Here is a 51,962-nt window from a genome sequence, read left to right on the forward strand (position 1 = left end):
GTTATGACCAGTCAGGGTAGAGATTTCCTTTCCTGTCTCTAGATCCCACTGTTTCAGGGTGTTGTCCCAAGAAGCAGAAACGGCTGTTTTTCCATCTGGGGCGATCGCTACTGCATTTACAATGTCGTTATGACCAGTCAGGGTAGAGATTTCCTTTCCTGTCTCTAGATCCCACTGTTTCAGGGTGTTGTCCCAAGAAGCAGAAACGGCTGTTTTTCCATCTGGGGCGATCGCTACTGCATTTACCCTGGAGTTATGACCTGTCAGGGTAGAGATTTCCTTTCCTGTCTCTAGATCCCACTGTTTCAGGGTGTTGTCATCAGAACCAGAAACGGCTGTTTTTCCATCTGGGGCGATCGCTACTGCAATTACAAAGGAGTTATGACCAGTCAGGGTAGAGATTTCCTTTCCTGTCTCTAGATCCCACTGTTTCAGGGTCTTGTCATAAGAAGCAGAAACGGCTGTTTTTCCATCTGGGGCGATCGCTACTGCATTTACGCTGGAGTTATGACCAGTCAGGGTAGAGATTTCCTTTCCTGTCTCTAGATCCCACTGTTTCAGGGTGTTGTCCCAAGAAGCAGAAACGGCTGTTTTTCCATCTGGGGCGATCGCTACTGCAATTACAAAGGAGTTATGACCAGTCAAGGTAGAGATTTCCTTTCCTGTCTCTAGATCCCACTGTTTCAGGGTGTTGTCAGATGAAGCAGAAACGGCTGTTTTTCCATCTGGGGCGATCGCTACTGCATTTACAAAGGAGTTATGACCTGTCAGGGTGCGTATTAGGTTTCCCCCTGGAGTAGTTAAGCTGGCTGTAATGGGGCGAAATCGAGGAATTTCACTTTTAGTTTCTACTGCATCTTTCAAAATTTGCTGAATTTCTGGTTGGAAAAAACTCTGCAACCTTCCCCATAATTGTCCTACTAATTGGCTTTGGTCTTGATTCAAAACATGGGCTGATAACCGTAGCGCATCTTGAATTAATTTCAGGATTTTGATTTGTTCGGGGTCTAGTTTCTCATCTTGTTCTAAATTCTCCAATACCTCTGGGTCATCAATCAAAGCATAATCCCTAATTAGGGCTTCTACTCCAAATCGAGGATGTTGGATTTTCAGAGAAATAAAATCAAAATTCGTGAGAGTTTGATAATACTCCTCTACTTCAGCTACCTTCAAGGTACTTTTGGGAAATTTGTCAAGATAAAAAAGTTTATCGTCAAGCTCAAGAAATGCGAATCTAGTAGCAATTTGTCCCATTTTAATTTATCCAATCTTCTTTTTTAAATAAGCATAAATCTTTTTATTAACTTCTTTAAATAACACTCGACCTTCACCTAGTTTGTCTTGCCCTTTGAGAAAATCAAGAAAACTACGATGATAAATACTATAGTAAGTTTTTTGTTCATCTTGATTTACTTTCGGTGTTACATACTCAACCCAATCATTTAACACCGATTTTACCTCATATTCATCCTCATCAAGAATTTCTGCAATCATGTTTAGAGATATTGGCTCACCTCTTTCTACTAAAACATACAGTGTTTTTACCTTCTTTTCATTGGATTCTTTATCCATTCCCATCCGATTCCAATGAGTCGTATAATAGTCCTGAAGACCTTCTGGTAATCCCTTTAAATCTAAATCATTGTATTTACCTTCAGAGATTCCGGGTAATACATATCGCAAATATATAAAATTATTTTCACTCTTGACAGCTATTTCCTGAATAAAATTCTCCTCAGAAATATTGCTGCGCTCATTAATCCAGTTTCTTAGTTTTTGATCATTATTCAAAAATAAATGAAGATACTCTTTAACATCTTCCTGACTCAAGGCTCTATAATCACTCTTTGTTAAATTTAATTCATCTACAGGAGTATCTGGAGACAAAGTTAAACGTTTTGTTTCTTGATTATAAGGTCGTCTAGTCAATAAAAAATAGACTCCATAGGGAAGATTTTGTGGTAAATCTAAAAGATTACTATTTCCTTCTTGTTCTACTTCATCTAGTGCATCAACAACAATGATAAGTTTTTGTCCTTTTAGTTCTTCACTGGCTTTTTGCAGTAAAGTTCTTAAATCAGCGTTGTCTGCATTTTGGAGGGAATAACGCTTAATTAATTGTTGACGAATACTAGCTAAAAACTTTTCTGGTTTGTTGCGTCCTTCTGCAAAAACATTAAAATAACAAGGGTATTTGGTACCCAAAACGTATTTAGCTGCGATCGCACTTTTCCCCATCCCTGCATCTCCAATCACAGTAAAATAGCCCTTGGGTTGAGTTGTGAAGAATTTTTGAATAGCCTTGAAAACAAAATCACGACCGCAAAATAAGCGAGTTTTTTCAAAAATTAAGGCTTTAAACTCTTTGGGATAAACATCTAAATTCCAATCTGGATAAGGCTGATATCGTGAGGCTTTCGTTTGTTTAGCGATTGTAATAAACACTTCACCAAATTCTTCTAATTCACCCAACAAATTGATTTTGGCATTGATGATCTGCGTTTTTAGTTCGCTATTTTGATTAAGAAATCTTTTTGTATTTTCTACGAACTTAGACGGAGTATTATTACTATAAGCATCCCAAAAATAATCTTTAATTACTTTCTCTTTAAACAGGTTTAAAATTGCTTCAGGTTTAAATACACCATACCTTACCAGAGCGTAAACATAAACAGTATCAACATCATCAGGAATTTGGATAGGATTGAGTTTTAATTCCTGTAAAACTTTGATGACAGCTTCGTTTTTTTGAGCTTGTTTAATGATTAGTTGCCCAGCTTGAGGAGCATATTTACTAATAACAGAAGTAATGGCGGCAAATTCTATCATCGTTAATTACCGAAGATTTATTTTTTTATGAGTAGCGTCAGAGCAAATTATACAGTATAGCACTTCTCGTTTACGTGAGGTACACTCGTAGGGGCACGGCACTGCCGTGCCCCTACACCCCGCTATATAATGTTGTACCGCATCTGAATGGGAACCGCTATACATACTGTTGATTAGTAGTATAGATGTAATACTACTTTATTCAAGCAACTGGGATTAGTATTATTGCGATCGCCTCCTCTCCGTCTACCCATAGACGATTATCATTATTATTAAGACTATTTTAAGTATTTTAACTGATTGACAAAAGGCACTTTATCTTAGCCTATCACCGATGGGCTACGCCTACGCATTTGCTATTTCGGCGAACGCATTTGTTATTTCGGCGAACTCATTTGCTATTTCGGCGATCGCATTTGCTATTTCGGCGAACTCATTTGTTATTTCGGCGATCGCATTTGCTATTTCGGCGAACTCATTTGTTATTTCGGCGAACTCATTTGTTATTTCGGCGATCGCATTTGTTATTTCGGCGATCGCATTTGTTGATTTGGCGAACTCATTTGTTATTTCGGCGATCGCATTTGTTGATTTGGCTTATCCATAACGCACCCTACTGGCGTGTCAACAAGTCTGAAATAGCTGATTAACCAGGGTTTTACCCCACCCTAACCCTCCCCTTGTAAAGGGGAGGGAACTAGATTGATTTCCGGTTTCCCCCCTTTACAAGGGGGGATTAAGGGGGGTAATTACTCCTAACTTCTCAAGTTCACGCCGAATTTTTCCACCAAAGCTTCGCGGACTTTATTGTGTACTGGTTCAACTTCAGCCTCAGTCAAAGTGCGATCGCTAGCCCGATAAACTAAACGAAATGCTAAACTTCGCTGTCCTTCGGGGACATTTTCCCCACGATATTCATCAAATAATTCCACTGATTCGAGCAAATCTTTGCCCGCTTTGGTAATTAATTTTTGAATTTCGGAAACTGAGATTTTCACGGGTGCGAAAAAGGCGATGTCGCGATCGCTAGCTGGATAAGTAGAATAGGAACCGAATGTTGGAACGAGAATTTCATCTTGTCCTAGAGAATCTAAAAGCACATCTAGATCCAACTGGAAAACATAAACGGAATCTGGTAAGCCTTTTTCTCGTCGCAATTGGGGATGGAGTTGCCCAAAAATACCCAGCCTGTTACCCCGAATCCACAGAGAAGCGGTGCGCCCTGGATGTAAGCGATCGTCGCGGCGATCGGGTTGAAATTCTACCTCCAAGGCAAGTTGCCGAAATACACTTTCTAAAATGCCTTTGGCTTCAAACCAGGTGATCGGTTGTTCGCGTCCACTTTTTGCCCATTTGCCAAGGGTGCGATCGCCTCCCACAATCCCAGCTAGGGCTTCTGTTTCTTGCAAACCGTCTTCTTCTCGCCAGAAAATTTGCCCGATTTCAAAGCCGTTAAGGGCACCATTACCCTGCTCTAAATTGTATTGAAAGGCATCAATCAACCCAGATAGCAAATCGGTTCGCAGCGCTGAATATTCGACAAATAAGGGGTTTGACAGGACTATATTTCTGTCTTCTCCTGGTTTGACTAAAGAATAGTGGATTAATTCTGTCAACCCTTCAGCCCGCAAGAAAGCTCGTAACTTGCGAATCAGTTCCTCATCTAAAGGCAGATAACCAGCTTCCGCTTTTTCTGGTAACGTATCACAGAATTTATTGTAGCCATAGAGACGGGCAATTTCTTCAATTAAATCAATTTCCCGCTCTAAGTCGCGGTAACGATAGGGTGGAACAGAAACTGACCATGTAGGTTGATGGTTCGTATCTTCTCCTGAAGAAGTCAATTGACATCCCAAAGCAGTCAGGATGCGCTCAACATCTTGTTCTTGGAGTTCTCCTGTGTCCTCTCCCAATTCGATTGGCCCCAATATCTGATTAACTCGGTCTAAACGCAATGCGATCGAACGACTCCAAGTAGACGGTTCGGGGCGGGTGTCGGCAATTTCCTGCTGGACAAGAATTCCACTAGCAAATTCGCTAATTAAGGATAAGGCGCGGCGATTAGCTACTTCCAACTCAGCCCGGTTAACTCCCCGTTCGTATCTGCCAGAAGCCTCACTTCTTAACCCAGCACTCCGGGAAGAACGGCGAATTGCCACGGAATCAAATAAAGCTGCTTCTAAAACTAAACTTTGAGTCCCTTCATGGACTTCCGTTTCTTCTCCACCCATGACTCCCGCCAGTGCAACGGGTTTTTCGTTAGCAGTAATTAACAAATTTTGGGATGCTAGGGTGCGAGTTTGTCCATCCAGGGTTTTGAGGGATTCTCCAGCATTGGCGAAGCGGACGCCAATTGTTAAATTTTCACCACCTGCAACAGATTTTAGGCGATCGCGGTCAAAAGCGTGCAGTGGTTGTCCCCATTCCAACAAAACGTAGTTAGTAATATCCACTACATTACTTATGGGACGTACCCCAGCCGCCCGCAAACGCTGTTGCAACCATTCGGGAGATGGAGCAATTTTGACCTGTTCAATTACCGTACCAATGTATGCAGGACAAGCTTGGGTATCGGCAATTTTTAAAGCTAAGTTTCCTGTACTTTTGTTAATAGAGACTTCACCAGGTTCAGGAATGTTCAACTTTCCACCAGTTAAAGCTGCTACTTCCCTGGCTACGCCTACCATACTCAGAGCATCAGCGCGATTAGCAGTTGCGGTGAGGTCTAAAATCACATCATCTAGACCCAACAACGGACGGACATCACTACCCAATGGTAAATTTTCCTGGGTAAAAATATGAATTCCGTCTATATCAGTGGGCAAACCGAGTTCCTTTAAAGAACAAATCATGCCCTGAGATGCAATACCACGCAGTTTTGCAGGTTTAATTTTTAAATCGATGTTAGGTAAGTAAGTACCCGTAGTTGCTACGGGCACATAGATATCTGCCTTCACATTGGCAGCGCCACAGACAATATTTAAAATCTCATCTGCACCGATATCCACTTGGCAAACACTCAATTTATCGGCGTTGGGATGGGGTTGACGCTCTAGCACTTTCCCGATAACAACGCCATTTGCCCAAGTGCGGCGGTCTTCAATATCTTCTACCTCAAACCCCGCCATTGTCAGGGTTTCGGCTAATTCTTCTGGACTAAGTTTTATCTCTACTAGTTCGCGCAGCCAATTTAGAGAAATACGCATGGAATCTGCTTGTTTTAGGAATCGTCTTTTGCTCTCATTTTAGGGTGCCTACTAGCGATCGATGGCTACTCGTCCCGCAAGGCGTACCCTTTCACTTGAACAATCCTACTACGTTAGACTGGCAGAACAATATACTCCAAAAAAATGAGCTAATTAGGTAGGAGATGCGATCGTAAAGAATAGTAGTGCTAATCCTAAAGCTATAAATGCCAACCCAAAAGCTATAAATGCCAATCCAAAAGCTATAAATGCCAACCCAAAAGCTATAAATGCCAATCCAAAAGTTATAAATGCCAATCCAAAAGCTATAAATGCCAATCCAAAAGTTATAAATGCCAATCCAAAAGCTATAAATGCCAATCCAAAAGCTATAAATGCCAATCCAAAAGTTATAAATGCCCATCCAAAAGCTATAAATGCCAATCCAAAAGCTATAAATGATTCGCTATGAACTTATGCAAAGTTGTACTAAGAATTATTAGAGCCAAGCCAAATAGGATTGTGGTTAGCACGGGTGAACAGTTGGAGGCTGAGTTAATAAAAAGACTCGCATTATGAGCAAAACCCTTTATTCACTACAGACACAATTTTACAGAGAATCGATAGCTAAAAACCTTGTATACCAATACTTTCAGACTTACTTTGCCTAAGTGACAGCTTCGCCCTTATCCACCCAAAATTAGTAGTCCTCAATACTTGACTAATTAAATACTTTGTTTAATTATATAGTAACTAGCAAACAGCATCACCTAATTTTTAGTTTGAAGCATTTATGTTTGCAGTTAATAACAATTTTTAGAGGGGTTTAATCTATCATGATCAATCTGAAGAAATTATGTGTGTCTACCATTTTGGCGGGTACTGCTGTAACTCTGACGACTTTTAAAATTAATTCTGCTCAAGCTGTTGAGCTTTCAAACAACTCATCTCAACAATTCAATCAAATAGCAACTGTTACTGGAAGAGATGATTTTAATCATGATTTAAAATACTTTCAACCAGAAAAAACGCTAGAGTTATATGCAAAAGATAACTACCTGATTGCTCAGGCATTCCCTATAACTCCCAGAAGTTTCTATTTAACCACTACAACAGACCAGAATGGTTTCTTTTCTGTAGCACATGGTTTGCCTAGTACATCCACAATTTTTGGAATGGTAGTAGCCGTACAACATATTAATGGAAATTGGCACACTCTAGAATTCAGTAATTCCGTTGACAATCGGTTTTGGTGGAATACTACAAATGTAGAGGGATTTATGAATTCACCTGACTTTCGGTTTCGTCCTGTAAGAATTATCCTTTTTGTATATCCTTAGAAATGCCGTAGAGCTATATACAGGATAACGATATAACCTGGGCTTGTTTTTTCTCTGTTATCAACAAGCCCAGCTTTTTGCTCTGAGCAATTGATTTAGGACTCCTATATAATGCTGGTAATGAGTAGGGCATAAAAAAAATGTCATCAAAAACTTTCGATATTGCTGACTTATCGGATAATTTAGCTGATTTATTGTTAGATATCCAAAATCATGTTGAAGTGACGCTAACTCGGCAGGGTGTCCCTTGGGCAAGGGTTTTGCCTTTGTCTCAACCCCAAGAACAGCCTGTAGTTCCCAAAGCGGGTTTAAATCGTGGCTCTATGGTAATGAGTGATGATTTTGATGATTTTTTACCAGATTCTTTTTGGGGTTTATGAAGGTTTTATTAGATACTCATATTTTTATTTGGTGGGACAGTGAACCTGAGAAGTTATCACCAAATATTTTAAGTTTGCTACAACCAACGGACACAAAACTATATGTCAGTGTTGTTAGTTTGTGGGAAATATAAATTAAGAGTCAGCTAGGGAAGCTCAGGCTTAGTCAATCCTTAGAAGACATCTACGACAGCCAAAATAAAAATGGGATCTCTTTTTTGTCAGTTATCCCTGCCCATGTTCTAAATTTAAATACTTTACCTCTACATGATAAAGATCCGTTTGACCGAATGCTAATTTCTCAAGCTTTAGTAGAAGGTTTAACGCTGATTTCTATAGGCCAGATATTTAAACTTTATGATGTGCCATTATTTTCTGGTGATTTCGGAATCAGATAATAAATATAATGACTTTCATCGACTGCGGCGCTGTTGCTTGTAGTCATAATCATCTTCGTATTCAATCGTACCAAATAGCTCCAAAATTTTCAGTTGTTTTCGACGTTGCACATACTCTCGTAATGCCTCTTCAACAACGGCATCCTTAGTTGGATGACCACCAAGTTCGAGTAGCTCTCCTTAATTAAGTTTTCGTCAATTTCTACATTAGTAGCCATGTGCAGATTATCGCACAAAGTCATGTGCAGAAAAAAGACTTATTGGAGCGGTTATTTAAAAAAATTCATAACTTATTTAGTAGAGTGTGTTACGGCTTCCGTAACGCACCGAAAATTCTGAAATGGTGCGTTATGCTGACGCGATAACACACCCTACAGCTAGATTAATAGCCATGTGCAAATTCTTCTAATTACGAATTATCTCCCTCACTCTACAAGAGATTTGAGCGCATGTAGTAATTGTTGTTTAGTAAAAGGCTTAGTTAAATAGACATTTGCACCTTGTCGCATTCCCCAAATCCTATCAATTGGCTGATTTTTAGAACTACAAATAATAATTGGTACTTTTTGAGTAACTGGATTTTTTTTAAGTTGACGACAGAATTCAAAACCGCTAATTTCTGGCATTACCACATCAGTAATAATCGCATCCAGACGATGAGTTATTGCCTTACTCATCCCATCTTTGGCATCATAAGCTTTAATTACCGTGTATCCACTGTCTCTTAAAAAGCTATTTATCAACTCCAACTGAGAAGGAGCATCTTCAACAACTAAAACTGTAGCCATATTGATTTATCCTCACTAGCTCAAGATCGTTATATTTGATGGTTAATTTAAGTCAAATGCATGAAGACTGTTTTCAGTAATTCGGCGCGAGTAAACGGTTTAGTTAGATATCCAGATGCCCCTACCAATTTCGCTTTTACTTTGTCTACAATTCCTTTACTACCAGTGACAAAGATGATGGGAGTCTTTTGAAATATTGAATTATTTCGTATAATTCGGCACAACTCATAACCATCTATTCCTAGCATGTTTAAATCCAACAAAATTAAGTCCGGTTTGTGCCTTATAATTGACAAAACGGCTTTTACTGGATCGTTTATAGTCACTACAGAAAAATTTTCATTTTCTAAGAAATGGCTAATTTCTTTGAGAATTGTGGGGCTATCATCTACAGAAACGATTTTGTGGACTTTTTGTACCGTTACAGTAGCAGCCGTTACTCTTTGGGAAGCAGGATTTATGTTATTTGATATTGTTGGTTCCTGAAAGTTTTCTTTGGGAGGAGCAAAAATCTGTGGTAATCGTTCAACAGGAGCTATATTCTCTTCATAAATATCTGGGTAAGAGTTGACGTTACTACTTAGTTTTTCTTTGGTATCAACTAACTCTGTAATTAATTTTGAGAAAAGCGTAGGCGTAGCCCATCGTAGACATCGATCTTCAAATATCTTTGGTAATTTATCAAATGGTGGATCAGGTTCATGCAAGATAATCGCCCCCTTAAGTATGTAAGGGGATAAAATCCGAGCCAGTTGGATTTCATCTAGATTCAAAATTACCGCCAGATGACACAGGCTGAAACCCTTCATCCAATTAGTTAAATCTGGCTGGAGATTTGGTAAATCCTTTTCCTCAAGTTTGCTGTTGATCAATAGATATGGACGTTGATATGGAGAAGAAATTTGGGGAACAAAAGTCTGCCAATTCTGTAATCTTACTTGGCAACGTTCGAGAATTTTTTCTACATCTAGCCTACAAATTTTTGGCATTCTATTAAGTGGTTCTGCTAATTCATAAGTACCTTCTTTGATGAGCAAAAATGATTCAATCACCTCTTTAACTAATTCTTGAACCAGCACTGCTGCTTGTGTAGAATGTAGATGTTGTTGACTAACAAGCCAGGATATCGCCTGATACTCAGGAGGATGGCTTCTCGAATTGCTGTCATCTTCGATTAACTGACTGTGTGAGTCAGGTTCAAACATCAGACGTACTTGAACACGAACCTCATTGGTAAGAAGTGGAATTTGGTAGCTGAGGCGACGCAAATGACGTTCTAGTCGATCAAACGGTTCCACTGAATGGGTAGCGTAAGTTATTTTGCCCTGTTCTAAGTAAATCGACCAAGAAACTGAGTTACTCAATGCTTGTAAACAAGTACTGTCGGAGCAATTGGATAACTGTCTTAACAAACTTAGAGGACGTAGTTTGGTGAAGGCACCTGAATTATTCATATTTTTCAAGTTTTTTGCGGAATAAACAACCGAACATTTGTAGATTGAAAATATGAGCTATGAAGTATTCTCTTCTTTGTAATATTTCTCTACGCACAAATTATTTGTTTTAAAATATGTATATTATAAATTATAAGTTTTATGACTCATTTGTTACATTTAGCACGCTCTACTTAATTTATCTCAAAAAACAAGTAAGTGGGTTTGAATAAAGGTAAACACTTATGATCGCTAGACTATCAGTAGATGTTGGTTACTTCTGGATTTTACTCACTACTGACAACTCTTGCTGGAATATCCTAATAATGACGTTTATTTATGCCCAGTCACTTAAAGAGGCAAATTTGATTCAAAGTTCGCGCAGTTACACTGGTATACTTCTAAAGCTAACGCTCTTAATTATGGTTAATCACTTTTCTATAAAGGAACGATTTTCCTACATAAAATCTTTAAAAAGTTATCTAGGAAAGTTTACGTATTTATTGTACTGTAGGTTTAAGGGATATAAATTTTTGGTAGATACATTACAACAGGTAATGCTGGGTTTTGATAAACTCTTTTTTGCTAAACGAAGCTGTACTCAAGTTCTTCTTAAAATATATAGTGAACTTCATGAAAATAATTTGTTTAATAAAGATTAGAGCATCTACCACTAGATACTATATTCTATAGTCGTCTCGGCAACTGGAATTATATACTCTGAGAAAAGGGAAATAAAGCTTTGAATTTTAACATAACACAAAAAGTTATGCATGATACATTAAGACTTGATGAAGTAGTAGAATTTGCTGAGAACCCAGAACCCCGTTGTCCTTGTGTGCTCTTGCTAGACACATCTGGCTCGATGCAAGGAGATCCGATTGAGGCTTTAAATCAGGGTTTACTAAGTTTAAAGGATGAATTAGTAAAAAATTCCTTAGCCGCAAGACGGGTGGAAGTGGCGATCGTAACTTTTGATAGTAATATCAATGTAGTACAAGACTTTGTGACTGCCGATCAATTCAATCCGCCTATTTTGACAGCACAGGGCTTGACTACAATGGGTGCAGGAATTCATAAAGCTTTAGACATAATTCAAGAGCGGAAATCTCAGTATCGTACCAATGGTATTGCTTACTATCGTCCTTGGGTATTCATGATTACCGATGGAGAACCACAAGGCGAGTTAGAGCATGTGGTAGAGCAAGCAGCCCAGCGCTTACAGGGAGATGAAGCAAACAAGCGTGTAGCCTTTTTTACAGTGGGTGTAGAAAATGCGAATATGACCCGTTTGAATCAAATAACTGTGCGTACCCCTCTGAAGCTCAAAGGATTAAATTTTATTGAGATGTTTGTCTGGCTGTCAACTAGTATGTCAGCTGTTTCCCATTCGCAGGTGGATGAACAGGTAGCACTACCGCCGATTGGTTGGGGGACTGTTTAATTAAAGATCGCAGCTTGATGTTTACACAGCTAGCTGTTGGAAAAAAATCTATGAACATATCAAAACAGATTGCTCAATGGCGGATTGTGGCTGCGTCTGTATGTGGTACAAGTCACTTAAAAAACAAGCAGTTATGTCAGGATGCCCATCACTGGCAGATATTGTCAGATAATGTTTTAGTGGCGGCCGCAGCAGATGGCGCGGGTTCTGCTAGTCTTGGAAAGGTGGGAGCGATGGTTGCTGTGGAGACAGCAATAGAATACATTTCCACCAAAGGACTCACCCGAAAAATTTTGACTGATGATGCCTATGTGCGATCGCTCTTAAATGATGCCATGCTAGCTGCTAAAAAAGCTGTGGAGGATGAGGCGGCTACTTGTGACAAACAACCTCAAGATTTAGCAACTACCTTAATTATGATGGTTGCCACACCAGAAGTTGTAGCTGTGACACAGATAGGTGATGGTTTGGCAGTGGCAAAAGATGGCATGGGCAACCTCCTGGCACTGACTATGCCTGATAGCGGCGAATACATTAACGAAACCACTTTTTTAACTTCGCCTAATGCCTTAGATACAGCGCAGATGAGATTATGGCGCACAGAAATAGTAAATGTTGGTATCATCACCGACGGACTACAAATGCTGGCTTTGAATATGGTTGTTGGCGAACCTCACAAACCCTTCTTTTTTCCACTGTTTGAATTCGTAGCCAATACAGAGGATAAGACAGAAGCAAAGGAACAGTTGGTAAAATTTTTACGCTCAGAGCGAATTACGCAACGCACTGATGATGATTTGACACTCATTATCGCTGCCTTCAACGACTCATGAGCAATAAATCTACAGGTTTCACATCTTAAATAACTCCCGTTAGCGGTAATTTCATTATGCAGGTACTACGTTGTTCCCCTAGAAAAGAAATCCTCAGCCTCAATGTCAGTTTGGGGCGTGGCGGTGAAGCTTGTGTTTATGCAGTGCCATCCGATAACAACTTGGTGGCGAAGATTTACCACAAGCCAACGACTGCCCATGCTGATAAACTCCAGGCGATGCTTGCCAACCCGCCAGAAAACCCTACGGCGAGTTTGGGGCATATCTCTATCGCTTGGCCAGAGGATTTATTACGGGCGGCAGATGGCAAAAATAGCATCCTTGGCTTTTTGATGCCACGGATTCAGGGAATGCGGCCAATTATCGACTTTTACAACCCCAGAACCCGTCGCCAACACTGCCCGCTATTCAACTATCAGTACCTGCTCCGCACGGCTCGTAACCTGGCGGCAGCTTTTGCAGCTTTGCACGCTAGTGGATATTGTATTGGTGATGTGAACGAGTCAAATATCCTCGTCAGTGACACAGCACTGGTGACTTTAATAGACACAGACTCTTTCCAAGTACTCGACCCCAACAACAATGTTGTTTATCGCTGCCCAGTAGGTAAACCAGAGTTTACCCCACCAGAACTACAGAATAAAACTTTTGCCCAGCACGATCGCGAAATCTCTCACGATTTATTTGGGTTAGCGGTGCTGGTATTTCAACTCTTAATGGAAGGCACCCACCCATTTTCGGGGATTTTTCAAGGCGCTATTGAGCCACCACCCTACGAAGCCCGCATTGCAGCGGGTCATTTCACTTACAGCCAAAAGCGGCACGTACCCTACCTGCCTACACCTATTGCACCCCCTTGGGAAATTCTCCATCCCAGCTTACAGGAACTATTTGTCCGTTGTTTTGAAGAGGGTCACAACAACCCACTGCTGCGCCCCACTGCCCAAACTTGGCTCTCAGCAATAGCTGAAGCCGAAGATTCCCTGATTACCTGCACGACAAATCCCCAGCATCGCTACAACAACCACATGCGTAGCTGTCCGTGGTGTGAACGTACCGTGCGATTAGGCGGACGCGACCCCTTCCCATCACATCGGGCTATAGAAGCTAGAGAACATTTACAACCACGAATCAAACCGAAAAAGCACTACACCCAGACACCGCATTTTCCACAGCGAGCCATGTCATCGCACCTAGCGAATTATTGGCAGCCAGTAATTACCCCAAGCGGTTCATCTTATAAACCTTCTAAGAAGTCAAAATTATACCCAGTTATTTTTTGCTTGTTGGGTTTTGGTTTATTGGGATATGCGGACGTAATGATTAAATTTACTCAGCCGTTGGTTTCTCAAAATGCTTACACCCAACAAGCATTGCAGTCTCGCCAGACAAATAACAAACTTAGCTTCGCTGATTACTATCAGCAAGGTTATAGTGCTTACAAAGACCGAGACTATGACAAAGCAATTGTCAACTTTAGCCAAGCAATTCAACAACAACCTACATATACCACAGCTATTGTAAATCGTGGCAATGCCCGTTATAACCTGAAAGACTACGAAGGAGCAGTTGCAGATTATAGCCAAGCTCTCCAAATCAAGCCCAATCAAATCAAAGCTCTTGTAAATCGGGGCAATGCCCGCTATATGCTCGCCGAATATAGCAACGATCCTGATACAGAATATAATCTAGCGATCACCGACTATAATCGGGCCATTGGTCTGGATAATAATGAAATTGAAGCTTATATCAGACGGGGGATTGTCCGCGCCCAAATGGCTAAATACAGCGGTGAATCTCAACAAGCTTACAAAAGAGCGATCACAGATTTTACTCAAGCGATAAAACTTAATGTATCCAAAGCAGAAGCTTACTTTCAGCGGGGTGTTGTCTATTATCAAATTGCTCAATATAGCAGCAATTATCAGCAAGAATATAACCAAGCGATCGCTGACTTTAACCAAGCATTAACTATTAGCCCCAAACTAGCAAAAGCATATCTCAAACGAGGTATGGTTCGCTATGAGCTGGCACAATATGGTGGTAGTGAATCTAACAAAAACCAGACGAAAGCTGTCGAAGATATACAGGCATCTGCCAAAATATTTCTTGAGCAAGATGATATGGATAATTATCAGCAAGCACTCAGTAACATGTGTGTAGTCGTAGAAAACAAATGTGATCCTTTATTCCAAGGAGGCTCAAGTAATCCGGAAAAAACTAACTAAGAGGATGTTTATAAAGTCTAATTTATTACTCGCGTGGGCGACTCGAAATCGCAGCTACACAGAGAAAACTTGCCCTTGAATTTGTATTAGTCCAACTCCGTGGACTAAGCTTTGTGTAGTAGCGAATTATATTCGCCCAATACTTTTAAAACATCCTCTAAAGATAAGTAAGTTTTGTTACTGACATATTATTGGTTTTGATTGATAAAATCAGGCCTGACTAGGGTTAGCTACCGCTAATCCTAGTTATTTTATGCTTGATACTTTTATTTAATTAAGTAATTTATTCTCATGTTTATAGATATTCATAGAGCTTTTATATAGAAAAGATTTTAATTTATATTTCCTTCATAATTTTGCCGAAAATTACAGTTAGATTGTTGACGGAGAAAAACAAAATAGAAATAAATTTTTCTCTATCTAAGTGCATCCTCTTCATCTCGATAAAGTCAAATAATAATATCCCTACAAATCTCCGAGGTAATTGCATGAAAGCGGTGATTTTGGCTGGAGGGCTTGGTACACGCCTCAGTGAAGAAACTAGTATCAGACCCAAGCCGATGGTTGAGATTGGTGGTAAGCCAATTCTCTGGCACATAATGAAAACTTACTCTGCCCACGGCATAAATGATTTCATCATTTGTTGTGGTTACAAAGGTTACATAATTAAAGAGTATTTTGCTAACTACTTCTTACACATGTCAGATGTTACCTTTGACATGCGATTTAACCAGATGAACGTGCATTCTGGTTATGCTGAACCCTGGCGTGTCACTTTAGTAAATACGGGTGATAATACAATGACAGGCGGACGCTTAAAGCGAATCAGCGAACATCTTGGTAATGAAACTTTTTGCTTCACCTATGGTGATGGTGTAAGTGATATTAATATCACAGAGCTAGTTAACTTTCATAAACAACAAAATACCTTAGGAACACTCACAGCCGTTCAACCAGCCGGACGTTTTGGAGCCATTTCCTTAGGATATGAGCAAACTAAAATCACCAACTTTCGAGAGAAACCTGAAGGTGATGGAGCATGGATTAATGGCGGTTATTTTGTGCTAGAACCAGAAGTAATCAATTTGATTGCTGATGACTCTACGGTGTGGGAGCAAGAGCCATTAGAAAAGCTAGCTGATATGGAACAGCTGTCTGCTTTCAAACATCAGGGTTTTTGGCAACCGATGGACACTTTACGTGATAAAAACTATCTAGAGGGGCTATGGAATAATAGTCAGGCTCCTTGGAAAGCTTGGTAGAAAGAGAGTTATGAGTTATGAATTAGGAGTTATGAGTTATTAATTGCATTTAACTCCTCACTCCTAACTTATAACTCCACACTCTTAACTTTTCACTTTTCGATTTTATAGATTTACTGTAATTTCAAGTACAATAATACTAATGTATGATTTTGCAATTATAGGTGGGGGAATAGTTGGACTCTCGACAGCGTTGGCTTTAGGAAAACGCTATCCCAATGCCCGGATTTTAGTACTCGAAAAAGAGAGCCAATGGGCATTTCACCAAACCGGCAATAATAGTGGGGTGATTCATTCTGGTATTTACTACAAGCCAGGGAGTTTCAAAGCTAAATTTTGTCGTGACGGTTCTCGCTCAATGGTAGAATTCTGTCAAGAGCATGGAATTGACCATGAAGTTTGTGGTAAGGTAATTGTTGCAACTGAAGAACAAGAGCTACCACGCTTAGAAAATCTCTACAAACGCGGCTTAGACAATGGCATAGGAGTCCAGAGAATCAGCCCCGAAGAAGTCAAGGAAATTGAGCCTCATGTAAGATGTGTAGGTGGAATTCGGGTATTATCAACTGGTATTGTTAATTACAAGCAAGTTTGTTTGAAATATGCCCAGCTAATTCAACAGCAGGGTGGGGATTTACACCTCAATACAAAAGTTCTGAAAATCTCCCCAAGTGGTAAAAATCAGGTACTGGAAACAAACAACGGTAGCTTTGAAACACGCTTTGTAATTAATTGTACTGGATTGCATAGCGATCGCACTGCCAAATTAGGTCAAGTTGAACCCCAAGCAAAAATTGTCCCATTTCGGGGAGAATACTACGAACTCACACCAGAAAAACGCTATCTGGTCAAGACACTAATCTACCCAGTTCCCAATCCAGATTTTCCCTTCTTGGGTGTCCACTTTACCCGGATGATTGATGGTAGCGTCCATGCAGGGCCAAACGCGGTTCTCAGTCTCAAACGCGAAGGTTACAAAAAAACCGACTTTGACCTGCGAGATTTTGTTGAGGTCATCACCTATCCCGGTTTTTGGAAGTTAGCAGCAAAACACGCTGATGAGGGCATCCAAGAAATCATTCGTTCCTTTAGTAAAGCAGCCTTCACCAGAAGTTTGCAAAAACTAATTCCCGAAGTCCAAGCAAAAGACTTAGTTCCCACCCATGCAGGAGTCCGCGCTCAAGCCTTAATGAACGATGGCAAGCTTGTAGACGACTTTTTGATTGTTTCCGGTCAAAACTCCATTCATGTTTGCAATGCTCCTTCTCCTGCTGCCACATCTTCTTTAGAAATTGGCAAAGCGCTAGTCACTCAAATTCCCCAACCCTCGCATTTAGATAATGTAGTAACTGCATAGATAGCATAGTTATTACTTCCGGGGCTGCTGAATTAAGGGATGAATCTTATGGGGTGGGCAACATGAGCGCCCGGAAATACAAAGATTGCCCATCCCACAAGAAAAAAGTGTAGTGCATCAATTAAGAACCGCTATAGAGTGCTGCTACCCAATGAGTAAGCCTGCAAAAGGTTTTAGTAACTACGTAATGACTGTTAGCCGAGTCATATATAGCGCTTTTCGCTTTTGGGTTGAGTCCAATGACCTAACCCCCAACCCTTGTAGCGTTGGGGAGTAAGGTTCAAAGCCTCTCTCCTAAGAGAAGAGAGTCGAGTTATTGCATACAAACGAAAAATATAGCGGTTCCCTTTTGGATGCGACACGCCCTTGGGGCGCACATTTGTGCGCTCCAACCAAACGAAGAATTTAACTCATCAATACAAAGGTATTAACCACAATGAAAATATTAGTAACTGGCACAGAAGGCTATCTAGGTTCATTATTACCGCCTCTGTTAATTGAACGGGGACATGAAGTTATCGGTTTAGATACCGGTTTCTATAAAGTTGGTTGGCTGTACAACGCCAATGGGGTAACACCCAAAACCCTTAACAAAGATATCCGCAACATCACCCCTGAAGATTTGGAAGGTGTTGAAGCAATAGTTCACATGGCGGAACTCTCCAACGACCCAGCCGGACAATTGGCACCCAATATTACCTACGAAATTAATCATATAGGTTCAGTTCGTCTGGCTAGCCTGGCCAAGGCTATGGGTGTGCGTCGTTTTGTATATATGTCTTCGTGCAGTGTCTACGGTGTTGCTACCGCAGGTGATGTCACAGAAGAATCCCCAATTAATCCCCAAACAGCCTACGCAGAATGCAAAACTCTCGTAGAAAAAGATGTCAGACCACTCGCTGACGATGACTTCTCTCCCACTTTTATGCGGAATGCCACAGCCTTTGGTGCTTCTCCCAGGATGCGCTTTGATATTGTTTTAAACAACTTAGCAGGCTTGGCATGGACTAGTAAAGAAATCAAAATGACCAGTGATGGTACACCTTGGCGTCCATTAGTCCATGCACTGGATATTTGCAAAGCAATAGTCTGCGCCTTGGAAGCACCACGGGACATTGTACATAACCAAATCTTCAACGTGGGAGATACAGCAAACAACTATCGCGTCAAAGAAATCGCGGAAATTATTGCTGATATTTTTCCAGATTGTAAATTGTCCTTTGGTGACAACGGCTCAGATAACCGCAGCTATCGGGTATCCTTCGAGAAAATCAATACAATCCTCCCCGGATTTAAGTGTGATTGGAATGCCCAACTTGGTGCCCAGCAACTATTTGATTTATTCAGTCAAATACATATGGCTGAAGATACTTTCTTATTTAGAGGATTTACCCGCTTAAAGCAGCTAGAGTATCTAATTCGTACCGAGCAAATTGACAAAGATTTCTTTTGGAATAAAAAGTAGCTATTGGCTATTACTGTGTAAATAAATAATTTAATCAGAGAAATGGTTCCTAGTTTGTGCTTTAGCACTAAAGTGCAAACTACGAACCTATTAAATTAAAATTTACACACTAATAGCAGCACAGAAACATCAATATCTCCGAAATTAATAATATTTGATTCGGACTTATTTCATCCATAAAATTATTTGCAATCAGTGAGTTAAAATTTATGGCGAGCGCAAAATGTCGTTTTAGTGGTCAACCTCTACAGCAAACCTTTATTGATCTAGGAATGTCACCTTTAGCCAATGCGTATCTGACAGCAGAACAGCTAAATAATGCCGAAAAATTTTACCCTCTCCACGCTTATGTCTCTGAAGATACTCTCTTAGTTCAATTAGAACAGTTTGAAACTCCAGATCATATTTTCAGTGACTATGCTTACTTTTCTTCCTACTCGGTAAGTTGGCTAAAACATGCCAAGGCTTACGCCGATATGATGGTAGAAAAGTTTTGTTTTAATCATCATAATCAAATTATTGAAATTGCCAGCAACGACGGCTACTTACTGCAATATTTTTTAGAAAAGGGAATCCCAGTTTTAGGAATAGAACCAGCAGCAAATATCGCCAAGGTTGCTGAAGCTAGAGGCATTCCTAGTATCAACAAGTTTTTTGGAGTTGAAACTGCCAAAGAACTCGTGAGCCAAGGAAAACTAGCTGACCTTTTGATAGGTAATAATGTTTTAGCTCATGTACCGGATCTAAACGATTTCATCGCTGGCATGAAACTCATCCTCAAACCCAATGGCATTTTGACGATGGAGTTTCCTCACATTTTACAACTCATTCGAGAAAATCAGTTTGATACGATTTATCATGAGCATTTTTCTTACTTTTCATTCCTAACTATAGAAAATATCTTTGCAACGCACAACTTGCAACTTTTTGACGTAGAGGAATTATCAACTCATGGCGGTTCACTAAGAATTTATGCCAAACATGACCACGCTGATAATCCTAGCATTAATGAACGAGTTAACCATCTAAAAGCAAAAGAAATTGCCGCTGGACTGCATCGGATAGAGACTTACATTACATTCGCTGAAAAAGTCAAAGAAACAAAGCACAAGCTATTAAATTTTCTCTTGACAGCTAAAGCAGAAGGTAAATCAATCGCTGGTTATGGCGCACCAGCTAAAGGCAATACATTGCTCAATTACTGTGGGATTGGTAAAGATTTTATCGATTATACAGTAGATTGCAATCCCTACAAGCAGGGCTTATTTCTACCTGGAACTCATATTCCCATCTTTGAACCAGATAAAATCCGCGAAACTAAACCAGATTATCTCCTAATTTTACCTTGGAATCTCAAGGAGGAAATTATGGAACAAATGGCATTTATTGGCGAGTGGGGTGGACAGTTTGTAGTACCAATTCCTGAAGTCAAAATTTATCCATCTCCTGTTCCGGATAGGCTTTTAATAGCGTCGTAATTACTAAACATAAGCAAAAAAACGCCTCTAATTACTAATAATTTAATTATTTTAATAATAAGCAATATTTAAAGAGTAATTAAAAGGCGTATCCCCTGGAAAGTTTTTGTCACCAAAGCACAGAATTTTAGACTGGAAAGCAGCTTGTTAATTACTAATCTGCTGTTAATCCTGATTCTTATTAACTACAAATTTGAGTTAAATATGAATAAATTGCTTACCATCGCTATTCCTACATTCAATCGTGCCCAGCTTCTAGATAAACAACTTACTTGGTTAGCTAAAGCTATTAAAGGGTTTGAGTCTGACTGTGAAATCTTTATTTCTGATAACTGTTCTACAGATAATACCCAAGAAGTAATTAAAAAGTGGCAGTTAATTCTCAGTAACATCACATTTACGTCGAATAAAAATAGCGAGAATATCGGCGTAATGGGTAATATTGCTTGTTGCTTAAAAGCCCCAACCAGTAAATATGTTTGGACAATTGGTGATGATGATCCAATTCAGGAGAGAACCCTAGATTATGTGTTAACAACACTAAAAAAACATTCAGATTTAGCCCTAATGTTTTTAAATTTCTCTGGTCGCCAAAAAGGAACAGGTCAACTTGTTGTAGAACGCTGGTTAAATAGTGATAACGACGAACCGAGAGTTGATGGTAAAGCTGTATTCCAAGGTTATTTAAACGAAAATTTTGGTGGTGTACTGTTTATATCAGCAGCAATTTATCGTACAAATATAGTACAGCAAGCTTTACAAAAGTGGCCATCTGCTACTAGTAATTGGGCATCTCAAGCATATTGGACTGGGTTTTGTGCTGCTCATGGAAGTGTCATGGTTACTAAAGAGACTTATTTAGAATGTACTATGGGTGCTAGTCTTTTGGATCTTGATCCGACATGGAACTTTAGAATGCGATATGCTTACATTCCTGAAGTTTATATAAAACTACTAAAAGTAGGATATCCTCAGAAATTTTGTCAGCAAATGATTTGGCAGAATTTCCAACAAAAAACTGACTTGAAAATCTTATTAGGCGCTTTAAAACGTTGGCCTTTTTTGACAATAAAGATATTTATTCCTTACCTCCGTTTGTTAAGTATATCAGCTTGGGCAATTCTTTTTCCACCCAAGCAGCTAAGAACTAGCCTGTAATTTATTGTGTTCATTGCCAAGTTACTGTTAACACTACTTCTTGGCAATGAACATTCATATACCAATTTAATTACTATTTATTCCCATGCATAAATTACTGACCATTGCCATACCAACTTATAATCGTGCTGAGTTACTTGATAAACAGTTAGCATGGCTGGCTGAAGCTATCAAAGGTTATGAAGAGGACTGTGAAATTTTAGTTTCTGATAATTGTTCAATAGATAATACTCAGGAGGTGATAAAGAAATGGCAAGCAACACTTAGCTATATCACATTTAAATCAAATAAAAACTTCAAAAATTTAGGCGTAGTCAAAAATATTATGTATTGCCTAAATTCTACAACAACAAAATATGTCTGGACAATTGGTGATGATGACCCAATTCAAGATAGAGCTATTGCTTATGTGATTAGCAAACTCAAGCAACATGAAGAATTGTCATTATTGTTCCTTAACTTTTCCGGTCGGAACCAAATTACTGGTGAACCAGTTCATCCACCAAGAATTGTTGGTAATCGCTGGTTTGATATAGATAGTGAAGATGGTGATGGTGATGGTAAAGCTATATTTGAGCATTGTTTTTCAAAAAGTGTCGGCGCAGTTATTTTTCTGACTGCTACAGTCTACCGCACCGACCTAGTAAAACGCGCTCTACAAAATTGGCAAGATGCTGAGAATAACTGGATATCTTTAGCATATTTAGCTGGGTATTGTGCTGCTAATGGTAGTGTAATTGTCACTAAAGAGACTTATTTAGAATGTGTTGTTGGTGTGAGTTATTGGCAGAAAGAACCAAAATCTGCACTGTTAATGCAATACAAACACATACCCGAAGTGATTTTGAAATTGGAGCAGAGTGGATATTCTAAGCAGTTTTGTAGACGGATGCTTTTGCAGAACGGCAAAGAAGTCAACTTGAAAGTTTTCTTGGGTGCTTTAAGAAGATGGCCGATGTCCGCCATTAAAACAGTAGTTCCATTTTTGGCTTTAGTCAGCTTGTGTGCTTTTGATGTGATGGTTTCTAAAGAGTTCAGATTAGCAGAATCAACTGAAATATCTACTCAAGAAATACGGAGCTATAAGCCATAAACTACTAAATTGACTGATAAATATACATCAAAACTAGAAAGGATGTACAACATGTTTAGTGCAATTAAACGCAAAATATCTACACTGTTTTCTGACTTTGAATACTACGTAGCCCGTTTGAAGCATAGCAGAAATCTGCCAGCATTGGAAGGAAGCGATCGCCACATCCTTAATGCTCTCAAAAAAGATGGCGTTTGCGTCACAACACTGGCAGATTTAGCGTTAAATTCTAGCTCCGAACTGCTCAAAGCTGCTTACCATCAATTGTCTCAGATGGAAAATCCTAACAACGAACATCTAGATGAAAGGTTGCCCCAAATTTCCACAGTTACAGCGTTACCAGAATTTTATGCCTGGGCGATAGAGAAAAGACTGCTCAACATCATCGAAAATTATATCGGTCTTCCCATTGCTTTTCATGGTGTACATTTACGCAAAGATTTCAAGAGTAAACATCAGTTTGGGACGCTGCTATGGCATAGCGATGCAGAAGACCGTCGCATTATCAAAGTCTTTATTTACTTGAATGATGTAGAAAAAAAAACTGGGCCTTTTGAATACATTCCCCGCTCTTTAACTTCCTTATTTAGTTGGAATTATTTTCAGCTTTACTACAAACTTTGGAAAGCAGGCTACATCGGTATCGATGATGATGAAGTAAAACCAGTCATCCCCAAATCAGCTTGGAAATCCTGTCCAGGCCCAGCAGGTACAGTCATTCTTGTAGATACGAAAAATACTTTGCATCACGGCACAGTCCGCACAGAAGACCGATCGGCGCTATTCTTTTGTTACACCGCCAACCCTCCCGAACGACCAGACCTCTGCACCCAATACTGGGATGATACTTATCCCAGAGCAGAGTTACGTTCTGCATCAGATGCAGTTAAAATTCCGACTTAATACCCTTTCGTAGGGTGTGTTAGCCACAGCATAAAGCACCGAAAATAGCTCAATATTCATCTCAAAGGAATCATATGATTTTCACTGAAACCGCACTCAAAGACGCATTTATTATTGATTTAGAAGAAAAGCCAGACCACCGTGGTTTTTTTGCTCGGTCTTTCTGCGCTCAAGAATTTGAAGCACATGGATTAAAGCCAACAGTTGCCCAATGTAACCTGTCTTTTAACTACAAAAAAGGCACTATCCGGGGAATGCACTATCAAATTCTGCCAGCAGCAGAAACAAAATTAATTCGCTGTACTAAAGGCGCTATTTATGACGTAATTATTGATATGCGTCCTGAATCTCCCAGCTTTTTATCACACATTGGTGTAGAACTAACCCCAGAAAACCGCCGCGCTTTGTATGTTCCAGAAATGTTTGCTCATGGCTATCAAGCACTCACAGATGAGACTGAAGTCGTATATCAAGTGGGTGAATTTTACACGCCAGGGTATGAGAGAGGCTTACGCTATGACGACTCATTCTTTAATATTGATTGGCCTCTAGATGTGACTGAAATATCCGATAAAGATTTAAGTTGGCCTTTGTTGAGAATGATGACTGTTGGCGGCACTTCCAGATAGCTATAGGCTCTTTATCGGCGCCTTTATGTGAGGGTAAAATAATTAATTTGGGTAGAAATAAATGCAAAATACAATTCTATCTCGTGTCGGTAATACTATCTCTTTTGTCTCCAAGAAAGTCCAAGCTCGCATCAATTACGCTAAGAGCTTACAAGTTGTTTCCCTAAAGCCTAAACAGCCTTCCAAAGGAAATGTACTTCTTTCTTATCGGATTGAACCATTTCTCATAAAACCAGGTCAGCCTATCCCCAATGACCAGAGTTGGAACTGGGAATGTCTACTAATCGCCCAAACTTTTTTAGACCTGGGCTATAATGTTGATGTCATCCAATTCCACAATGATAAATTCGTTCCTCAAAAAGACTACGCATTTTTTATTGATATTCGTCATCGTCTAGAAGCGCTTGCACCAAAACTGAATAAAGATTGCATCAAGATTTTCCATGTTGACATTGCTAATATGGTGTTTCGCAATGCAGCTGAATGCAACAGACTTCTAGAACTCCAACAGCGCAGAGGTATTACCTTACGTCCACAGCGATTTGAGACGCCCAACTTGGGAATTGAATATGCCGATTACGCTACCGTATTGGGCAACAATTTCACAGTTGATACATTCAAATATGCCAACAAACCAATGTATCGTATTCCCATTTCTTCGTCACTGGTTTATCCCTCTCCCGACGAGAAAGATTTTGAAGCGGTAAGAAAGCGTTTCCTATGGTTTGGTGGTAGTGCTTTAGTTCTCAAAGGATTAGACTTAGTTTTAGATGCCTTTGCCCAAATGCCGGAATACCATTTAACAGTTTGTGGCCCGGTAAGTAATGACAAAGAGTTTGAGCAAGCTTTCTATAAAGAACTATACGAAACACCGAATATTCATACCTATGGTTGGATTGATGTTAGCAGCCCTGACTTTTTAAAGGTTACAAATAATTGTTTAGGACTTGTTTATCCTTCCGTTTCAGAGGGACAGGCAGGTGCAGTAATAACTAGCTTGCAAGCCGGATTAATTCCGATTTTAAGCTATGAATCTGGTGTAGATGTTCATGATTTTGGTGTGATTTTCGATAATCTTTCCCTTGAAGAAATTAAGGCGAAAGTTAGAAGCATTTCCAATTTGCCTGTAGAAGACCTAAAGCTTATGTCTCGTCAGGCTTGGGAATATGCTAGAGCAAATCATACCAAAGAAAAGTTTGCCCAAGCCTATAGAAATGCTGTGGAGCAAATTATCGCAAATCACAGCCAGAAAAAACAGACTGGTTTTATAGCATCTAGCAAACAAGCAGTTAGTAGCCATCACTAATCCTAATTCACCGTGAAAATGTACTTAATATTTAGCAAGTGATCATTTCTTTGACTTTTCATGTAATGCGGAAAAGACCTAACCCCCTACCCTACAAGGGAAGGGGAAAATTCAAAGCCTCTCCCGTAGAAGCTACGGTGTACACACAAGTCCTAAAAACCTAGCTTGATTAGGCTTGACTCGTTCCCATGCTCTGCATGAGGAATGCATTCATTGAGTCTCTGACTCAATATCTGACTGGAGGCAGCAGCCTCTAATCAACCATTCCTAGCTTTGCATGGGAACGAGAGAACAAGGAGAAATGAGAAATCGAGCTTTTTTCGACTTGTGTGTACACCGTAGCCCGTAGAAGGGGAGAGGAATGGAAGTGAGGTTTTTTAAATCCCGTGAAAAGTAAGGATCATTGGTAACAAATTATTAAGTGCAAGTTTATAGAGAATTTGTATCACAACCAACAGTTCCAAAAAGGAGTTTAGTTCATGATTATTATCGATCGCGCCTTACAAGCCCGTGCAGCAGCAGGAAATCCTATCAAAGTGGGAATGATTGGTGCTGGTTTTATGGGTCGAGGAATTGCCAACCAAATTGTCAATTCAGTGCCAGGAATGGAGTTAGTTGCTATCTCCAATCGTCAGATTGATGCAGCTAAACAAGCTTATTCGGAAGCAGGAATTGAGGATATTCAAGTTGTTGCAACTGTCAGCGAATTAGAAGATGCGATCGCTAACGGTAAGTATGCAGTCACAGAAGACGCTAAGTTACTGTGTCGGGCTGAGGGTATTGACGCACTAATCGAAGTCACAGGTGCGGTGGAATTTGGCGCTCACATCGTAATGGAAGCGATCGCCCATTGCAAACATGTGATTATGATGAATGCCGAACTCGACGGCACTATTGGCCCCATCCTCAAAGTCTATGCTGACAAAGCAGGTGTCATTCTCAGCGCCTGTGATGGCGATCAGCCAGGGGTGCAAATGAACCTCTACCGTTTTGTAAAAAGCATTGGTTTAACTCCGTTATTGTGCGGTAACATTAAAGGACTCCAAGACCCCTATCGCAATCCCACCACCCAGGAAGGATTTGCTAAACGTTGGGGTCAAAAGCCCCATATGGTGGCTAGCTTCGCAGACGGAACCAAAATTTCCTTTGAGCAAGCGATCGTAGCCAATGCCACAGGCATGAAAGTCGCCAAACGGGGAATGTTGGGATATGACTTCAACGGTTATGTCGAGGAAATGACCCATTTATATGATGTTGAACAACTCAAAGAAATGGGCGGCATTGTCGATTATGTAGTTGGAGCAAAACCAGGCCCAGGCGTATATGTATTTGCCACTCACGACGACCCCAAGCAACGCCACTATCTCAACTTATACAAATTAGGCGAAGGCCCTCTTTACAGCTTCTATACTCCTTATCACCTCTGTCATTTTGAAGTTCCCTTGTCCGTAGCGCGTGCTGTCCTGTTCGGTGATGCCGTTATGTCTCCACTCGCAGGCCCGCTAGTAGATGTTGTCACCACCGCGAAAATTGACCTGAAAGCAGGAGAAACCCTGGATGGCATCGGCTACTACATGACCTACGGACAATGTGAAAATTCCCCCATCGTCCAACAGCAAAATCTCCTACCAATTGGTTTAGCCGAAGGATGTCGCCTGAAACGAGATATTACTAAGGATCAAGTCCTCACATACGAGGATGTAGAATTACCTGAAGGCAGACTCTGCGACCAACTAAGAACTGAGCAAAACACTTATTTCGCCTCAGAAAAAATCTTGGTAGCAGTTGGGTAATATCGATTCCAAAAATATTTGCAACAAATGAATTGGCTGTAGGGGCGTACAGCTGTACGCCCCTAATACGTTTCGGATCAGATCCCTCCGCCTGCGGCGACCCCCTTAAAAAAGGGGTAAAGATCAGAAAAAGTCCCCCTTAAAAAGGGGGGTTGGGGGGATCTCCGAAGCCCCTACCAACGTATTTGTAGCAAGAATTTCGTGAAAACGTATTTGTAGCAAGAATTTCGTGAAGAGGATAGGAAGTTATACTGCTGAACACTAAAGTTGTTGATAGTAACTTGCTGGGGAGCGTTGAAATAAACCTGATCGAAACTTTAGGTCAAATTCATGAAAATTGCTCTAGTCCATGATTATTTAACCCAGCGAGGTGGGGCAGAGCGTGTGTTTGAACTGCTTTGTAAGCGCTATCCTGAAGCAGATATTTTCACATCTTTGTACGATCCACAAAAAACTATTGATCTAGGCGATCGCATAGTTAATACAACCTTCTTGCAAAAGATTCCCTATGCAGCAAAATATTTCAGGTCGATGGCTCCTCTATATTTTCCTGCCTTTCGTGCCTTGGATTTGCAAGACTACGATTTAATTATTAGTAGTAGCACCAGCTTCGCCAAAGCAGTGCGAAAAAATCCCAATGCCCGCCACATTTGCTTTTGCCATAATGTCACCCGTTTCTTATGGGATACAGCAACATACTTAAGAGAATACGGAGACTATAGATATTTTGCTCCTTTAATTGAACAAGTATTCCAAGTAATGAGAAAGGTAGACCTGAAATATGCACAGGAACCTGACCTTTACATTGCTAATTCTAGTGTTGTTGCCCGCCGGATTGAAAATATTTATGGCAAAAAGGCAATGATGGTGAACTATCCAATTGATACTAGTAAATTTCTTTTTTCAGATATAAAAGATGAATATTATCTGGCCTCAGCCCGGATGATCAGCTATAAGCGTCTTGATATAATAGTGGAAGCTTTCAATTGGCTGGGATGGCGGTTATTAATATCAGGTGATGGGCCAGAACAAGCACGGTTAAAATCCAAAGCATTACAAAATATTGAGTTCTTGGGACACGTAAGTGATAGAACCCGCAAAGACTTGTTTTCCAAAGCCAAGTCTATTATTGTCGCAGCCCTAGAAGACTACGGATTAGTTCCAGTAGAGGCTAATGCTAGCGGCACACCAGTCATCGCCTATGGAGCCGGTGGAGTATTAGATACTCAAATACCAGGTGAAACAGGAGTCTTTTTCAAAAGACAAACACCTGAATCTTTACAAGTTGCATTACTAGAAGCCAAGAGTATTTCTTGGAATTACGATCGCATCCGTAATCATGCAGTAGCAAACTTTTCAGAGAATGCATTCTTTGGTAAAGTTGAGCAAATTATTAACCAAGCTTGTGGCGTGCATCAATTATTCATTTGATTCCCTAATCTTTTCCCCCTATAAGATTACCTATTTATTTTTCTCTCTCCTTCTTGGCGTCCTTCTCTAACGAGACGCTGCGCGTTGGCGTCAGCCTCTCGCAGAAAAGGTGGTTCGGAAAAAAAATAGGTATTCTTCGGAGAATCTCTTAGCGTAAATCTTGTTGGCATAGCCTTTCGTAGAAAAGACAAGGATAATAAAAGTGGTTCAAACTAGTCTAAATCCTCAGATAACTCCAGCTTCTGAAACTGAACCAAGTTACGGACAATTGTTTGCCGTATTTGTGCGAAGATTTCCTTGGTTCTTAGCAGTATTAATTAGTTCTATTGCTATTGCAGGTATGGTAACTTTTAAAACAAAACCTACTTATAAAAGTTCGATGCAACTGCTAGTAGAACCTAACTATCAAGGTAAGACAGAAGGTGCTGGGTTAGATAACCAGTTTACCGACTCTAATGTTGTGATAGATACTGCAACTCAGCTTAACTTGATGCAGAGTTCAGGACTTATTCAAAAAGCAGTTGAGAAACTTCAGTCTGATTATCCCGACATAACTTCATCTGAAATTAAAGCTTCTTTGGTCTTAACTCAATTAAGGAGCAAAGAAGATAATGTAGCTACTAAAATATTTCAAGTTGAATACACCGCTGGAGATCCAGAAAAGACACAAAAAGTTCTGGGTGCAATTCGACAAGTTTATGTGGAATATAACAAAGAACAACAGAATTCGCGTTTACAAAAAGGTCTACAAATTATCAGGGAACAGTTAAGTAAAGCCAGTGAAGAAGTAAACGCATCTGAGGCAAATTTACAAAGGTTTCGGAGAAATCAGAACTTAATTGATCCAGAGTCACAAGCCAAAGCTATTGAAACAGGTTTGAACAATATTGCCCAAGAACGACAGACAACTCGTTCTCAGTATGAGGAAGCTTTGGCACGCCAAAAATCTTTGGAAGAACAACTCAACCGTTCTCCTCAGAATGCTCTAGTTGCTTCTCGTCTGAGTCAGTCTACTCGCTATCAAGGCTTACTAAACGAAATCCAAAAAACCGAGCTGGCACTAGCACAAGAACGCTTACGCTTTACAGATCAGACTCCGAGTGTGCAAAAGCTCAAAGAACAGCTTCAGAGTCAGAAGGAATTATTGCAACAAGAAGTAGGAAGAACTTTAGGCGGAAAGTCTACTGGTGGATTCACTTCTGGAGACTCTCTTCTTGAAAAAGGACAACTTGGCCAAATTGATCTTAGCCTTGCTGGTCAGTTAGTAGAAACGCAGACAACTATAGTTTCTTTAACTGCTCGCGATCAAACTTTGGCCCAAAAAGAAAATGAGATGCGTTTGGAAATTAAACGCTTCCCACCTCTGTTAGCTTATTACAATCGGATGCTACCGCAGTTGCAATTTAGTCGTGAAAGGTTAGAGCAACTTTTAAGAGCAGAACAGCAATTGCGGCAAGAACTTTCCAAGGGTGGATTTAATTGGGAAGTTGTAGAAGATCCCCAAAAAGGCGCACAATTAGGCCCCAATCTCCAGCAGAACTTGCTGTTAGGTGGAGTGGTTGGGTTTATGTTAGGAGGTATTGCTGCCTTTATTCGGGAATCGGCTGATGATGCAGTTCACACCACTGCTGAGTTAGAAAAGCAAATGGCCATGCCGTTGTTGGGAACAACTCCCAAGTTACCGCCAGCCAAACCCAGAGAATCAATGATCAAGTTGCCTTTTGGTAAGCCAGAAGTTCTCGCCCCCTGGACAATTCAGGTATTGCAATCTCCACCGCGTTGGGAATCGCTGGATCTGATTTACAAGAACATTGAACTTTTAAATACTGTTACTAACTTGAAATCTTTGATGATTACCTCAGCTTTAGCCGATGAGGGTAAATCAGCTTTGGCATTAGGTTTGGCAATGAGTGCTGCTCGTTTACACAAAAAGGTGTTGCTAATTGATGCTAATTTACGTAATCCCAGTCTGCACGAACAACTGAATCTTCCTAATGAACAGGGGCTTTCAACTCTACTGGCGAGTGATGCAACTCTACCCAACCAAATTAGTCTTCAATACTCAGGTTCTGCCTACATCGATATTTTGACTGCTGGCCCCAAACCTACTGATCCAGCTAATCTGTTGAGTTCCCCTCGGATGATGCAATTGATGGCAGCTTTTGAGGAAAACTATGATTTGGTACTGATAGATGCTCCCCCAGTTCTCGGCTTGGTGGATGCCATGCTTACGGCATCATCTTGTCGTAGTGTGATCATGGTGGCAAGCATTGGTATTGTAACGCGAAGTCAGCTTACTCAAGCTACAGCCATGTTAAGTAAGTTAAATCTGATTGGGGTTGTAGCTAACGGGGTATCAAACTCTAGCATTAATTACGTACCCAATATCAAACAACAGCAATTAGCTCTACGCCAAGCTGTGGAAAAATAGCTAGTACGGCTACGATATAGCCGTTCTCGGCCCTTGTGAGGTACAAGAACCCCACCCCCAACCCCCTCCCCGCTCTTCGAGAGGGGACTATGATGTACCTCATGTGATTGGGAAATGCTATAGATCCCCGACTTCTTAGAGAAGTCGGGGATCTAATTAGTTGAAATACAACACTCGGTAGGATAGCACAGCTGTCCTACCCTGCTTTTTTATGAACAAAATTTAATTTTATTGCTATCAGGAAAATTTCAGCATATTTATGCTATCTTCATGGGTTGTCAGAGAAATAACTGGCTATTTAAAGAGTAAATAAAGAATTTATTTGAGCGATCGCTATTTCTACATAGTCTTATATTCTAGAGATTAAAGCACCTTAAAAAAGGCTAGAAGACAAGAGTGGACTGGTTTTGTTAATATCGACACAACAAACACCTCAGCGCAATTAAACGTAGATATAGATTCATGGGTAATTTCCCTCTACATTTTTCTACTGTCAGTAGTTACCGGAAAATCCCGATTGCCCATGAATATTGATAGTAGCGTTGATTGCTACCTATGTGATTAGTCTCTGTCTAATTTGTATATCTCTACACCAGCAGAATTCTGCACGATATGTGCTTGGCTGAGTGGCAAATAGTACTAACATATTTTTGCCCTCAATTATCTCCAACTTTTTGGACTTACAACAAGATGCGGATTTGGGTCTTTGGCATTGATAGCCTTTGATAACTCCTCAGCAATTCACTTCTGTATAATCCCAAAGACATATGACAACTTCAATAATTCCAACTCTAGAAAATTTATATGATGTAACCCAGCAACACCAAGATAATCGTGGGTACTGCACACTCCATTGGCGACGGGGTAAACTGTTGGTGAAGCCATTGGGACGAGTTAAACAACCATATCTGCCTTCATTAGATAGTAAGCGATCGCTAGTAGAATGCTTACAACATTCTCCTGTAAGTTTGGTAAGCATAGATCCAAAATTGGGTGAAACTTTGCTCAGGTTTTGGGCAGATGGATGTGAAGAAGCTCAAAAACCAATATTCCTAAGCATACCCGCTGGCAATAAACTGCCTAACCAACCCTTGAGACAATTGCAGCGACTAATTGATTGGATTGCTGCTTTAGTGTTGCTGCTATTAGTAAGTCCAGTCATATTGGGATTGATTGTATTAATGCAGGTTTACTCGCCAGGGTCACTTTTTTGCCGTGAGTGGCGGGTTGGAGAACGGGGTAAACTCTTTCGGGCGATTAGGTTTCGCACGCACAACATTACACCGCTAGGGCGTTGGATGGGTAAATACAATCTCGACAATCTGCCCCAGTTATTGAATGTGCTGCGGGGTGACATGAGTTTGACTAAATCTCGTTGTTGGACTTTAGAAGATGCAGTACAGCTAAATAAACTACCAGAAATTAAGGCTTCATGGGAAGTAGAGGCACAGTCTCACCTGTTACATCTGGATAGCCAAACACTGTAATTTATCTGTGCGGTAACTGATGGTTTCATCTGCCGCACTGAGGCTAAAGCAAAAATTGGTTGCGTCTTATCTATAGCGGTTTATCTACCTTGCCAAACTATTATGATAAAATTCATGCATTTCCAACTTCCTCAACAACTCCGTAGTCTGCTCAAAGCTAGCAGCTTCTGGCAGGACAACTATTTGATATTGCGAGAATTTAAACACTTTCGCAAAATTGCAACTTTAGCTCTGATATTCTCAGTGTTGGCGGCAACTTTTGAAGGTGTGAGTATTGGTTTTTTACTTTCCTTTTTGCAAAGCTTAACTAGTCCCAACGCTCAACCTGTTCAGACAGGAATACACTGGTTTGATATCTGGATTTTGGGAGCTAAGACATCGGCAATTAATCGTCTGTACCGCGTATCTTTGCTGATTTTATTGAGTACTTGGTTACGTGCAACCTTTAATTACTTTTCCCAAGTCTACACTGAATTATCTCAACTACATCTTGCCGATCGCTTACGTAAGCAAATTTTTGAGCAGTTACAAGCTTTATCGCTAAGTTACTTTGCCAAAACTCGTTCTGGTGAACTAATTAACACAATTACCACAGAAATCGAAAGGATCAGACAGGGTTTCAGTGGCGGAGCTTTTTTAGTAACTAGAGGACTAACAACTTTTGTCTACTTAATATCAATGTTTTTGATATCATGGCAACTGACGCTGATATCAGCATTACTATTTACACTTTTAGGTGTGGGATTGTCTAATCTGAATGCTAGAGTCAGAGAATCAAGTTTTGGTATGACAACTGCTAATGCTAATTTTACATCAACAGCCATAGAATTTATTAATGGTATTCGCACTGTTCACTCCTGTGGGACTCAAGAATTTGAGCGTCAGCGTTACTACAAAGCTAGCGACAAGGTAATAAGTACTACAACAAAAGTTGTATTTACCTGGACACTTGTTAAGCCAATTGCCGAAGGGGTAGCGACTACGGTATTGATCGGAATGATTATTTTGGCGTTCACTAGCCTTGTTACCAATGGAACGCTACAAGTTGCTTCTTTACTAACCTTTTTCTTTGTGCTATTTCGCTTCATACCATTTGTTCAAGATATTAATGGCACGAGAGCATATCTCAGCACTTTACATGGTTCAGCGGACAACATTAAAAATCTGTTGAAAAGTGATGATAAATATTACTTTCAAAATGGAAAAGTTGAGTTTAAGGGTTTAAAAAGGTCAATAGATTTAGTCTCTGTGGATTTTGGCTACGATGATGAAAATATAGTGCTACATAATATTACCCTGACTATTGAAAAGGGAAAAATGACAGCATTAGTTGGGGCATCTGGTGCTGGTAAAACAACCCTTGCTGATTTAATTCCCCGATTTTATAATGCTACAGATGGAAACCTTTATATGGATGAAGTTGATGTGCGGCAGTTTGAAATTAACTCCCTACGTCGTAAAATAGCTGTTGTCAGTCAGGATACTTTTATCTTCAATACTAATGTTTGGCAGAATATTTCTTACGGGACTCCAGAAGCTACTAATGATGAAATTAAAGAAGCTGCTAAACTAGCGAATGCACTAGAATTTATTTTGGAAATGCCTGAAGGTTTTGATACCCAATTAGGAGATCGGGGTGTTAGATTATCTGGAGGACAAAGACAGCGAATTGCTATAGCGCGGGCTTTACTTCGGAACCCAGAAATTTTGATTTTAGATGAGGCAACTAGCGCCTTAGATTCTGTATCTGAGCGCTTAATTCAAGATTCATTAGAAAAGCTATCTGTTGGGAAAACAGTAGTTGCGATCGCTCACCGTCTTTCTACCATTTCTAAAGCTGATAAAGTTGTAGTACTAGAAAAAGGACGAATAGTAGAGCAAGGTAAGTATCAAGAACTCTTGGAACTCAAAGGTAAACTTTGGAAATATCATCAAATGCAGTATGAAGTAAGGCAATCAGATTAGAAATAATATCCAATTACCAAAATACTTGGAATATATAAATCGGCTGTATATCCCTACAGCCGTACACCAGTACCTATATATAGGACTCATATTTGATTTTTGAAAAAACTCAGTACAACTCAAAGAGGCTTCTTCCCTACTCCCCACTCCCTACTCCCTACTCCCAGCCTACGCAAATAATTTCAGAAATCAAATCGGATTGCTATATCTGTATCAGTAGTTTGGTGAAATTGCATCGCAAAAAAATAGTATTATAATGCTCATTGTCTCTAAAAATAAGTTTTTAATAACTATTAAAAATAGTGCTATATGCTGAACAATAATATAAAATATGTACCAGAAAATATTTGACAAAGACCTGATTTATCAATGCTCAAATTTTGAGGTAGGTGAAGGCGGAGGTGTTGAGACTTATTTAGCTTCTCTGTTTGAACATCGACCACATGATGTTAGCGATCGCGTGATAAAATCGCTCAAGAATGTTGACCAAAGTCAATTCAAATTGCTGCACATCCACAGCCCAGATTTACTATTGCAGCTTACAGGCGAATGTCCTACCATCTTCAGCGTTCATAATCACTCATTCTACTGTCCTAGCGGCACAAAATATTTAGCAGGGCAGCGGACAATCTGCGATCGCAATTTTTCTTACTTAGGATGTACCTGGGGTAAATTAGTAGATAAATGTGGTAGCCGTAGACCGTTAAGAACTCTTAAAGAACTTCAAAAAACTAATCAGTTCTTAGATGTCTTAAAAAAGGCAAAAATTACTTTTGTTGCTAATAGCGAATACGTGCAGCAAGAGTTGATTCAAAACGGTGTACCCCCTGAGCAAACTGTAACGTTACACTGTGGAATCTCTGTACCACAAACAGTAACTACACCCCTGAGTTTAGAAGTCCACCAAAATCATAGAATTTTGTTTGCGGGACGAATTGTTTCTGATAAAGGTTTGGAATGGTTACTCAAAACCTTAATACATACAGATCCGCAAATTCAACTTGATATCGCAGGTGATGGCTGGGAACGACCCCGCTTAGAAAAGTTAGCAAACACACTCGGATTAACTAATCGGATCACTTGGCATGGTTGGTGCGATCGCGATAAAATAAATAAACTTTATCAACAGTGTTTTGCAGTCATCTTTCCCAGTGTCTGGCCTGAACCTGCCGGTCTTGTAACTCTGGAAGCCTATGCTCGTTATCGACCTGTAATTGGTAGTGCAGTCGGAGGTATTCCAGAACATTTACGAGATGGAGAAACGGGTATTCTTGTTCCAGGCAATAATATCAAAAAGCTGGCTGATGCCATTAATGAGTTGTATATAGATCATCAAAAAAGCCGATACATGGGCGAACAAGGTCATGCTTTATTGATGAAGGAATTTACAATGGATGCTCATCTAAAAAATCTGCGGACAATTTATGCAAAAACAATAGCAGATTTTCCTTCTAGAGCTAAAAAATTATATAGTATCCCTCAAGCTAAATAAGCTTAGTTTGGTCAAAACATCAAATAGTGCATCTTTTATCTATGAAATATCAAGGGAGAAAAATATGTCATCGCATCAAGAATACCAACAACCTTTAGTCAGCGTTATTATCCCCACATATAATCGACCAGAGTATCTCAAGCAAGCGATCGCTAGTGCTATTAAACAGACTTATCAACATATTGAAATTATTATTTGTGATAATTCTAGTTCAGAAAATCCCCAAGCAATTGTCGCATCTTTTGGTGATTCACGCATCAGGTTTTGGCGGCATCAGCAAAATGTAGGGATGTTAGCTAATCAGCAGCATGGCTTCAAAATGGCGCAAGGTAAATATGTTGCTAGTCTCCATGACGATGATATCTGGAATGAAGACTTTTTAGCAAAGCTTGTACCACCATTAGAAGCAAATTCTGATTTAATTATCGCTTTTTGTGACCAATATATCATAGATGCACATGGCATAATTAATGATGTTGGAACTGAAGAAAATACACGCGGTTACAAGCGAGATCAACTAACACAAGGAATTCATCAACCTTTCTATAAAATTGGGTTAATAGATAAAAGTATACCTACTGCGGCAGCTTGTGTGATTCGTAATAATTTTGTGGATTGGGATAGTATTCCCTCAGAAGTTGGGGGGATGTGGGATTTATATTTAACTTATCTCTGCTGTATATCTGGTCGTGGTGCTTACTATTATCCAGAAAGACTGACGCGATATCGCGCCCATGAGCAAACTGATACCATGCTCAGTGGTAGTCGAGATGTGCAGGCAAAAATCCGCAAAGCTAAAAGCGAAATATTTTGTTATAAAGTCTTTATGGAAGATACTCGTCTACAGCAATTTAGGACGTACTTTCAACAAAAATGGTTAGAAGCTAATACCACTTTGGGAATTGGTTTGCTACGAAGTGAACAGATAGCAGCAGCACGTCCTTATTTTTGGCAGGTGCTGAACAAACAAAAATTTAATGTGCGAACTATGATAGCACTGACTCTTAGTTTTACTCCCCGATTTTTAACAAGTAAATTAATGAAAATATCGAATTAAGAGAGCAATCCTATCTGAGTTGTGGAATTGATTTTTTATAACGAACCACAAAGGATGCAAAGAGCGCAAAGGGAAGAAAAGAAGATTATTTTTAACCTCTTTATCTGCGCCTATGTATGATATTTTATCATTAAGGAAGATAGTGGATGAAACTTTGTATTGTTACTCATAAAATTAAAAAAGGTGATGGTCAGGGGCGAGTAAACTATGAAGTTGCTCAAGAAGCAATTCGTCGTGGTCATCACTTGACATTATTAGCTAGTGAAGTTGCACCAGAACTAGAAGACAATAGCCAAGTTAATTGGATTAAAATTCCAGTCAAAGGCTATCCCACTGAATTTGTACGTAATTTTATATTTGCCCAAAAAAGTGCAGATTGGTTGCGTCAACATCGCTCTGAAATTGATTTAGTTAAAGTCAATGGAGCAATTAATATGGCTGCGGCTGATGTGAATGCTGTACATTTTGTCCACAGTTCATGGTTGCGATCGCCTGTTCATATTTCCCGCAACCGCCGAGATTTGTATGGTTTCTACCAGTGGTTGTTTACGGCTTTTAATGCGCGTTGGGAAAAACAGGCTTTCCAAAAAGCGCAGGTTGTCGTAGCTGTATCCGAAAAGGTAGCTCAGGAATTAGTCAATATTGGTGTACCGCGTTCTCACATTCGCGTAATTGTCAATGGCGTAGACTTAGAAGAGTTTACCCCTGGTGAAAGCGACCGCCAAAAATTAGGTTTACCGGAGAACGTTACCCTAGCACTGTTCGCTGGAGATATCCGCACACCCAGAAAGAACTTAGATACGGTATTGTACGCTTTGGCGAAAGTTCCCAATTTACATCTGGCGGTGGTGGGTCATATCGAAGGTAGTCCTTTCCCCCAATTAGCCGCCTCTTTGGGGTTAAGCGATCGCGTGCATTTTGTCGGATATCGCCGTGATATCCCCGAAATTATGCGGTCAGTAGATTTATTTATTTTTCCTTCCCGATATGAAGCTTGTAGCCTCGTATTGTTAGAAGCACTTTCTTCAGGACTACCAGTAATTACTGCCGCAGCTACCGGAGGTGCAGAGTTGGTGACACCAGAATGTGGCATCGTCTTACCCGACTCAGATGATATCAATGCTTTGGCTATGGCGTTGATGTCCTTGGTGAGCAGTCGCACCCTCATACAGCAAATGGGCAAAGCAGCTCGCTTTGTAGCAGAACAACATAGCTGGACTACTATGGCACAAACTTATGTGGATCTATTCGAGGAGTTAAGCAAGAATGCGGAACACCGTTCTGATACCGACTTATCGCCGTCCACAAGACCTCTCACGCTGCCTTTTGGCGCTACAGGAGCAAACTAAACCAGTCGATCAGGTGATAGTGGTTGTCCGCGATACGGATGCAGAAACTTGGCAATTTCTGGCGCAATTAAACGCCCTCAATCTGCCACTGCATACCGTGAAAGTGACACAACCGGGGGTAGTCGCAGCTCTCAACGCCGGACTAGCAGCAGTGGAGGGCGATATTGTTTCCATTACTGATGATGATGCCGCACCCCACCCGGATTGGTTAGAGCGGATTGCCGCTTACTTTACGTGTGATAGTCGCCTCGGCGGTCTGGGAGGGCGTGATTGGATATACCACGGCAGCCAACTTGAAGACGAATCCCGTTTAGTAGTCGGACAGTTGCAATGGTTTGGGCGAGTTATTGGCAACCATCATCTGGGAGTGGGAGAACCCCGCGAAGTTGATATTCTCAAGGGCGTGAACATGAGTTTTCGTACCCAAGCAATCGGACAATTGCGCTTTGACGAGCGGATGCGCGGTACAGGAGCGCAGGTACATTTTGAAATGGCATTCACTCTGACATTAAAGCGGGCTGGTTGGAAGATAATTTATGATCCTAACGTTGCTGTAGATCACTATCCAGCACAACGTTTTGATGAAGATCAGCGAAACAACTTTAATGAAATTGCCTTTATTAATTTAGTCCATAATGAAACTTTAGTTTTACTAGAGCATCTGTCATTTATCCGCCGGATTGTATTTTTGTTATGGGCAGTATTCGTGGGTACATGCGATAGTTTGGGTTTGGTACAATGGCTAAGATTTTTGCCTAGCCAAGGGCAATTGGCTGGGAAAAAATTGCTTGCATCCTGGCGTGGGCGTTGGCAGGGATATAAACAATTCAAAATTCAAAATTCAAAATTCAAAATGAATTCAATTTCTTCTTAGCTCTGGTTCTCAGCTTCTATCTGGGAATTAAGACGGGTGGTGCTGCTTCCAGAGAGCTAGTACAAGAGGTAGAACCTCAAATGACTGCATTCCCAGGCTGGAGCCAGGGAACGAGTTGATTTATTTATATGTACATCTAAAATTGAATGAATTCTAAGCAGATACTTTTCAATAGTTTTTTACAAGAAAACTATTCTCCTGAAGAGCGATCGCTACAGGGTTGGATGGCGATCGCAGGCTTTATATTACTAACTGTAGTTTGCTATTTTGCTGGTGCTACTGCCGCATTACGCCTAATTTACCCGGTGACAGCTTTAGCAGTAGCCGTGTTTTTATACTTGCGGCATCCCATTCTCTACATCAGCTTTACCTGGTGGATCTGGTTTCTCACACCCTTAGCTACTCGCCTAGTTGACTATCGGGTGGGCTGGGACGCTACCCGTCAAATGCTCATAGCACCCTACTTAGTGGTGTTTGTAACCATTGCAACATTCTTCCGCCACTTTCCCCGCGCCTCTCGCCAAGGGGGCTTGCCGTTTGTTTTGGCTTTTATCGGAGTGTTCTATGGCTTTCTAATCGGTCTGATTTACAATCCACCTATCCCTGTAGCACGCGGATTGATGGATTGGCTCAGTCCGATCATCTTCGCTTTTCACTTATTTATAAACTGGCGAGATTATCCCAGCTATCGCCAGAACATTCAGCGAACATTCCTCTGGTGTGTGTTGATTTTAGGAACTTATGGCGTATATCAATTCGTGGTGGCTCCTGAGTGGGACAGGTATTGGCTGATCCAATCAAAACTATTCATGAGTGCTGGAAATCCTGTACCTTTTGGGATGCGGGTCTGGAGTACATTGCACTCAGTCGGCCCCTTTGGTTCCGTCATGCAAGCTGGTTTACTGTTGTTATTTACCAGTTCGGGAAATTTAATTTTTCCGGCTTCAGCTGTTGGTTACTTATCCTTTCTGTTGACACAAGCGCGTACTAATTGGGGAGGCTGGTTATTTGGAATAATTATGATTATGGGTTCAGTCAAGGCGCAGATTCAAATGCGCTTAATTATCATAATAGTAGTGATGGCAATTTGTGTTGTGCCATTGACAACCATTCAGCCAATTTCTGGGGTTTTAGCAGCCCGGTTGGAAACTTTTTCTAATCTTCAAGACGATGGCAGCTTTAAAGATAGATCGGGAACTTATGACAAAAACCTTGGTCTAGCTCTTTCTAATGGTCTAGGTAACGGCTTAGGAAATATTTGGAAAGTCAATGAAAAAACTGGTCAAATTGAAGTAGTGGTGATTGATAGTGGCATTTTAGATATGTTTTTCACCCTTGGTTGGTTTGGAGCCATCTTTTATATGGGTGGATTAATCTTGTTGATTATTAGTGTTAGCAGCTATGGTGAAGGTCGTTTTGATAGTTTTGTCAGTGCTGCCCGCGCCATTGGTATCAGTTCCGCTGCACAGTTAGTTATTGGTAGTGGGATGTTAAGTGTGGCAGGGATGATTCTTTGGGGATTTTTAGCTATGGCTATGGCAGGACATAAGTACTATAGCAATCCCAAGATCCCGGACTTCTCTAAAAAGTCGAGGATCTGACAAATCTTACAACTTAAATAGGACTGATATAAATTATGAAAGTAATTATTGTAATGCCACTGGCCGAGCAACGAGGCGGCGGTGAAATGATGCTTTGGGATTTGGTGCAGCAGGGACGTAATGCTGGTGTTGAGTGGTTGGTGATATTTTTAGAAGACGGCCCGATGGTCGAACAAGTAAAGTCCCTTGGTATTGATGCGCGAGTTGTGGAAAGTGGACGTTTACGCCAAATCCACCGTTTTATTGGCGCTGTTTTTCGGATAGCTGCGATCGCCCGCCGCGAACGTGCAGATATAATTGTTAATTGGATGTGGATCACGCATATATCTGGAGGTTTGGCGGCGATGCTGGCGGGCTTGCCTGCTGTGTGGTATCAACTAGAAGTACCTAGCGATCAGACTTGGTTGGTGCGAATCGCAACTTTAATACCAGCCCAGGCAATTATCACCCTCTCGCAAGATGGTAAGCAAGCACAGGCAGAGATTTGGCCCCACAGACCAACACCTTTGGTTTATCCTGGTGTCGCACTAGACCGATTTGAGCCTGATGCTTTACCTTCTCCTCAAGAAGCACGGCGAAAGTTGAACTTACCTTTACACGGGCCGTTGATTGGAATTGTTGGACGATTGCAACGATGGAAAGGAATGCATGTATTGGTGCAAGCAATGCCCAAAATTTTACAGAAGTATCCCGATGCTCATTGTGTAGTGGTTGGCGGGAAACACGATTTGGAACCGGATTATGAGGACTTTTTAGAAGCCGAAATCGCAACCTTGGGCTTAAAAGAGCAAGTAATTATGGCTGGGCTACAGCGTAACATTCCAGAGTGGGTGCAGGCAATGGATGTATTTGTCCATGCATCAGATAAAGAGCCGTTTGGGATTGTGATTATTGAGGCAATGGCGCTGGGTAAACCTGTGATTGCTGGTAATGCAGGCGGCCCGACGGAGATTATTACCGATGGCATGAATGGACTATTAACACCTTACGGCGATGCAGATAAATTAGCGATCGCAATTCTCCGCTATCTTGACGAGCAAGAATTTGCCCGAAGTGCGGGAATAGCTGCCAGGCAACGTGCCCTCGATTTTTCAACGCAGAATTATGCCCAAAATTTTATTAATGCAATTCGTTCTGCGATACCGAGCGTTTCATAGGCTGAATGAAACGGTAAACTTCTTGCAAAAGTCAATTTTATGACAATACGCTTGCGTTAAGGCTTGATCCTCCCTAACCTTCCTTATTAAGCCCCCCTTAAAAAGGGGGGTTGGGGGGATCTTCCAGAGCAAAATATCACCAACCCAAGCGGATTACATTTTATGAAAATGAAACCACAGATTTACATTGATTAATTATCTATGCGTATCTGTGGTTAAGAATAATAAATCAGATTAAAAGGAATTAAATTAATGTTGATTGATAGCCGTAAATTACCAATAGATGAAGTTATCAGTACCCAAGTTTGTATAGTTGGTGCTGGCCCAGCAGGAATTACACTCGCACGAGAATTAATTGGGCAAGACTTTCGAGTTTGCTTACTAGAAAGTGGTGACATTGAATTTAATCAAGAGACTGCATCTATTGGTGAAGGTGAAACTGTTGGAGATCCATTTCCACCACTGCAAGATATGCGTCATCGTCAATTTGGTGGACTGGCTAATGTCTGGAATATTGAAATCAATAAAAATCAACTTGGTCTGAGGCATGTACCATTAGACGAAATAGATTTTGAAAAACGAGATTGGGTGCCATACAGTGGCTGGCCTTTTAGTAAATCTCACCTGAATCCATTTTATGAGCGTGCCCAAGCAGTCTGTAAACTCGGTTCTTTTGCTTATGAAGCTGAGGCTTGGGAAAATGCTCAATCTCCTCGGACACATTTTACAAGTGACCGAGTTTCTACCAGTATGTTTCAGTTTGGCCCACGCGATATTTTTACCAATGAATATCGCCACCAAATTAATCAATCTCCTAATATCACCACATTCCTTAACGCCAACGTGGTAGAAATTGAGGCAGACGAAACAGCCCAGACAGTGAAACGCGTACAAGTAGCTTGTTTATCTGGTAATAAATTTTGGGTGACTGCAAAAGTATTTATTTTAGCCGCTGGTGGTATTGAGAACGCACGTTTATTACTGCTATCAAACCGAATTAAAAAGAATGGATTAGGCAATGAACAGGATTTAGTGGGTAGGTTCTTTATGGATCATCCCTTTATCCGTTGTGGTATGCTTGTTCCGCAAAATCGCAAAATTTTTAATTCGATGGCTTTGTATGACTTACGCCGCGTTAATAATGTCACAGTTATGGGAAAATTTGCCCTGACGGAACAAGTTATGCGCCGCGAAAAATTACTAAATATGACCGCGTTGTTATATCCCAGAGATGAAAGGTTTAGATCGCCAGCAAAGGCTTCTGCGAAAATTTTGTACTCTTCAGTTCGACAAGGGCAGTTACCCAAGAATGTTTTTCAACATTTGCAAAATGTAGTTACTAATATTGATGATTTAGTAGCTGATTGGTATAAGTATAATGTCAAAAAAGAATATTTGTTTCCTGATTTGAGTCATGGAGGATGGTCTGACCATGAAGGGAATGAACAGAAATATACAAAGTTTGAAGTTCTCAGCCAAACTGAACAAACCCCGAATCCAGATAATCGGGTGACACTCAGTAATCAACTAGATAAACTTGGTTGTCCTCAAGCAAAATTAACTAATCATTGGAGCGAAATAGATATTTGCAGTGTGAAGCGATCGCAGCTAGTATTTGCAGAAGAGTTTGCTAGTGCAGGCCTGGGTGAGTTGCAGATTGAATTGGATGGAGATCGTCCAGTCGCTTCGCTGAGTACCCATCACAATATGGGAACAACGCGTATGCATCATGATCCAAAACAGGGAGTAGTAGATGCAAATTGTCAAGTTCACGGCATCTCTAATTTATTCATGGCAGGTAGCTCTGTTTTCCCTACAGGAGGCTATGCTAATCCTACGCTCACCATTGTTGCCTTGGCAATTCGACTGGCAGACCATGTGAAAGCTGAATTGTGTCACTAAGTACAACTTGGCATAAAATCATCACAGTTTTAAACGTAGCGATCGCCTGAGCGCACATCACCACATTACAGTACCTGCACCGATGCCAAAAGCTAGCGAAAAGTGACTTTTTACTGATCTATTGCTGGATTAGAAGATAAAAATTGATTTTTCTTTCACCAAAAGTCCTGCAACTGGGGTTGCAGGACTTTTGCTAGGATACTTGCTGTAAAAGTTGGTTTCGCTCATTTCGTACATTGCGAACACGACGACGCGTGCGTTATCAGGATCTACTCAGTTACAAAAATCAAATTGATACTTTACGAATGCAAGCTCTTGATGAGCTTACTGCTCAAGCTCAAGAACTAGATATGGGGTACGAATAAGAATCGTCATACATAACAGTTTCGCATGATTAGCCAGATGCTCTGCTAAAGGAAACTCTAGAGACCTCTTGCATAAATCAAAAATAAGAACCCCACTCCGCCAAAGCTACGCTTTGTCTCCCCTCCTCGCAAGCGGCAACGGTGTACACACAAGTCGGAAAAACTTCATCCAGTAAAGATTTGCGGTGCGTTACACTGGCGTGACAAAGCTAAATTGTTGCAATCATGGTGATGCCTGCGGTGGTCTACGCCAACGCATTTGTTATTTTGGCGTACGCATTTGTTATTTTGGCGAACTCATTTGTTATTTCGGCGTACGCATTTGTTATTTCGGCGAACTCATTTGTTATTTTGGCGAACTCATTTGTTATTTCGGCGAACTCATTTGTTATTTCGGCGAACTCATTTGTTATTAGGACTTACGCACGAGTTACGGAATAACGAACCGCAGAGGCGCAGAGGAGACAGAGAAATCAGAGTTTGAGAGATATTTTGCGTAAGTCCTAGTTATTTCGGCGAACGCATTTGTTATTTCGACGTGTCCATAACGCACCCTACGAATGAAACTACTAGAAGAGTTGAAATCTATGCTGGTCATACTTGTGTGTACACCGTAGCCGCTTGCGGGGAGGGGTTGGGGGTGGGGTGTTAGGGACTTTTGCAAGAGGTCTTAGGAATAAAAATACATCTAACAATCAAGTTAAACTAAGTCAGGAAGCCCTCTAGTAACCAATTGACTGCTTCTAAGGCAGGGACTACCTCAATCAGTTACTGCTCTACAATATTTCTGCTATAGCGTTTCCTAATCACATAAGGTACATCATAGCCCCCTCCCCGCAAGCGATGAGGGGGTTGGGGGTGGGGTTCTTGTACCTCACAAGGGCCGAGAACCGCTATATGACATTTAGATAGTTATATATTTTTCTGCCCTAAACTATTAGGAACCATCTCAAAACCTCATCACTACGTTGCCAAAAAGTCTACAAGGATTTCTCTCAAATCCTTGTAAAAACTAGATTGCAAATTTTCGGGCAGGTCTATTTATTCTTCCTTTTTGAATACTTGAACTGCTAGGAACGCTAATGCTAATGTACCAGCGATCGCACCCCACAGAAGAAGTGGATTTTTATCTAGCCAGTCGGAAACGCTAGGTACAACTAAGTTACCATAATCCCCGTTAACTCTTTCGTCTTCAGCAACAGGTTGGTAAAAATTATTTGGTGCATCTTCAGACTTCGGTTCAGAAGTCCGCTGTAAATCTAAGCCGACGAGCAGTAACAGTGAATCTACTAATGATGGTGAGAGGCGCTGTACCACATCTAATATTTTCGCTACATCCCCAACCAAGTAGTCACGAGTTGGATGTTCGGCTGCATAGAGAATAGCATCAGCTACAAGTTTAGGGTCGTAGTAAGGTGGTATCCCGGTAGGTTTTACGCCTAATTTCGTCAGACCATTGTTCCAGAAAGGGGTGTTGATCACCGCTGGCTTCACACTCGTGACGCTGATCGGCCATTTTTCATATTGCAACTCAACGCGCATAGCTTCGATAAAGCCCTCAACCCCGTGCTTGGCTGCCGAGTAAGCACTTTGGTAGGGGAGCGATCGCCTACCTTCCATTGAAGAGACGTGGATTAATGCCCCCCGTCCCTCACGCTTCAGATGGGGTAGCGCCGCCATTGCACCATACACCTGTCCCAGGAGATCGACATCAATGACATGCTTAAACTCTTCCGGTGTTGTGTTGTCGAAAGTGGCAAAGATGCCGATAGCAGAGACATGTACCCATGTATCGAGTCGCCCGTACACTTCCACAGTTTTATCTGCGATCGCCTTAACTTGCTCAAATACTTCCACATCAGCTACGTAAAAAGTTGCCTCGCCACCAAAGCTGCGAATCTCCTCCACTAAAGACTTTAGCTTCGATTCACTGCGAGCCGAGACTACCACTTTTGCCCCGCGTCTAGCAAACTCAAGAGCTGTGATCCGTCCGATCCCGCTGGAGGCTCCAACGACGGAAACGACTTGCTGACTGATTGGCTTTAATTGCATAAGTGTTACTTCTTAAAATAAATTAGGGATTGGGAATTGGCTACTAGTGCTGTTTAAGGGAGCCATTGTAATCCCTTTTTATGTAATTTTTGCTCGATATGCTGCATTTCTTCGATAGTTTCTCCAGTAACGATCGCATAAATTTCGGTGTATATTTTTCCGTATTTGACTTTCTCTAAAGCCGACAGAATGATCAAGTCCTTGCGATCTAGTTCTGGTTTTAAGGTCACTAAAATTGAATCCAACGTTCCTTCCATGCGGTAGCTACTAGAATATTTAGCTACTTCCTTTCCCAGTCCCAGTAAGGTATGGCGCTGCAAGCATAACGGAGTTGATCCATTGACTCGGAAATTGGCATCGATCGCATAAAATTGTCCGTCTTGATTTTCCAGCACATCGAAGCCGATCACGCCGAAATACCCCTGTTTGTGAGCATACTGACCAATGGCGGCAATCATTTCAAAGAACTTGCTCATGTCAGTGTTGCGGTAGTCAATAAGTCCCCCTAAATAGTTGCCTTCTGGAGTGACGAGTTGCCTGGTAGTGCCGATAAGGGTTATCTCTCCCGCCTTGTTGACATAGAACTGTACGCAGTAATTCTGCACCTCATTCTTGACGAACTCCGAGACAATAATTTTATCGAGCAACTTAATATTGAGATATTTCCTGATTTCTTCAAGGCAGTAGTTGAGATCGCTGAGACTTTTGATGATATAAGTGCCTTCTCCTGAGAGTCCGTGGGATGTTTTAATTAAGTAGGGAAATTGTGGTAACTGAATGTCTTCCAAATTACAGGTGTGCAGATTGTAGCTTTTGTATTTTGGACATTGCACCCCCAATTCGGCTAATGTTACTTTGCTGAGTAAACGGTAATGGGTGTCTGAATCAATAGCGTGTTTTTCTCTTTTGAGGTGATCAAAGGGAAATAGAGTGATGAGTTTGTCAAAGCTTTCGCTGTGGCTAAGATCATCCAGATAAGTCAAGCGATCCATCATCTCAATATTGGAGTAGCTGAAGCCGAAATGCTCTTGCCAGTATTCAAGCAGCGACTTTGGCGGCGGAATAATCACAATTCCGGGAATGCGATCGCCTAACACAGCCAGAATTTTCCAAGGTTCCTTTTGGCAAATCTTGTCAAAGGAGGTTTTGGTGGCTTCACTACTGCCATCTTGAATAAAATATTTTTTCAGGTTGGGATAAGCTGCCCAACTGGCAGTTGCAGGGTAATTTAGGATAAACCCATAAGATGCATCTGTGATATCTTGAGCAAACAGATCAGAAAGAGAACTCCCTTGAAAGTATTGAAAGTTATATTTTGAATTCATTTAGCCCTCCGAGAAACCGTATCCCAAAGTCGTTGCACAGATACATCTTCTGTCTGCACTCCTACCAGCAGCATTCTGTCTTCATCAGAGACAATTTCTTGAGATAAGAATATTGCCATAAAATTTTTGTATAAAGCTAATATTTGATAATCTGCTTTTTCGCTGTATATATTAGATTTTACTCTCTTAAATTTGAATTAACTCTATCAAACGAAATAAGAAAATTAGTTTATTTCTTGTCTTCAAATAACGTTATTGTTCATATATTGATGATGAAGCAATAAGCATGAATGTGTAGATGTGTAAATATCGCTGTGGTTAGGATATTTAACTAATTTTTTCTGCCTGCTAGTGCGATCGCACTTTTAAAATATTCAAGCGGCGATTTAAAACAGGTATAATTCTTAAAATTGCCTTTACTCTTTGCTGTGGATCTACCGCAGGCACAATTCTATTCAGAACAAGGAGTTCTGGAATCATTTCTCTGAGCTTTTGCGTAAGAGACTCAATGGTAGAAGGTTCTGTTACCAATCCTGGCACGTTTTCACTAGTTGCTACCCAAACTTCTGCATCTTTATCCCAAAATGCATGAACTTTTAATATGTTTTGTATGATGATCGAGCGCTACACACAAATTTATGACGGTAATTCAAATTTAAAACAATTTAATAGCTTCTTGAGTGAAGTATCGCATTGTCCCAATATTGAGTTAAACGTAGCTAAAAGCTGATCTTAGCTATCGGTAATGCACTAACCAGTTCATACCCTAAATAAATGCGATCGCGAGCTACTCCCAAAACGCCCAATTACAGACGAGGAAATGTTGCATTCTACTAAATATTGGGCGAGCGCATTCAAATTATGTCTTTTCGGATTATATCTGGGCTATAAATATGATCTACATAAAACTTTAACTGGTCTAAATTGTTGTGTTGGTATAAATTGTAATCACCATTTATTGTTTGTAATACAGCAGCATAGTTTTTTTCTTTCTCATAAATAAATACTTCGTAAGCTGCTTGTTCTATCTTATTAACTTGTGTCCAAGAATTATCAATAGGCGAAAAACTCGATTGGCTCAAAACAGGTAAAGTAACCTGCTTTTGGAAATTCTCAGTTAACCATCCCCAAACAGTGTGAATTGTCAGTACCTGCCTAGAATCAGCAGCATCAACTAGCTCATAATTTGTTTTACCTTTTGAATACCACAATGATACATACATTCCATTCTGTACCAGAGCATCAATCAGAGGCTTAAAATCTAAATCATTTGTGAGCAAAGTTGCTTCATCCATATTTTTCCGAAAAGAATGCGTGAGCATGTCTACAGCAATCATAATGTCAACCTCCTTTTGCTCTTGCCCTCTTCGCTTATCTCGGAATCGAGCAGTACCCTCATATACATGAAATCTATTCAGTGATTTTAAGTGATTGAATAACTTAATTTTAGGCTTAATACGATTTTGGTAGTCTACTTCATTTTCTCCTTGCTTTTGAGCCGGTAGACAATCGTAATAGAACACTTTTTGATAGTCACTTGCTAAACGAAGGTAATCTATCTCAAGCTGTGTTTTTCCAAACAAACCATTTGAAAGTGTTTCTAGTAGTGAATCTAAACAACCACCATCAATGAATAAATATTTAACATTCTGGGATACAGGACTATTGTATAGAGGCATATTAGCGTTGCATGTTTGCGAAATGGATTGAGATTTTTACTAAGATTAAAGGTAAATTATTTGTGCCTTTACGTAAGACAAACTTCATCCCATCAATCAGCAACACCGACATATTTGGGATAAATTTTATTTCCAGGTCAAGTCTAACAATTCAATTATAAAACTGCCTTGCAGATGAAAGTCAGCCTCTACGCCTCGATGAGTTAACGCCCAATAAGTCACCTCACCATCTCTATGTTTAATAACGGTAGTAATGCCAACTTCAATTTCTTGTTCTGCCGAGACGATTTTATTCAAATCGACATCTAACGCAAGTGCTAAACCGTCGGCTTGATTCTGAACATGAAACGGAAGTATTGTAAAAGCTGTTTCCTCTTGCATTCCTTGACGGTAGTCATCAAAGCGATAGACATTCCAGTGTCCAGCAGGGGAAAGATTGAATTCCCAATACCGTGCAGAATCTTTGATGCCAACAAAGAACTCAAAACATGTGTCTTCCCACAGTTCATGCTTGCGTGATGGTGCATTTGATAGTATGGCGATACCTCCGGTAGGCTTTGCCAACGCAATTTCTTTTAAATCGCCTTCAAGCATATAGCGGATGACAAGTTTATTACCATTTCGGGCGATATTGCCTGCAATTTTTAAATTAGGCAGGGATTTTGTAGAAGGAAAGGGTTGCAAGGAAAATGTCTGATCGTTCATTTCATGTCTTTGATAATGTTACGAATCTGCGTTTCTTGAGATTCAATACTTTCAGTAAGCTTAAACTGGACGATAGCTCTTGCTAAGTTATGTTCTGAGTGCTTGACTTTGAAATAAACATTCCCAGCTAAATAATCAGCAAAAAATCTCAGTCCTAGTTCAAAGGCGATAAGACGAACTGCATCGTAAATATAGGCATAGTCATTCTCAGTAAGAAATGCCTTTGCCACCGAGAGATAACCTTTGAGGATTCCCTGACACAAATCAGTATCGAAATAAATACTTTCCCAATTCTCGGTTTCTTCTCCAGCCGCATTGCAACCCGAACGCAGGCAATCACCAATATCGTAATGTACCAAACCGGGTTTAACTGTGTCCAGGTCGATGACGCTGACGGCTTGCTGGGTAGCAGTGTCAAACATGACATTGTTGATTTTTGGATCACCGTGCATCAGACGCAGAGGTAGCTTGCCTTCAGCTTTGGCATTTTCTAGGATATGTGCAAAAGTTTGGCGATCGCTAACAAACTGTAAGCAATAATTAACTTCAGCAGATTTACGCACACTAGTTTTCGCCAATACTTCCTCGTAATGCTGGAGATAAAGCGGTGTAATATGGAACCCTTGAAGGGTGTCAGCAAGTTTTTCTGGTGGCAAATCGCTGATCAGATTGTGGAACATCCCCAAGGCATAACCGACTTCTTTCGCGTGAGAGCGATCGCCCATCGTATCAAAAGACTGGGAGCCTTCAATAAAGCTGATTGCCCGCCAAAAGGAGCCATCTGCATCCCTCCAGTGGTCTTGAGCGTTTTTGGTCAACAGCACGCGTGGCACTTCCCAGCGACGATTTGGGGGTATATCCTGCAACCGTTTGCGAACATGTTCAGTGAAGGTACACATATTCTGCATAATCAGTTCTGGCTGACGAAACACCTGCGTATTGATGCGTTGCAGGACAAAATATTGTTCTTTTGAGGAATCTAGAGTTACTAAGAAGGTATCATTTATATTACCACTTCCAAATGCTTTAACGCCTGTAACCTTTCCCCACTGGGCGAATCGATCAGCGATCGCAACCAGATTCTCTGCGCCCTGTGGATTAAATTTTTCTGTCATGTTGGTGTTTAACCTGCACTACTCCTCACCTACATTGCATGAAGGCAATAGGGGATATCGTAGCGCAAGTGTCAAAATAATTCGTAATATTTCGGCTGCGCTCAATACAAGTTCGTAATTCGTAATTTTTAAAAGTACTATATCCTAGCACAGGGCGCGACACCGATAGCGTACCCCTTCCCTACGGGACGCTCCGCGAACGGAGAAGCAAGCTACGCGCAGCGTCTCTTAGAGAAGGGTTAGCGAGTATTTGTATCGCGCAGCGTCTCGTAGAGAGCGTCATAGCCCATCGGAGATATTGCTCTCGCCGGCCCCGTGCTAATTCAGTAGTTAAGAAATTTCGTTGCTATCAACCCACTCATCATAAGATGAGTCATAACCAATGTAGTGAAGAAAGTATTGCTGACCTTGGATTTGCTCAATCGTTGCGGAATACCAAGCCTCTTGGTCATCATCCCAACATTTTACCTTTTGACCCACTGCATATCCATTGTCATCAGAGGAGCGAAGCTCACGAGTCCGAATGTCATCTTCCCCTACCCACTCGTCATAAGATGAAGCGTAATCAAGGTAATGAATAAAGGCTCTTCAGTACTTGTTATGCCAAACTAATAAATAAAATGCCAATTTAATAAGCATCTGACTCTAAAATTTTCAAAGCTTCTAAATCCAT

41 protein-coding genes and 1 pseudogene are annotated in these 51,962 nt (G+C 40.7%); 28 read left to right on the plus strand and 14 right to left on the minus strand.

Annotation, left to right across the window (positions count from 1 at the left end; all coding sequences use genetic code 11):
- Together V7K30_RS08860 and V7K30_RS08865 are read right to left on the minus strand one after the other, a co-directional pair.
- A partial coding sequence (locus tag V7K30_RS08860) for a WD40 repeat domain-containing protein (protein ID WP_334998720.1) occupies positions 1-1,254 on the minus strand: 1,254 nt, incomplete at its 3' end.
- A gap of 6 nt (positions 1,255-1,260) precedes the next feature.
- The gene (locus tag V7K30_RS08865) at positions 1,261-2,829 is read right to left on the minus strand and encodes a P-loop NTPase fold protein (RefSeq protein ID WP_334998721.1); all 1,569 of its coding nucleotides are present in this window, start codon (positions 2,827-2,829) and stop codon (positions 1,261-1,263) included.
- Positions 2,830-3,163: 334 nt separating this feature from the next.
- Between V7K30_RS08865 and V7K30_RS08870 the strand changes: the two genes are divergently transcribed.
- Positions 3,164-3,436, plus strand: coding sequence for a hypothetical protein (locus V7K30_RS08870; protein ID WP_334998722.1), 273 nt, complete (start codon positions 3,164-3,166; stop codon positions 3,434-3,436).
- Positions 3,437-3,584: 148 nt separating this feature from the next.
- On the opposite strand, the gene pheT is transcribed toward V7K30_RS08870, so the two are convergent.
- On the minus strand, positions 3,585-6,035 hold the full coding sequence (gene pheT / locus V7K30_RS08875; protein WP_334998723.1) for a phenylalanine--tRNA ligase subunit beta: 2,451 nt from the start codon (positions 6,033-6,035) through the stop codon (positions 3,585-3,587).
- 153 nt (positions 6,036-6,188) lie between these two features.
- Complete coding sequence (locus tag V7K30_RS08880) at positions 6,189-6,458, minus strand: hypothetical protein (protein ID WP_334998724.1); 270 nt, start codon at positions 6,456-6,458, stop codon at positions 6,189-6,191.
- Positions 6,459-6,874: 416 nt separating this feature from the next.
- Between V7K30_RS08880 and V7K30_RS08885 the strand changes: the two genes are divergently transcribed.
- The 3 genes from V7K30_RS08885 (at position 6,875) to V7K30_RS08895 (ending at position 8,132) form a co-directional block, all read left to right on the plus strand.
- Positions 6,875-7,354 (plus strand): hypothetical protein, encoded by a 480-nt coding sequence (locus V7K30_RS08885; RefSeq protein WP_334998725.1) that lies wholly within the window; start codon positions 6,875-6,877, stop codon positions 7,352-7,354.
- Positions 7,355-7,494: 140 nt separating this feature from the next.
- Positions 7,495-7,734 carry a type II toxin-antitoxin system Phd/YefM family antitoxin gene (locus V7K30_RS08890; RefSeq protein WP_334998726.1) on the plus strand — a complete coding sequence of 80 codons (240 nt, stop codon included), beginning with the start codon at positions 7,495-7,497 and terminating at the stop codon, positions 7,732-7,734.
- A 218-nt stretch (positions 7,735-7,952) separates the two neighbouring features.
- On the plus strand, positions 7,953-8,132 hold the full coding sequence (locus V7K30_RS08895) for a hypothetical protein (RefSeq protein ID WP_334998727.1): 180 nt from the start codon (positions 7,953-7,955) through the stop codon (positions 8,130-8,132).
- A 425-nt stretch (positions 8,133-8,557) separates the two neighbouring features.
- Here V7K30_RS08895 and V7K30_RS08900 read toward each other — a convergent pair whose 3' ends face one another.
- Both V7K30_RS08900 and V7K30_RS08905 read right to left on the minus strand, forming a co-directional pair.
- On the minus strand, positions 8,558-8,920 hold the full coding sequence (locus tag V7K30_RS08900) for a response regulator transcription factor (protein ID WP_334998728.1): 363 nt from the start codon (positions 8,918-8,920) through the stop codon (positions 8,558-8,560).
- A 47-nt stretch (positions 8,921-8,967) separates the two neighbouring features.
- Positions 8,968-10,374: a response regulator gene (locus tag V7K30_RS08905; protein ID WP_334998729.1), complete on the minus strand. Its 1,407-nt coding sequence runs from the start codon at positions 10,372-10,374 to the stop codon at positions 8,968-8,970.
- Between the two features lie 748 nt (positions 10,375-11,122).
- Between V7K30_RS08905 and V7K30_RS08910 the strand changes: the two genes are divergently transcribed.
- The 24 genes from V7K30_RS08910 to V7K30_RS09025 all read left to right on the plus strand — a co-directional run bounded on the left by V7K30_RS08910 (position 11,123) and on the right by V7K30_RS09025 (position 44,048).
- Positions 11,123-11,797: a vWA domain-containing protein gene (locus tag V7K30_RS08910; RefSeq protein WP_334998730.1), complete on the plus strand. Its 675-nt coding sequence runs from the start codon at positions 11,123-11,125 to the stop codon at positions 11,795-11,797.
- 50 nt (positions 11,798-11,847) lie between these two features.
- Complete coding sequence (locus tag V7K30_RS08915; RefSeq protein WP_334998731.1) at positions 11,848-12,630, plus strand: PP2C family serine/threonine-protein phosphatase; 783 nt, start codon at positions 11,848-11,850, stop codon at positions 12,628-12,630.
- A gap of 56 nt (positions 12,631-12,686) precedes the next feature.
- Positions 12,687-14,858: a tetratricopeptide repeat protein gene (locus tag V7K30_RS08920; protein ID WP_334998732.1), complete on the plus strand. Its 2,172-nt coding sequence runs from the start codon at positions 12,687-12,689 to the stop codon at positions 14,856-14,858.
- A 488-nt stretch (positions 14,859-15,346) separates the two neighbouring features.
- A complete protein-coding gene (gene rfbF, locus V7K30_RS08925) occupies positions 15,347-16,120 on the plus strand; it encodes a glucose-1-phosphate cytidylyltransferase (RefSeq protein WP_334998733.1) in 774 nt (257 codons plus the stop codon).
- Positions 16,121-16,262: 142 nt separating this feature from the next.
- Positions 16,263-17,477, plus strand: a complete 1,215-nt coding sequence (gene lhgO, locus V7K30_RS08930; protein ID WP_334998734.1) for an L-2-hydroxyglutarate oxidase — start codon at positions 16,263-16,265, stop codon at positions 17,475-17,477.
- Positions 17,478-17,913: 436 nt separating this feature from the next.
- Positions 17,914-18,942, plus strand: coding sequence for an NAD-dependent epimerase/dehydratase family protein (locus tag V7K30_RS08935; protein WP_334998735.1), 1,029 nt, complete (start codon positions 17,914-17,916; stop codon positions 18,940-18,942).
- A 209-nt stretch (positions 18,943-19,151) separates the two neighbouring features.
- Positions 19,152-20,420: a class I SAM-dependent methyltransferase gene (locus V7K30_RS08940; protein ID WP_334998736.1), complete on the plus strand. Its 1,269-nt coding sequence runs from the start codon at positions 19,152-19,154 to the stop codon at positions 20,418-20,420.
- Between the two features lie 204 nt (positions 20,421-20,624).
- Positions 20,625-21,578, plus strand: a complete 954-nt coding sequence (locus V7K30_RS08945; protein WP_334998737.1) for a glycosyltransferase family 2 protein — start codon at positions 20,625-20,627, stop codon at positions 21,576-21,578.
- Positions 21,579-21,663: 85 nt separating this feature from the next.
- A complete protein-coding gene (locus tag V7K30_RS08950) occupies positions 21,664-22,671 on the plus strand; it encodes a glycosyltransferase family 2 protein (RefSeq protein WP_334998738.1) in 1,008 nt (335 codons plus the stop codon).
- A gap of 51 nt (positions 22,672-22,722) precedes the next feature.
- Positions 22,723-23,574 carry a phytanoyl-CoA dioxygenase gene (locus V7K30_RS08955; RefSeq protein ID WP_334998739.1) on the plus strand — a complete coding sequence of 284 codons (852 nt, stop codon included), beginning with the start codon at positions 22,723-22,725 and terminating at the stop codon, positions 23,572-23,574.
- Positions 23,575-23,648: 74 nt separating this feature from the next.
- Positions 23,649-24,203, plus strand: a complete 555-nt coding sequence (rfbC, locus tag V7K30_RS08960) for a dTDP-4-dehydrorhamnose 3,5-epimerase (RefSeq protein WP_334998740.1) — start codon at positions 23,649-23,651, stop codon at positions 24,201-24,203.
- Positions 24,204-24,264: 61 nt separating this feature from the next.
- Positions 24,265-25,509, plus strand: a complete 1,245-nt coding sequence (locus tag V7K30_RS08965) for a glycosyltransferase (protein ID WP_334998741.1) — start codon at positions 24,265-24,267, stop codon at positions 25,507-25,509.
- Positions 25,510-25,988: 479 nt separating this feature from the next.
- A complete protein-coding gene (locus V7K30_RS08970; protein WP_334998742.1) occupies positions 25,989-27,302 on the plus strand; it encodes an NAD(P)H-dependent oxidoreductase in 1,314 nt (437 codons plus the stop codon).
- 330 nt (positions 27,303-27,632) lie between these two features.
- Positions 27,633-28,733 (plus strand): glycosyltransferase, encoded by a 1,101-nt coding sequence (locus V7K30_RS08975; RefSeq protein WP_334998743.1) that lies wholly within the window; start codon positions 27,633-27,635, stop codon positions 28,731-28,733.
- A 202-nt stretch (positions 28,734-28,935) separates the two neighbouring features.
- Entirely contained in the window at positions 28,936-31,164 is a 2,229-nt protein-coding gene (locus tag V7K30_RS08980) for a GumC family protein (protein WP_334998744.1), read from the plus strand.
- Positions 31,165-31,931: 767 nt separating this feature from the next.
- On the plus strand, positions 31,932-32,651 hold the full coding sequence (gene hepC / locus V7K30_RS08985; protein ID WP_334998745.1) for a heterocyst development glycosyltransferase HepC: 720 nt from the start codon (positions 31,932-31,934) through the stop codon (positions 32,649-32,651).
- Positions 32,652-32,765: 114 nt separating this feature from the next.
- Positions 32,766-34,616, plus strand: a complete 1,851-nt coding sequence (gene hepA, locus V7K30_RS08990) for a heterocyst formation ABC transporter subunit HepA (protein WP_334998746.1) — start codon at positions 32,766-32,768, stop codon at positions 34,614-34,616.
- 331 nt (positions 34,617-34,947) lie between these two features.
- On the plus strand, positions 34,948-36,108 hold the full coding sequence (locus V7K30_RS08995) for a glycosyltransferase family 4 protein (protein ID WP_334998747.1): 1,161 nt from the start codon (positions 34,948-34,950) through the stop codon (positions 36,106-36,108).
- 64 nt (positions 36,109-36,172) lie between these two features.
- The gene (locus V7K30_RS09000; protein WP_334998748.1) at positions 36,173-37,165 is read left to right on the plus strand and encodes a glycosyltransferase family 2 protein; all 993 of its coding nucleotides are present in this window, start codon (positions 36,173-36,175) and stop codon (positions 37,163-37,165) included.
- A 146-nt stretch (positions 37,166-37,311) separates the two neighbouring features.
- A complete protein-coding gene (locus V7K30_RS09005; RefSeq protein WP_334998749.1) occupies positions 37,312-38,514 on the plus strand; it encodes a glycosyltransferase family 4 protein in 1,203 nt (400 codons plus the stop codon).
- Positions 38,432-39,388, plus strand: a complete 957-nt coding sequence (locus tag V7K30_RS09010) for a glycosyltransferase family 2 protein (RefSeq protein ID WP_334998750.1) — start codon at positions 38,432-38,434, stop codon at positions 39,386-39,388. The genes V7K30_RS09005 and V7K30_RS09010 overlap by 83 nt, the downstream gene beginning before the upstream one ends.
- A 146-nt stretch (positions 39,389-39,534) precedes the next feature.
- On the plus strand, positions 39,535-40,989 hold the full coding sequence (locus V7K30_RS09015; protein WP_334998751.1) for an O-antigen ligase domain-containing protein: 1,455 nt from the start codon (positions 39,535-39,537) through the stop codon (positions 40,987-40,989).
- 35 nt (positions 40,990-41,024) lie between these two features.
- A complete protein-coding gene (locus V7K30_RS09020) occupies positions 41,025-42,146 on the plus strand; it encodes a glycosyltransferase family 4 protein (RefSeq protein ID WP_334998752.1) in 1,122 nt (373 codons plus the stop codon).
- A gap of 252 nt (positions 42,147-42,398) precedes the next feature.
- Entirely contained in the window at positions 42,399-44,048 is a 1,650-nt protein-coding gene (locus V7K30_RS09025; protein ID WP_334998753.1) for a GMC family oxidoreductase, read from the plus strand.
- Positions 44,049-45,454: 1,406 nt separating this feature from the next.
- On the opposite strand, the gene V7K30_RS09030 is transcribed toward V7K30_RS09025, so the two are convergent.
- The 8 genes and pseudogenes from V7K30_RS09030 to V7K30_RS09065 form a co-directional block, all read right to left on the minus strand.
- Positions 45,455-46,465, minus strand: coding sequence for an SDR family oxidoreductase (locus V7K30_RS09030; RefSeq protein WP_334998754.1), 1,011 nt, complete (start codon positions 46,463-46,465; stop codon positions 45,455-45,457).
- 53 nt (positions 46,466-46,518) lie between these two features.
- Positions 46,519-47,790 carry a carbamoylphosphate synthase large subunit gene (locus V7K30_RS09035; RefSeq protein ID WP_334998755.1) on the minus strand — a complete coding sequence of 424 codons (1,272 nt, stop codon included), beginning with the start codon at positions 47,788-47,790 and terminating at the stop codon, positions 46,519-46,521.
- Entirely contained in the window at positions 47,787-47,909 is a 123-nt protein-coding gene (locus tag V7K30_RS09040; protein WP_334998756.1) for a hypothetical protein, read from the minus strand. The genes V7K30_RS09035 and V7K30_RS09040 overlap by 4 nt, the downstream gene beginning before the upstream one ends.
- 229 nt (positions 47,910-48,138) lie before the next feature.
- Entirely contained in the window at positions 48,139-48,408 is a 270-nt protein-coding gene (locus V7K30_RS09045) for a DUF1902 domain-containing protein (protein WP_334998760.1), read from the minus strand.
- Positions 48,409-48,644: 236 nt separating this feature from the next.
- The gene (locus V7K30_RS09050) at positions 48,645-49,469 is read right to left on the minus strand and encodes an NYN domain-containing protein (RefSeq protein ID WP_334998757.1); all 825 of its coding nucleotides are present in this window, start codon (positions 49,467-49,469) and stop codon (positions 48,645-48,647) included.
- Positions 49,470-49,595: 126 nt separating this feature from the next.
- On the minus strand, positions 49,596-50,174 hold the full coding sequence (locus V7K30_RS09055; RefSeq protein ID WP_334998758.1) for a DOMON-like domain-containing protein: 579 nt from the start codon (positions 50,172-50,174) through the stop codon (positions 49,596-49,598).
- Positions 50,171-51,289: a phosphotransferase enzyme family protein gene (locus V7K30_RS09060; RefSeq protein WP_334998759.1), complete on the minus strand. Its 1,119-nt coding sequence runs from the start codon at positions 51,287-51,289 to the stop codon at positions 50,171-50,173. Before V7K30_RS09060 ends, V7K30_RS09055 begins: the two co-directional genes overlap by 4 nt.
- A 330-nt stretch (positions 51,290-51,619) precedes the next feature.
- Positions 51,620-51,871 (minus strand): annotated as a pseudogene (locus tag V7K30_RS09065) (Tudor-knot domain-containing protein); the annotation flags it as partial.
- Positions 51,872-51,962: the final 91 nt, after the last annotated feature.

The organism is Nostoc sp. (genome assembly GCF_036917655.1).
In the GTDB taxonomy this organism is placed as follows: Bacteria; Cyanobacteriota; Cyanobacteriia; order Cyanobacteriales; family Nostocaceae; genus Nostoc.

Excerpts from the sequence above, each read along its gene's own strand:
- V7K30_RS09050 (WP_334998757.1), bottom strand. The coding sequence starts at position 49,469 with ATGCCTCTATACAATAGTCCTGTATCCCAGAATGTTAAATATTTATTC.
- hepC (WP_334998745.1), top strand. The coding sequence starts at position 31,932 with ATGACAACTTCAATAATTCCAACTCTAGAAAATTTATATGATGTAACC.
- pheT (WP_334998723.1), bottom strand. The coding sequence starts at position 6,035 with ATGCGTATTTCTCTAAATTGGCTGCGCGAACTAGTAGAGATAAAACTT.
- lhgO (WP_334998734.1), top strand. The coding sequence starts at position 16,263 with ATGTATGATTTTGCAATTATAGGTGGGGGAATAGTTGGACTCTCGACA.
- V7K30_RS09010 (WP_334998750.1), top strand. The coding sequence starts at position 38,432 with ATGCGGAACACCGTTCTGATACCGACTTATCGCCGTCCACAAGACCTC.
- V7K30_RS08955 (WP_334998739.1), top strand. The coding sequence starts at position 22,723 with ATGTTTAGTGCAATTAAACGCAAAATATCTACACTGTTTTCTGACTTT.
- V7K30_RS09025 (WP_334998753.1), top strand. The coding sequence starts at position 42,399 with ATGTTGATTGATAGCCGTAAATTACCAATAGATGAAGTTATCAGTACC.
- V7K30_RS08915 (WP_334998731.1), top strand. The coding sequence starts at position 11,848 with ATGAACATATCAAAACAGATTGCTCAATGGCGGATTGTGGCTGCGTCT.
- V7K30_RS09030 (WP_334998754.1), bottom strand. The coding sequence starts at position 46,465 with ATGCAATTAAAGCCAATCAGTCAGCAAGTCGTTTCCGTCGTTGGAGCC.
- V7K30_RS08975 (WP_334998743.1), top strand. The coding sequence starts at position 27,633 with ATGAAAATTGCTCTAGTCCATGATTATTTAACCCAGCGAGGTGGGGCA.
- V7K30_RS08865 (WP_334998721.1), bottom strand. The coding sequence starts at position 2,829 with ATGATAGAATTTGCCGCCATTACTTCTGTTATTAGTAAATATGCTCCT.
- V7K30_RS09035 (WP_334998755.1), bottom strand. The coding sequence starts at position 47,790 with ATGAATTCAAAATATAACTTTCAATACTTTCAAGGGAGTTCTCTTTCT.
- hepA (WP_334998746.1), top strand. The coding sequence starts at position 32,766 with ATGCATTTCCAACTTCCTCAACAACTCCGTAGTCTGCTCAAAGCTAGC.
- V7K30_RS08890 (WP_334998726.1), top strand. The coding sequence starts at position 7,495 with ATGTCATCAAAAACTTTCGATATTGCTGACTTATCGGATAATTTAGCT.
- V7K30_RS09060 (WP_334998759.1), bottom strand. The coding sequence starts at position 51,289 with ATGACAGAAAAATTTAATCCACAGGGCGCAGAGAATCTGGTTGCGATC.
- V7K30_RS08945 (WP_334998737.1), top strand. The coding sequence starts at position 20,625 with ATGAATAAATTGCTTACCATCGCTATTCCTACATTCAATCGTGCCCAG.
- V7K30_RS09040 (WP_334998756.1), bottom strand. The coding sequence starts at position 47,909 with ATGGCAATATTCTTATCTCAAGAAATTGTCTCTGATGAAGACAGAATG.
- rfbF (WP_334998733.1), top strand. The coding sequence starts at position 15,347 with ATGAAAGCGGTGATTTTGGCTGGAGGGCTTGGTACACGCCTCAGTGAA.
- V7K30_RS08995 (WP_334998747.1), top strand. The coding sequence starts at position 34,948 with ATGTACCAGAAAATATTTGACAAAGACCTGATTTATCAATGCTCAAAT.
- V7K30_RS08920 (WP_334998732.1), top strand. The coding sequence starts at position 12,687 with ATGCAGGTACTACGTTGTTCCCCTAGAAAAGAAATCCTCAGCCTCAAT.
- V7K30_RS08970 (WP_334998742.1), top strand. The coding sequence starts at position 25,989 with ATGATTATTATCGATCGCGCCTTACAAGCCCGTGCAGCAGCAGGAAAT.
- V7K30_RS08905 (WP_334998729.1), bottom strand. The coding sequence starts at position 10,374 with ATGAATAATTCAGGTGCCTTCACCAAACTACGTCCTCTAAGTTTGTTA.
- V7K30_RS09015 (WP_334998751.1), top strand. The coding sequence starts at position 39,535 with ATGAATTCTAAGCAGATACTTTTCAATAGTTTTTTACAAGAAAACTAT.
- V7K30_RS08965 (WP_334998741.1), top strand. The coding sequence starts at position 24,265 with ATGCAAAATACAATTCTATCTCGTGTCGGTAATACTATCTCTTTTGTC.
- V7K30_RS08940 (WP_334998736.1), top strand. The coding sequence starts at position 19,152 with ATGGCGAGCGCAAAATGTCGTTTTAGTGGTCAACCTCTACAGCAAACC.
- rfbC (WP_334998740.1), top strand. The coding sequence starts at position 23,649 with ATGATTTTCACTGAAACCGCACTCAAAGACGCATTTATTATTGATTTA.
- V7K30_RS09000 (WP_334998748.1), top strand. The coding sequence starts at position 36,173 with ATGTCATCGCATCAAGAATACCAACAACCTTTAGTCAGCGTTATTATC.
- V7K30_RS08870 (WP_334998722.1), top strand. The coding sequence starts at position 3,164 with ATGGGCTACGCCTACGCATTTGCTATTTCGGCGAACGCATTTGTTATT.
- V7K30_RS08900 (WP_334998728.1), bottom strand. The coding sequence starts at position 8,920 with ATGGCTACAGTTTTAGTTGTTGAAGATGCTCCTTCTCAGTTGGAGTTG.
- V7K30_RS09005 (WP_334998749.1), top strand. The coding sequence starts at position 37,312 with ATGAAACTTTGTATTGTTACTCATAAAATTAAAAAAGGTGATGGTCAG.
- V7K30_RS08950 (WP_334998738.1), top strand. The coding sequence starts at position 21,664 with ATGCATAAATTACTGACCATTGCCATACCAACTTATAATCGTGCTGAG.
- V7K30_RS09020 (WP_334998752.1), top strand. The coding sequence starts at position 41,025 with ATGAAAGTAATTATTGTAATGCCACTGGCCGAGCAACGAGGCGGCGGT.
- V7K30_RS08935 (WP_334998735.1), top strand. The coding sequence starts at position 17,914 with ATGAAAATATTAGTAACTGGCACAGAAGGCTATCTAGGTTCATTATTA.
- V7K30_RS09055 (WP_334998758.1), bottom strand. The coding sequence starts at position 50,174 with ATGAACGATCAGACATTTTCCTTGCAACCCTTTCCTTCTACAAAATCC.
- V7K30_RS08910 (WP_334998730.1), top strand. The coding sequence starts at position 11,123 with ATGCATGATACATTAAGACTTGATGAAGTAGTAGAATTTGCTGAGAAC.